General features: G+C 62.1%; 51 protein-coding genes and 3 pseudogenes (1 of these 54 cut by a window edge). 39 read left to right on the top strand and 15 right to left on the bottom strand.

All coding sequences use genetic code 11. The features are described 5' to 3' along the window. The first annotated feature begins 557 nt into the window (after positions 1-557). The 5 genes from LPB142_RS15705 (at position 558) to LPB142_RS19145 (ending at position 2,604) form a co-directional block, all read left to right on the top strand. Positions 558-884, top strand: a complete 327-nt coding sequence (locus LPB142_RS15705; protein ID WP_058096062.1) for a DUF736 domain-containing protein — start codon at positions 558-560, stop codon at positions 882-884. A 250-nt stretch (positions 885-1,134) separates the two neighbouring features. Further along, a complete protein-coding gene (locus LPB142_RS15700; RefSeq protein WP_071166935.1) occupies positions 1,135-1,383 on the top strand; it encodes a helix-turn-helix domain-containing protein in 249 nt (82 codons plus the stop codon). Between the two features lie 57 nt (positions 1,384-1,440). Beyond that, complete coding sequence (locus LPB142_RS15695; protein ID WP_071166934.1) at positions 1,441-1,716, top strand: DNA -binding domain-containing protein; 276 nt, start codon at positions 1,441-1,443, stop codon at positions 1,714-1,716. 122 nt (positions 1,717-1,838) lie between these two features. After that, positions 1,839-2,162, top strand: a complete 324-nt coding sequence (locus LPB142_RS19150; protein ID WP_156894395.1) for a transcriptional regulator domain-containing protein — start codon at positions 1,839-1,841, stop codon at positions 2,160-2,162. A gap of 103 nt (positions 2,163-2,265) precedes the next feature. Then, positions 2,266-2,604, top strand: a complete 339-nt coding sequence (locus LPB142_RS19145; RefSeq protein ID WP_198037843.1) for a DUF2285 domain-containing protein — start codon at positions 2,266-2,268, stop codon at positions 2,602-2,604. Between the two features lie 312 nt (positions 2,605-2,916). On the opposite strand, the gene LPB142_RS18580 is transcribed toward LPB142_RS19145, so the two are convergent. Then, positions 2,917-3,792 carry a DUF6602 domain-containing protein gene (locus LPB142_RS18580; protein ID WP_083392707.1) on the bottom strand — a complete coding sequence of 292 codons (876 nt, stop codon included), beginning with the start codon at positions 3,790-3,792 and terminating at the stop codon, positions 2,917-2,919. Between the two features lie 327 nt (positions 3,793-4,119). On the opposite strand from LPB142_RS18580, the gene LPB142_RS15685 reads away from it, so the two are divergent. From LPB142_RS15685 to LPB142_RS15650, 8 genes are all read left to right on the top strand, one after another. Beyond that, positions 4,120-4,401 carry a helix-turn-helix transcriptional regulator gene (locus LPB142_RS15685; protein ID WP_058096056.1) on the top strand — a complete coding sequence of 94 codons (282 nt, stop codon included), beginning with the start codon at positions 4,120-4,122 and terminating at the stop codon, positions 4,399-4,401. 114 nt (positions 4,402-4,515) lie between these two features. Then, positions 4,516-5,553 carry a replication initiator protein A gene (locus LPB142_RS15680; protein ID WP_071166933.1) on the top strand — a complete coding sequence of 346 codons (1,038 nt, stop codon included), beginning with the start codon at positions 4,516-4,518 and terminating at the stop codon, positions 5,551-5,553. After that, a complete protein-coding gene (locus LPB142_RS15675) occupies positions 5,550-5,732 on the top strand; it encodes a hypothetical protein (RefSeq protein WP_071166932.1) in 183 nt (60 codons plus the stop codon). The genes LPB142_RS15680 and LPB142_RS15675 overlap by 4 nt, the downstream gene beginning before the upstream one ends. Next, on the top strand, positions 5,729-6,247 hold the full coding sequence (locus tag LPB142_RS15670) for a DUF2840 domain-containing protein (protein ID WP_071166931.1): 519 nt from the start codon (positions 5,729-5,731) through the stop codon (positions 6,245-6,247). Before LPB142_RS15675 ends, LPB142_RS15670 begins: the two co-directional genes overlap by 4 nt. After that, positions 6,244-6,789 carry a S26 family signal peptidase gene (locus LPB142_RS15665; protein WP_071166930.1) on the top strand — a complete coding sequence of 182 codons (546 nt, stop codon included), beginning with the start codon at positions 6,244-6,246 and terminating at the stop codon, positions 6,787-6,789. Before LPB142_RS15670 ends, LPB142_RS15665 begins: the two co-directional genes overlap by 4 nt. Positions 6,790-6,823: 34 nt before the next feature. Next, the gene (locus tag LPB142_RS15660) at positions 6,824-7,159 is read left to right on the top strand and encodes a DUF736 domain-containing protein (RefSeq protein ID WP_071166929.1); all 336 of its coding nucleotides are present in this window, start codon (positions 6,824-6,826) and stop codon (positions 7,157-7,159) included. A 5-nt stretch (positions 7,160-7,164) separates the two neighbouring features. Continuing rightward, positions 7,165-7,839, top strand: a complete 675-nt coding sequence (locus LPB142_RS15655; protein ID WP_083392705.1) for a lytic transglycosylase domain-containing protein — start codon at positions 7,165-7,167, stop codon at positions 7,837-7,839. 309 nt (positions 7,840-8,148) lie between these two features. Then, entirely contained in the window at positions 8,149-10,221 is a 2,073-nt protein-coding gene (locus LPB142_RS15650) for a DUF3363 domain-containing protein (protein WP_071166928.1), read from the top strand. 73 nt (positions 10,222-10,294) lie between these two features. Here the strand turns inward: LPB142_RS15650 and LPB142_RS15645 are convergent, their stop codons facing one another. Further along, positions 10,295-11,023 (bottom strand): hypothetical protein, encoded by a 729-nt coding sequence (locus tag LPB142_RS15645; RefSeq protein WP_156894394.1) that lies wholly within the window; start codon positions 11,021-11,023, stop codon positions 10,295-10,297. A 258-nt stretch (positions 11,024-11,281) separates the two neighbouring features. Here LPB142_RS15645 and LPB142_RS15640 point away from each other — a divergent pair, with 258 nt between their 5' ends. The 4 genes from LPB142_RS15640 (at position 11,282) to dut (ending at position 15,680) form a co-directional block, all read left to right on the top strand. Next, on the top strand, positions 11,282-13,273 hold the full coding sequence (locus LPB142_RS15640) for a conjugal transfer protein TraG (RefSeq protein WP_071166926.1): 1,992 nt from the start codon (positions 11,282-11,284) through the stop codon (positions 13,271-13,273). A 10-nt stretch (positions 13,274-13,283) separates the two neighbouring features. Then, positions 13,284-13,736: a ribbon-helix-helix domain-containing protein gene (locus tag LPB142_RS15635; RefSeq protein WP_071166925.1), complete on the top strand. Its 453-nt coding sequence runs from the start codon at positions 13,284-13,286 to the stop codon at positions 13,734-13,736. A 160-nt stretch (positions 13,737-13,896) separates the two neighbouring features. Next, positions 13,897-14,940 carry a hypothetical protein gene (locus tag LPB142_RS15630; RefSeq protein ID WP_071166924.1) on the top strand — a complete coding sequence of 348 codons (1,044 nt, stop codon included), beginning with the start codon at positions 13,897-13,899 and terminating at the stop codon, positions 14,938-14,940. A 266-nt stretch (positions 14,941-15,206) separates the two neighbouring features. Further along, a complete protein-coding gene (gene dut, locus LPB142_RS18570) occupies positions 15,207-15,680 on the top strand; it encodes a dUTP diphosphatase (protein WP_083392704.1) in 474 nt (157 codons plus the stop codon). Between the two features lie 78 nt (positions 15,681-15,758). Here dut and LPB142_RS18565 read toward each other — a convergent pair whose 3' ends face one another. Continuing rightward, on the bottom strand, positions 15,759-17,576 hold the full coding sequence (locus tag LPB142_RS18565; protein ID WP_156894393.1) for a 5'-methylthioadenosine/S-adenosylhomocysteine nucleosidase family protein: 1,818 nt from the start codon (positions 17,574-17,576) through the stop codon (positions 15,759-15,761). Positions 17,577-17,578: 2 nt separating this feature from the next. Further along, complete coding sequence (locus tag LPB142_RS19140) at positions 17,579-18,514, bottom strand: hypothetical protein (RefSeq protein WP_156894392.1); 936 nt, start codon at positions 18,512-18,514, stop codon at positions 17,579-17,581. Positions 18,515-19,081: 567 nt separating this feature from the next. On the opposite strand from LPB142_RS19140, the gene trbB reads away from it, so the two are divergent. From trbB to LPB142_RS15570, 11 genes are read left to right on the top strand one after another with little or no spacing between them, the layout of a single operon-like run. Beyond that, positions 19,082-20,014 (top strand): P-type conjugative transfer ATPase TrbB, encoded by a 933-nt coding sequence (gene trbB, locus LPB142_RS15620; protein WP_449314190.1) that lies wholly within the window; start codon positions 19,082-19,084, stop codon positions 20,012-20,014. Further along, positions 20,011-20,343 carry a TrbC/VirB2 family protein gene (locus LPB142_RS15615; RefSeq protein WP_071166921.1) on the top strand — a complete coding sequence of 111 codons (333 nt, stop codon included), beginning with the start codon at positions 20,011-20,013 and terminating at the stop codon, positions 20,341-20,343. Before trbB ends, LPB142_RS15615 begins: the two co-directional genes overlap by 4 nt. After that, entirely contained in the window at positions 20,343-20,624 is a 282-nt protein-coding gene (locus LPB142_RS15610; RefSeq protein ID WP_071166920.1) for a VirB3 family type IV secretion system protein, read from the top strand. The genes LPB142_RS15615 and LPB142_RS15610 overlap by 1 nt, the downstream gene beginning before the upstream one ends. 10 nt (positions 20,625-20,634) lie before the next feature. Beyond that, positions 20,635-23,121, top strand: coding sequence for a conjugal transfer protein TrbE (gene trbE / locus LPB142_RS15605; protein WP_071166919.1), 2,487 nt, complete (start codon positions 20,635-20,637; stop codon positions 23,119-23,121). A gap of 2 nt (positions 23,122-23,123) precedes the next feature. Further along, positions 23,124-23,903, top strand: coding sequence for a P-type conjugative transfer protein TrbJ (gene trbJ / locus LPB142_RS15600; protein ID WP_071166918.1), 780 nt, complete (start codon positions 23,124-23,126; stop codon positions 23,901-23,903). 21 nt (positions 23,904-23,924) lie between these two features. After that, positions 23,925-24,212 carry a putative entry exclusion protein TrbK-alt gene (gene trbK-alt, locus LPB142_RS15595; protein WP_071166917.1) on the top strand — a complete coding sequence of 96 codons (288 nt, stop codon included), beginning with the start codon at positions 23,925-23,927 and terminating at the stop codon, positions 24,210-24,212. 3 nt (positions 24,213-24,215) lie between these two features. After that, positions 24,216-25,568, top strand: a complete 1,353-nt coding sequence (gene trbL, locus LPB142_RS15590; protein ID WP_071166916.1) for a P-type conjugative transfer protein TrbL — start codon at positions 24,216-24,218, stop codon at positions 25,566-25,568. Then, positions 25,568-26,257 carry a conjugal transfer protein TrbF gene (gene trbF / locus LPB142_RS15585; protein WP_071166915.1) on the top strand — a complete coding sequence of 230 codons (690 nt, stop codon included), beginning with the start codon at positions 25,568-25,570 and terminating at the stop codon, positions 26,255-26,257. The genes trbL and trbF overlap by 1 nt, the downstream gene beginning before the upstream one ends. Beyond that, entirely contained in the window at positions 26,254-27,267 is a 1,014-nt protein-coding gene (gene trbG, locus LPB142_RS15580; protein ID WP_071166914.1) for a P-type conjugative transfer protein TrbG, read from the top strand. Before trbF ends, trbG begins: the two co-directional genes overlap by 4 nt. Next, positions 27,264-28,403, top strand: coding sequence for a TrbI/VirB10 family protein (locus LPB142_RS15575; protein ID WP_071166913.1), 1,140 nt, complete (start codon positions 27,264-27,266; stop codon positions 28,401-28,403). The genes trbG and LPB142_RS15575 overlap by 4 nt, the downstream gene beginning before the upstream one ends. A gap of 2 nt (positions 28,404-28,405) precedes the next feature. Then, positions 28,406-28,627, top strand: a complete 222-nt coding sequence (locus LPB142_RS15570) for a DUF2274 domain-containing protein (RefSeq protein WP_071166912.1) — start codon at positions 28,406-28,408, stop codon at positions 28,625-28,627. On the opposite strand, the gene LPB142_RS19135 is transcribed toward LPB142_RS15570, so the two are convergent. The 6 genes from LPB142_RS19135 to aac(6')-Ib form a co-directional block, all read right to left on the bottom strand. Continuing rightward, complete coding sequence (locus tag LPB142_RS19135) at positions 28,628-28,777, bottom strand: hypothetical protein (protein ID WP_198037842.1); 150 nt, start codon at positions 28,775-28,777, stop codon at positions 28,628-28,630. 104 nt (positions 28,778-28,881) lie between these two features. Beyond that, a complete protein-coding gene (locus LPB142_RS15565) occupies positions 28,882-29,646 on the bottom strand; it encodes an IS6-like element IS6100 family transposase (RefSeq protein WP_001389365.1) in 765 nt (254 codons plus the stop codon). Positions 29,647-30,152: 506 nt separating this feature from the next. Further along, positions 30,153-30,653 (bottom strand): GNAT family N-acetyltransferase, encoded by a 501-nt coding sequence (locus LPB142_RS15560; protein WP_000376623.1) that lies wholly within the window; start codon positions 30,651-30,653, stop codon positions 30,153-30,155. A 127-nt stretch (positions 30,654-30,780) separates the two neighbouring features. Beyond that, positions 30,781-31,620, bottom strand: a complete 840-nt coding sequence (gene sul1 / locus LPB142_RS15555) for a sulfonamide-resistant dihydropteroate synthase Sul1 (protein WP_071167282.1) — start codon at positions 31,618-31,620, stop codon at positions 30,781-30,783. Then, positions 31,614-31,961, bottom strand: coding sequence for a quaternary ammonium compound efflux SMR transporter QacE delta 1 (locus LPB142_RS15550; RefSeq protein ID WP_000679427.1), 348 nt, complete (start codon positions 31,959-31,961; stop codon positions 31,614-31,616). Before LPB142_RS15550 ends, sul1 begins: the two co-directional genes overlap by 7 nt. A 168-nt stretch (positions 31,962-32,129) precedes the next feature. Continuing rightward, on the bottom strand, positions 32,130-32,684 hold the full coding sequence (aac(6')-Ib, locus tag LPB142_RS15545; protein WP_012695458.1) for an AAC(6')-Ib family aminoglycoside 6'-N-acetyltransferase: 555 nt from the start codon (positions 32,682-32,684) through the stop codon (positions 32,130-32,132). A gap of 160 nt (positions 32,685-32,844) precedes the next feature. Between aac(6')-Ib and intI1 the strand changes: the two are divergent. Together intI1 and LPB142_RS15535 are read left to right on the top strand one after the other, a co-directional pair. Beyond that, a pseudogene (gene intI1 / locus LPB142_RS15540) lies at positions 32,845-33,642 on the top strand (class 1 integron integrase IntI1); the annotation flags it as partial. 108 nt (positions 33,643-33,750) lie between these two features. Beyond that, positions 33,751-35,106, top strand: a complete 1,356-nt coding sequence (locus LPB142_RS15535) for an IS1380-like element IS1247 family transposase (RefSeq protein WP_083392702.1) — start codon at positions 33,751-33,753, stop codon at positions 35,104-35,106. Between the two features lie 720 nt (positions 35,107-35,826). Here LPB142_RS15535 and LPB142_RS19615 read toward each other — a convergent pair. The 5 genes and pseudogenes from LPB142_RS19615 to istA (LPB142_RS15515) form a co-directional block, all read right to left on the bottom strand. Continuing rightward, positions 35,827-36,012: pseudogene (locus LPB142_RS19615) on the bottom strand (DUF3363 domain-containing protein); the annotation flags it as partial. Further along, positions 35,949-36,629 carry a LysR family substrate-binding domain-containing protein gene (locus tag LPB142_RS19610; protein WP_232231017.1) on the bottom strand — a complete coding sequence of 227 codons (681 nt, stop codon included), beginning with the start codon at positions 36,627-36,629 and terminating at the stop codon, positions 35,949-35,951. The gene LPB142_RS19610 and the pseudogene LPB142_RS19615, both read right to left, overlap by 64 nt. A gap of 256 nt (positions 36,630-36,885) precedes the next feature. Continuing rightward, a pseudogene (locus LPB142_RS18535) lies at positions 36,886-37,089 on the bottom strand (DDE-type integrase/transposase/recombinase); the annotation flags it as partial. 167 nt (positions 37,090-37,256) lie between these two features. Continuing rightward, positions 37,257-38,021 (bottom strand): IS21-like element helper ATPase IstB, encoded by a 765-nt coding sequence (gene istB, locus LPB142_RS15520; protein ID WP_071165181.1) that lies wholly within the window; start codon positions 38,019-38,021, stop codon positions 37,257-37,259. Next, on the bottom strand, positions 38,018-39,505 hold the full coding sequence (gene istA / locus LPB142_RS15515) for an IS21 family transposase (RefSeq protein ID WP_071165182.1): 1,488 nt from the start codon (positions 39,503-39,505) through the stop codon (positions 38,018-38,020). Before istA (LPB142_RS15515) ends, istB (LPB142_RS15520) begins: the two co-directional genes overlap by 4 nt. A 196-nt stretch (positions 39,506-39,701) precedes the next feature. On the opposite strand from istA (LPB142_RS15515), the gene LPB142_RS15510 reads away from it, so the two are divergent. The 9 genes from LPB142_RS15510 to LPB142_RS15470 all read left to right on the top strand — a co-directional run. Continuing rightward, positions 39,702-40,322, top strand: a complete 621-nt coding sequence (locus LPB142_RS15510; protein WP_198037841.1) for a restriction endonuclease — start codon at positions 39,702-39,704, stop codon at positions 40,320-40,322. 131 nt (positions 40,323-40,453) lie between these two features. Next, positions 40,454-41,941, top strand: a complete 1,488-nt coding sequence (gene istA, locus LPB142_RS15505; protein WP_071165182.1) for an IS21 family transposase — start codon at positions 40,454-40,456, stop codon at positions 41,939-41,941. Further along, positions 41,938-42,702, top strand: a complete 765-nt coding sequence (gene istB, locus LPB142_RS15500; RefSeq protein ID WP_071165181.1) for an IS21-like element helper ATPase IstB — start codon at positions 41,938-41,940, stop codon at positions 42,700-42,702. Before istA (LPB142_RS15505) ends, istB (LPB142_RS15500) begins: the two co-directional genes overlap by 4 nt. Positions 42,703-42,977: 275 nt before the next feature. Continuing rightward, positions 42,978-50,384, top strand: a complete 7,407-nt coding sequence (locus LPB142_RS15495; protein WP_071166908.1) for a sacsin N-terminal ATP-binding-like domain-containing protein — start codon at positions 42,978-42,980, stop codon at positions 50,382-50,384. Continuing rightward, positions 50,371-53,013 carry a DEAD/DEAH box helicase gene (locus tag LPB142_RS15490; protein ID WP_071166907.1) on the top strand — a complete coding sequence of 881 codons (2,643 nt, stop codon included), beginning with the start codon at positions 50,371-50,373 and terminating at the stop codon, positions 53,011-53,013. The genes LPB142_RS15495 and LPB142_RS15490 overlap by 14 nt, the downstream gene beginning before the upstream one ends. 387 nt (positions 53,014-53,400) lie before the next feature. After that, positions 53,401-54,528: an aminodeoxychorismate synthase component I gene (locus LPB142_RS15485; protein WP_071166906.1), complete on the top strand. Its 1,128-nt coding sequence runs from the start codon at positions 53,401-53,403 to the stop codon at positions 54,526-54,528. Then, entirely contained in the window at positions 54,483-55,133 is a 651-nt protein-coding gene (locus LPB142_RS15480; RefSeq protein WP_068768034.1) for an aminotransferase class IV family protein, read from the top strand. Before LPB142_RS15485 ends, LPB142_RS15480 begins: the two co-directional genes overlap by 46 nt. A 162-nt stretch (positions 55,134-55,295) precedes the next feature. Then, entirely contained in the window at positions 55,296-56,894 is a 1,599-nt protein-coding gene (locus LPB142_RS15475) for an ABC transporter substrate-binding protein (RefSeq protein WP_071166905.1), read from the top strand. A 45-nt stretch (positions 56,895-56,939) separates the two neighbouring features. Further along, a protein-coding gene (locus LPB142_RS15470; protein ID WP_068768032.1) for an ABC transporter permease crosses the window boundary here: on the top strand, positions 56,940-57,671 show its 5' portion. 324 nt of this gene lie beyond the right edge of the window; the window shows 732 of its 1,056 coding nt (coding positions 1-732); it begins with the start codon at positions 56,940-56,942; the stop codon falls past the right edge of the window.

The raw sequence follows: 57,671 nt of genomic DNA, 5'->3' as shown, positions 1-57,671 counted from the left end.
GTGGGGTGACCAGAGCGAGGAGGCCCTGCCTGCCTGTCTCGTCGGGTTGGGGGGCTGAATCGGTTGCGTTCCTTCGGATCGTCGCGAGGCCCTGTTCTTGTCCTGTCCAGAGCGCGGGACGGGCAAGGCCGCATCGGCGGGCGGTTGCCGAACCCGTCTGGGGAGGCGGGGCCGGTGGCATGGTTCGGGTTGGACTTTGCGCAAGGCCTGGAAGGTGGAGACGGATCGTCGGTGTGTTTCCGTCCTGCCTGCCTTTGCGGTGGCCTGTCGCCAGTGTCTCCGTCTGCTCCCCGTGTCCAGACCGCTCCATACGGCCTCTTCAATGGCCTGATCTGGCCGAAGACCGGCTTCGCCTCGACCGCTTCGGCGCAACAGCGTCGTCACAACTTTCTTCCCCTGCCGGCCCGAAGGCCGCCATTCCTCGCGGGAGCAAGAAAGTTCCTCCTGTGCTGTCAGGCCCCCGCCGGGCGGGGGTGCGCCAGCGGTCGTCTCCGTCCTGTCGATCGCCATCGAGGCCGCAATGGTGCGGGCTCGGAAACGGAAAACGGAGACTTACCATGGCGACCATCGGCACCTTCAAGAAGACCGGCACGAACGAATTCACCGGCGACATCGTCACCCTCAGCGTCCAGGCCAAGGGCGTGCGCATCGTCCCTGACCAGCGCGCCACCGGCGAGAACGCCCCCAGCCACCGGGTTCTGGTCGGCCGCGCCGAGATCGGCGCCGCCTGGTCCAAGCGCTCGAACGAGGGCCGCGACTATCTGGGCCTCAAGCTCGACGATCCGAGCTTCACCGCCCCGATCTACGCCAACCTCTTCGACGACGAGGACGGCGAGGGCTTCTCGCTGATCTGGTCCCGCCCCAACGGCCGCCGCGCCGACTGACGCGGACCACAAGGCCCCGGTCGCAAGACCGGGGCCTTTTCCATGCCCGCCGCGAAAGGCGATGCCCACCGCGACCGCGCCGGGACCACCGCGTGACCTGCAGGGGTCGGCGCTGGCGGCGAATCGCGGGAATTCACAAAGGGATAGCCCGCTCTGCGAAACCTCAGTTTCCAGTGGCGGATTGGACTAGAGCGACTAAAATAGTCGTAGTTCTGGAATGCGCGCCGGTCGCGATGGGAGGTGATCATGCATGATCACCGCTCGACAGTCGCGGGCCGCACGCGCGTTGCTGGGTTGGACGCAGGAGACGCTCGCTGACAAGGCCCGAATATCCCTGACTGCCCTGAAACGCCTCGAGTCCGAGAACCGGCTGGAGGTGTATGAATCGACACGGGATCAGGTTCGCCGGGCACTCGAGGCCGCAGGGATCGTCATCCTGTCTGACAAGCGCGGGCAGGGAGTGATGCTGGAGCATGGCCGAGACGAGAAGACCCAGTGACGCGATAGGGCGGTATGGCAGACGGCTCACCGTGCCGATGCTCTCGGGGACCGCACCATGAAGCCCACGATCCCGGCCTTCGACGAGCTTGCCCCCACCAACGCGGACATCACCGATTACGACCGCAGGCACATCAAGCTCTACATGCGGCTTCTCGATGCGACAGCGGATGGCGCGGACTGGACCGAGGCTGTTGAGGTCCTGTTCGGGATAGACCCTGTCCGCGAACCCGAACGCGCGCGGCGGGTTTATGACAGCCATCTGGCGCGGGCGCGCTGGATGACGCAAAGCGGCTATCGGCAGCTTTTGGCGCCACGTTCCGGCACCCGGTAACCCCTGCGCGCGGTGATGCTGCAGCGGCATCATCTGCTGCACCCTTCCGTGCCTTTTCCTGGCTTCCCTGTGCTGAAATCCTGTCAACCCATGCGTGTTTTGACTCTGTCGAGGGTTGAGAGATGGGGCCGGATACATCGAAGTGGCGGAACCAGGACTCCTATGACTTCTACGATGAGCTTTCGGTTGAAGGCATCGCCTGGGAATGCCTGCGCCGTGATCTCGACTATCAGGCGTGCTTCGCCGACATCGTGACGCAAAAGGCCGTGCGTGCTCCGTTCGAGGAGGAAGCCCAGCATCGCTGGGGCCTGCGATTTTCCGGCCGACCCAAGGCTCTCAATTCTCAATCAGCCCGTAATCTGGTCACCTCACGCCAATCCGGCCACCGTGCTTCTGGGCGAGGTACCCGGTTTCCGGCCACCCTTGCCGCGGACCATTGCGCTTGATCTGCCGTCTCAGGCGGAAACAGAGGAGGGGCGCTTTGGCGCTTTGGGCACGGATGGTCCGGTTCCTTTTTTGAACATGGCCAGGCGCACCGGCTCCGGTTCCATGGCTATCCTGCTGCCCCTTGATGACGATCTGCCGGGCCGGATAGAAGCGATCCAGCGGTTCTGGCAGATGCTGAAGGCGCGCCCGGTCCCGCGCGACACCCGCATGACCCGATACCAGCGTCAGCGGTTCCGCCTGATGATGCAGGCCGCCGACGGTCGCGCCGCAGGCTCGAGCTACCGCGAGATCGGCATAGCGCTCTTCGGGGAACGGCGCGTCTTGGGCGAACCATGGAAGACCTCCCCACTGCGGGCCGCCGTCATCACGCTCGCCCGCAATGCCTCCGCCCTCATCGGCGGCGGGTATTTGGGTCTCTTGCGGCACCGTCGCAAACCTTAGGGTGCGCGTCGCCTAGGAAAGAGTGAATATCGTCGACCTCAGCCAATCCACCGATGGTGTACCTTGAACGAAGGTCGGCTTTGAAGAAGATGTCTTCCTTGAAACGCGTCGCAACATGCGCTATCTCTACTTTCAACGGCGAGTGCAGTTCTTGCCAACGACATAGCCAAAGTGTGTTTCCGGTCACTCCTGATGGCTGATAGCGGAAAAAACCGGATGAAGGGTCGCTTTGGTATCCAAAGCGGCCCTTTTTTGATTTTTCCTCGAGCTTAATTGAGAAGCAGTTTCAAGCAGCGGCACGATAGTCAGTTCTTACCGCAGTCCATTGAACGGAATTGTACCCAATTCCTTGGCTGGCAAGCGTGGAAAAGATGTATAGCCTGGCCGCTTCATATTTCGTCGAGTTTCATCATAATAGACCGATAGGATTCCGGAGATTAGGAACTGGAAGCCATGATGCAGCTCATTCTCCGTTAACGAAAAATATCGATAACTAGCCGCGCTATTGTTGGACGTCAATTTTTCAGGTGGACGAGCCTTAAAGACGTACCAGCCCGAAAGATCTCCAATGAAGCCAACCATGTCGTCGAAGGTAGGCGGATCAGCGTAGAGTTTTGCTAGCTTCTGGAAAATCTTCTTTTCCTTCGCTACTCGTTTGTCCGCAAACTGTGAGCTGGCCCCCACTAATCCAAGGAATGGCCCGCGGCGACGTTCTTGTGGCTTGCCTTCATCCGATCGGCAAATCTGGCCCACGGCTGCTAGCGCTTTGCATTCAGCCGCTATATCTGCATCGCGTAGCTTCTTTTTTACTGAAAATACGGCAATAACGGCCTCAGGTGGTACGATCACCGTCTCTCCCATTCGTTGAAACACTGGATAGGTGCCGGTGTCACAAACAATAATGTCGAGCTGGGTAGAATGTTTGTCTATTTGGTTCTTCCTGTTCCGCGTGTTTTTTCCAGTCTTGACGGCTGGGCGTAAAATGAAGCCAGTTAGCACTTCAAGATCTTTGGGAAGATACTTTTGCAGGTAATTCCGCAGAAGGGCTTCGACGTACCTGCCATCCTCGCCGCGGTGCCCTGCGCCTTCGGCAAAAGAGCTGGGCAGGAGCGTCTCGAACTGTTTGTAAACAGCCAGAAGCGCTAGCACTTCCTGGTTCCAAAAATCTTGGAGCCTTCTTCCGTCCATTGCGCACGCTCCCCACCCTAAGCCTGTCCCGAACGCTAGTTGGCGTTCACGCATCTGACAATGAGGTATGCGTCTTTCTTACGGTGGCCTGGCTTGCGCCGTCATCTGCCAACAGCAGAGGCCAAGTTTCTAAGGTGCCATCAGAAGCCGGAATAGGAGATAACCCTTATTCAGGTCGGAGGTTGGACCGCCGAGGCCTCTCGTCGGGGGTAGGTTACTTCCACCCCCAATCTTCCTCATCCCCCTTTCCGGTCCTTCTTCGCCAGCCTGCGCGGGACAGGCCGTGCTTTGCCGACGGCCTTCCACAGTCCCACGGAGGCCCCATCCATGCGACCCGATCTCGCCGTTCTGCCGCCACGCTACCTGCGCACCAAGGAGGCCGCCACGTTCCTCAGCCTGTCGGCGCGCACGCTGGAAAAGCACCGGACCTATGGAACCGGCCCGGCCTATCACAAGCTCGGCGGGCGCGTCGTCTATTCGGTCGATGATCTGACAGCTTGGGTTGCGCGCGGCTCGGTCACCTCGACCTCCGATCCGCGCGGCCAGGTCCTGCCGGCCAAGCGCATGACGGCGTCGCCGCATGCCGTGCCAGCGCGCGCGACGCGCTGACGGCCCTTCCCGTTCCTCATGCCCCCGACGCCCCGCAGCGCCTCCGAGCGCGGCCAACTGGACCTCTTTCGGGCGCTTCCGGGGGAGTTCGCCCCACGTGACGCGCAGGATCTCATGGCCTATCCGTTCTTCTCCCTCTCCAAGTCGCCGCGCATACGCCCCATCGATTTCGTGGCGGGCAATGTGGCGATCCGGGTCGAAGCCGTGCCCGACCACGGCATGGCCACTATCTGGGATGCAGACATCCTGATCTGGGCGGCGAGCCAGATTGTCGAAGCGCGCGATGCGGGCCTGCGCACCTCGCGTCTGATGGCGGCCACGCCCTATGAGATCCTCAATTTCACCGGGCGCGGGACGTCGCTCCGGGACTATCAGCGCCTGAAGGCTGCGCTGGACCGGCTGCAATCGACCACGGTGGCGACGACGATCCGCCAGCCCGCCGAGGGGCGGCGCCATCGCTTCTCCTGGATCAACGAATGGCATGAACGCAGCGACAGCAAAGGGCGACCGGACGGGATCGAACTGATCGTCCCGGACTGGTTCTACCGCGCCGTCCTCGATGACGCGCTGATCCTGACCATCGACCGCGCCTATTTTGATCTGACCGGCGGGCTCGACCGCTGGCTCTACCGCCTCGTGCGCAAGCATGGTGGGCGGCAGGCGGGCGGCTGGCGCTTCGATTTCCGTCACCTGCATCAGAAATCCGGAAGCCTCTCGCCCTTCAAGCGCTTTGCCTTCGAGCTGCGCGACATCATCCGCCGCCAGCCGTTGCCCGGCTATGTCCTCTTCGCCGAGATCGAAACCGGTGGCCGCATGCTGCTGGCCTTCGAGCCTGCCGCGCCCTGTGGACAAGCTGTGAATGGCCTCGTGCCATCGGGAACCCGGGGTATCGTGCCATCAGGAACCGGGGGCTCGTGCTATCGGGAACCGAAACCGGGCTCAACCACATGCACCACAACAGAAAATCGCGCCCTTAACTTAGAGTCTAACAAAGATTCTAACCTTGAAGAGCGCAGGACCGCTGTCGAAACCCTGATCGCAAGGACGGGTGCCGCGCTGAAGGTCGGGTATCGGCGGCGGGGAAGGGGGCCCGACGAGCCCGTTCCACGAGAACCAGAACTGCCCCTCGGCAAGCCGGGGGAACGGCCATGACCCGCGCGCTCCACATCCCGAGGGGCGGGGTCAGGAAGCCCACCTTCGCCTTCGATCTCGCCGTCGAGTTGCCGGGAGGCGTCGAGGGTTCGACCGGTCAGACAAGAAAGATTGTCGGCACGATGCCGCGCAACCTGCTCGGTCGCGGTTTTTCCGCTGCAGAGGAAGCTCTGTCATGACTGGACAACTCCCGCCTAAGTTCCAAGGCCACGCGTCGAACGATCAACCCATTGCGTCGATCACCTGGGTTGATCTGACTTTCCATCGACACCGCGTCGAGCAGTGGATCCGCTTCGGCCATGCATGCCGTGAACAGGTGATCGACCGGCAAAGACGGAGGCTCGCCTTCGCCTCCGGTGCGGTCTTCGCCTGCATCCGTTGGGCCGGAAACGATCACGGAACTGTCGCGGCACGGCTCGTCATCCTGCGCGCGGTCTTCCGCACCGAGCCCTTCCAGACCCTCGGTTTCGTGCATCCCGGTGCCGAAATCCTGCTGCAGCTCGATGGCTGGCCGAGGGTCAAGCGCACCCTGGAAATCATCGACGCCATCGAAGCGCTCGGGATCGATCCGACCGCCGTCGCGCCGGATCATTGGCGTCATGTCCACAATCGCCTGGCGGCCGGGCAGTCCCCGTCGGTCTATTCCTCGGCGCGGCATGCGGCCTGGCTTGCGCGGCGCAGGATCTGGCCATGAAGCGCCCCGTGATCCTCCTCTTGGCCGCGATGGGTCTGGCGAGTCTTGCAGCTCCGTCCGTCGCAGTTCTGCCCGCGTGGCTGATCTGGAACGCATCTGCCAGCGTGCCGCTCGGCCTCTATTGGGTCGAGCGCCCGACCGGGCTCGAAGTCGGCGACCTCGTCGCGGTCATTCCGCCTGCGCCTCTTGCCGCGTTCATGGTCACGCGCGGCTACATCGGCGCGGATGTCCCGCTATTGAAGCATGTCGCGGGCCTGCCGGGACAGCGCATTTGCCGCACCGGCGCAACCATTACCGTCGATGACATCGTCCTCGGCGAGGCGTTGCCGCGGGATCGGCTCGGTCGCGATCTGCCCGACTGGCAGGGCTGCCACCTGCTTCAGGACGGCGAAATCTTCCTCATGAATCGCGAAGTCCGGGAGAGCCTCGACGGCCGCTATTTTGGGCCGCTCCCGGCTGACGCCGTCATTGGCATGGCGCGCCCGATCTGGGTGGCTTCCGACGCCGCCGAGCCCCGAGACGGGCGCTTCATCCACCCCTGACAGCCCACCCAACCCCAAACACAGGAGACCCGACATGACACAGATCGGACAGTTCACCCGCGAAGAAACGGGCTTCACCGGACAGCTCCGGACGCTCACACTCGACCTCTCGCTTGCGCTCGTCCCGGTGGAAAACAGCGAGGCCGAGAACGCGCCCGCCTACCGGGTGCATGCCGATGATGCAGAGGGTCCGGAGGTCGGGGCCGCGTGGAAGCGCAGCGGCGAGAAGGCCGGTGAGTACCTCTCGGTCCTGCTCGACGATCCTGCCTTGCCGCAGCCGATCCGCGCCAATCTCTTTCGCGACGATGACGCCGGTGCCGCTTGGTCGCTGCACTGGAACCGCCCGAAACCCCGCGAAGACCGGGACTGACGGCCATGCGGCACTGTCAGATTGCGGCGCTCGTTTGCGTCCTCTTGTCGTTCAGCCAAGGCCCGGCCATCGCGCATGCGGAGCCCATTCCGGCGCAGATCGCGGAGCATCCCCATGGCGCCTTCATTGCCGAGGCGGCACAGCGTTTCGGGATCCCGGCACCCTGGATCGTCGCGGTGATGCGCGCCGAAAGCGCCAATGATCCCAGCGCCGTCAGCCATGCCGGAGCCATGGGGCTGATGCAGGTCATGCCGGGCACCTGGGCCGCCTTGCGGACGCGCCACGGGCTCGGAGATGACCCTCATGATCCACGCGACAACATCCTCGCCGGGACCGCCTATCTGCGCGAAATGTGGGACCGTTACGGCACTATCGCTGCCATGCTTGCCGCCTACAATGCCGGTCCAGGTCGCTACGACGACTATCTCGAAACCGGTCGCACCTTGCCGGCCGAGACGCGTGCCTATGTGGCGGCACTCGCCCCTCTTCTCGGCAGTGGGACTGCATCGGAAGCGCAGATGGCTGCGCAAACTCTGCCGCCGGACTGGCGCGATGCGGCGCTGTTCGTGGCGCGGTCCGACCAGCTAATGGCGCCTGGCATGCCGGGAAGCGCGCCGGATTCCGAGCGCCCGGCGGACGGGATTTTCGTGACGCTTGGCGAAGGGTCGGGCGGACCATGAGCACATGCACGGCATCGGAATGCTACCGGGAGCCGACAGGTTCGGGGAAGGCACGCCTGGCTGCGATCCCGGCGGCAGAAGAGGAAAAGGCAGGGAAGGCGGAGGGCAAGATAAAGGAAACCGGCACCCCAAGGCGCCGGTTTCTGGGCAAGCCCTTGTCTGCACACTGTTTTCGGGGCGCGGATGCGGCACCCAGTTCTTCGGGCTGTGGTGCCGCGCTGTGCGGCAAGTCGCTGAATTTTAGCGGCTATTTGCGGCACTGTGCCACGTTTTTTACCCACAAGCGCCCCTTGATCCCCGGACGGGTCCATGAGCGGCGATGACGAGAACCGGTTCGAACTGAGGCCGGGGGCCATCCGCTCGGACAGTCCGAAGGCGGGCAAGGCCAAGAGCTTTCTGACTCGTGCGAAGAAGCTCGCCCGCCAGCACAGCAACCGACCCGCGCGCGGCGCGGCGCGCTCGCCCTCAGGCGTTTCCCGTGACCCTGCCAATCCGGCCGGGAAGGGAGTGAAGGCGGCGGGACGGCGTGCGGAAGGGGCAGGCGTCCGGCGCGGGCGGGGCGCGGCCTTTGTCCGCGCCCGTGGCCTTTCCGGCGGCTGGCGGCACAGCGCGCCGGGCATGCGCAGGGTCGTGGTGAAGACCCGCTATGTCCGGCAGGCGGGCCGCAGCGGGAAGGGGGCCGCCCATCTGCGCTACATCCAGCGCGATGGCACATCCCGCGACGGCGCGCCGGGACGGCTTTATTCCGCGACTGAGGATCAAGCCGATGGCGAGGCCTTCCTCGCGCGCGGTCGCGACGATCGCCATCAGTTCCGGTTCATCATCGCACCCGAGGATGCCGCGGAACTTCCCGACCTGACAGGGCATACCCGCGACCTCATGCGCAGCGTCGAAGCCGACCTCGGCACAAAGCTCGACTGGGTCGCCGTCAACCACCACAACACGGGTCATCCCCATGTGCATGTCATCGTGCGGGGTTGCGATGATCGCGGCGAAACCCTCGTCATCAATGGCGACTACCTCGCCCATGGCATCCGGGAGCGGGCGAGCGCGCTTGCCACGCTGGAACTTGGCCCGGTCTCGGAACGCGAGCAGGCCCGCAAGCTCGCGGCCGAAGTCGACCAGGACCGGCTCACCCGGATCGATCGCGCGATGATCGCGGAGGCCGAGGACGGTCTCCTCGACCTGCGTCCCGAACCGCAGGAGGCGCGGCGGCAGTTCGACCGGACCTTGCGTCTGCGTCGCCTTGATCGACTGCAGAAGATGGGTCTTGCCACGGAACATGCTCCGGGCGTCTGGGAGCTGAACCCGAGGCTGGAGTCGACGCTGCGCGCCATGGGGGAGCGTGGCGACATCATCCGCAGCATCCATCGCGCCCTGAAGGCCGATGGCCTGACCCGAGATCCCATGACCTTCGAGGTCCATGATGCTGCGCCCCAGACGCCGATCAGCGGTCGGGTCGTGGACAAGTTTCTGACAGACGAGATGGGCGAGAGCCTGACCCTGGTGGTAGATGGTATCGACGGCCGGACCCATCATGTCTCGGGGCTAGATGCCGACCGCCTCGAGGAGGCAAAGGTCGGCAGCATCGTTGAGGTCGGGCCCGCCGATGCCGCTGCCCGGCCTTCGGATCGCGCCATCGCTGCCATGGCCGAGGACGGCATCTATCGGCCGAGCCGCCATCTGGAACAGGCCCGGTTCGAGGGCCGGGTGCCGGGTGGCGATCATGCGGGCTTCGTCGATGCCCATGTCCGCAGGCTCGAGGCCTTGCGCCGTGCCGGGATTGTCGAGCGGCTCGACGCGGATCGATGGCGGATCCCCGAGGACTATGAGCGCCGTGCGGCCGCCCATGACGCGGGTCGCAACCGCCAAGCGACGGTCCGGGTTCTGTCGGCCATTGCGCTCGACAAACAGATCGGGGCCGATGGCGCCACCTGGCTCGACCAGCGGCTCCTCCGCGGCGATCGGTCTGACATCGCGTCTTCGGGCTTCGGGCAGGAGGTGCACGAGGCCCTCGACCAGCGCCGCGACCGGCACCTCGCTGGTGGCGATGCGACGCGGCAGGGGGCGCGCTTCCTCTACCGCCGCAATCTGCTAGCGACCCTGCGCGACCGCGAACTCGCCCGCGTCGGGGCATCCCTGGCCGAGCGCAAGGGTCTCGCCTTCCGTCCCGCCGCCGACGGCGCAAGGGTCAGCGGCACCTTCACGGACACCGTGCACCTCGCCAGCGGCAAGTTCGCCCTGGTCGAACAGAGCCAGGAATTCACGCTGGTCCCGTGGCGACCGGTCATTGATCCCCAGCTGGGGCGCGAAGTGACGGGCCTCGTCAAGGGCGGGTCGATCGCATGGCAACTGGGGCGGGGGAAGGACCTTGGGATCTGACGCGCAGGCCTAGTTGTGTTCGGTACATTGTGACGGACAGCTTTGCGGGACGAAGCAGACACTGGAAGCCCCGCTATCGGCAAAAGCCCGTCAAGGGTGGCAGGCCTGCCGGGGGCATCACAATCCCGGCCCCATCATACCAGACTAGCATTTCCGGGCTGCTCCCCCATGATGCTCCGGCAGGCGCAAAGACAGCGAATCCGGCAGCCAGATCATCACCCACATAGTCGAGCCTCCCCGCTTCGAGTTCTGGCACGCGCGACACTTCCGGGCCGCTGATCTGGTAGACCCTGTAGGACTGGCTGCCCGTCAACCAGTGGGGCGCGGTATGACCGCCATAGAACTGGACCCCGAGAATCTCGCTACGCTCGATTGTAGTGACGTCCTCGATGTCGTCGGCAGGCTCGTAAAGCCTCGGCTCGATTGTTCCGCTTTCGCCAAAAACCCATGTGCCCCCGGCCTCGACGACTTCGATCCATCCGTTTCTGTCGAACCCCCAGATATACAGGCGCCGATTTACCGGATCATAGGGACCGGCGAGAAAGGTCAGATCCCCGGTCGGGGAGGGCCAATTGCTACAGCAGTCTGACGAAGCGGAATGCAGTTTCAGGTGGCCTTCACTGGGAAGGCTAACCAGCGGCTCCAGACCATGAACGGCAGAGGGCAGCCTGCTCAGCCCGACGCCGGTCGGTTGGTGCTGCCGCGAAATGCAACGATCCATATCGCCCTCGGCATGGGCAGTCTGGCTCGTCAACCCCATGGCGAGAAGAAGAAAGCTGCACTGTATTCTCAAGCTGAACATCTATCGGCCCCGTGCTGACCATGCTTACGGCACCTTGCGGCAGCATCTGAATGGCAGCAATGGGCTCGAAGCTGCCAGTCGTCTTTTCATCCTGGGTGGCGAACACCACAGGTTTTGAACGCGTGGGTCGAACGTGTACAGCCCATCCCATGTGCCGCCCCCCTTATCCGACTGTGTCCCGACCACGATAGCCCTGTTGCCAAGGCCCTGTATCACCGCCTTCAGATGGGCCACACGCCGTGTCTTGCAGGAGCGCGCATGCGGGGAGGCCGGATTCTCTGGGGCCAGATCATCACCGTGTTCTCGATCGTCCTGGTGATGGTCTGGGCGGCGACGCAATGGGTGGCCTTTCGCCTCGGCTTCCAGCCCCAACTTGGCGCGCCCTGGTTCGAGGCAGCGGGATGGCCCGTCTATCATCCGCCCGCGTTCTTCTGGTGGTGGTTCTCCTTCGATGCCTATGCCCCGGGCATCTTCATGGAAGGGGCCGCCATCGCCGTCGCTGGCGCGGCGCTCGCCATCGCCGCAGCCTTCCTCATGTCGATCATCCGGGCGCGCGAGGCGCGCAACGTCGCCACCTATGGTTCGGCCCGATGGGCGGAGGCGAAGGAGATCCATGCGGCCGGTCTGCTCGGCCCCGATGGTGTGGTCCTCGGGCGTCATGACCGGGCCTATCTGCGCCATGACGGGCCGGAGCATGTCCTGTGTTTTGCGCCCACCCGCAGCGGCAAGGGTGTCGGCCTTGTGGTGCCGACCCTCCTGACCTGGCCCGGCAGCTGCATCGTGCATGACATCAAGGGCGAGAACTGGGGGCTGACGGCAGGGTTCCGGTCGCGCCATGGGCGGGTGCTGCTCTTCGACCCAACCAATGCCGCGTCCTCGGCCTACAATCCGCTGCTCGAGGTCCGGCGGGGGGAATGGGAGGTCCGCGATGTCCAGAACATCGCTGATATCCTCGTGGATCCGGAAGGCAGCCTCGACAAACGCAACCATTGGGAAAAGACCAGCCACTCGCTCTTGGTCGGCGCGATCCTCCATGTCCTCTATGCCGAGCGGGACAAGACCCTCGCGGGGGTTGCAAACTTCCTGTCGGACCCGCGTCGGCCGATCGAGGCGACGCTGCGTGTCATGATGGAAACCGCCCATCTCGGGTCAGGCGGCGTGCATCCGGTGATCGCCTCCTCGGCCCGAGAGCTTCTGAACAAATCCGAGAATGAACGCTCCGGCGTCCTCTCGACCGCCATGTCCTTCCTCGGCCTCTACCGCGATCCCGTCGTCGCCCGGGTCACGGCGCGCTGTGACTGGCGGATCACCGATCTGGTGGAAGGGCCCGGCCCGACCAGTCTCTACCTGGTCGTGCCGCCATCGGACATCAACCGCACCAAGCCCCTGATCCGCTTGATCCTGAATCAGATCGGGCGGCGCCTGACGGAAGAGCTGAAGACTTCGGGCAAGCGCCATCGACTCCTGCTGATGCTGGATGAATTCCCCGCGCTCGGCCGCCTCGATTTCTTTGAAAGCGCACTGGCCTTCATGGCGGGCTATGGCCTGAAATCCTTTTTGATCGCGCAGAGCCTCAACCAGATCGAGCGTGCCTACGGCCCGAACAACGCGATCCTCGACAACTGCCATGTCCGCGTGGCCTTCGCGACCAATGATGAGCGGACCGCGAAACGGATCAGCGATGCGCTTGGCACGGCAACCGAGATGCGCGACTCCACCAACTATGCCGGGCATCGTCTTGCGCCCTGGCTTGGGCATCTGATGGTCTCGCGTCAGGAAACCGCGCGGCCACTGCTGACACCGGGCGAGGTCATGCAATTGCCGCCCAGCGACGAGATCGTAATGGTGGCCGGCGTGCCGCCGATCCGGGCGACCAAGGCCCGCTACTTCGAGGACCAGCGTTTCCGGGAACGGGTGCTGCCGCCGCCTGACCTGCGAAACCGATCGGTCGCGGTCGGGGGGCTGCGGCCGTCCGACGATTGGTCTGATCTAACCCCCGCTGCGACCTCCGTGCAGCCCGACGCGCCTGACAGCCTCGGTGGCGACCCGGCGAATGCCGGCATCCGGCGCGAACCGGAACTGCCCGAGCAGGAGGAGATCGTTCCGCCCCCGCCGGCCCCTGTGCAGGAGTTCGACCTCCTTGATGACGAGCCCGATGTCGACGCGGCACAGGCCCGCGCCATCCGACAACGCATGCGCATGGTGGCACGCCAGGTCGCGATGAACCCCGATGACGGCATCAATCTATGAGGCCGCCGTCATGACCCGTCGCACCCGAATGAATGTCTATTTCGACCCGGCGCTGCTGAGCCAGGTCGAGGCGCTGGCGCTGCGCCGGAAAGTCTCGAAATCCGCCGTCATCGAGGCGGCGGTCGCGTCCTTCCTGTCGGGTGACACGAGCGAGCGCATGGAGGCTGCGCTCACACGGCGGCTCGACAGGCTCGGTCGCCAGGTCGACGGTCTCGACGAAGATCTCGCCGTCCTTGGGGAAACCCTGTCGCTCTTCATCCGTTTCTGGATGACGGTGACTCCGCCCTTGCCTGAGGCCGCACGGGATGCGGCCCGCGCGAAGGGCGCTGAGCGCTTCGAGGGGTTCCTGCAAAGCCTCGGACGCAAGCTCGCCACGGGCGACAGGTTTCTGCGTGAGGTTTCCCGCGACCGACCCGGGGAGGGTGGCGCAGATGTCGTTCCAGAAGCTGATGAGGGCGTCTGAACCCGCAATTTGATCGAGGAACGAGGCGGGCCTCGGACTTGCGGGAGTTCCGCCCGTCATGCACACTTGTCCTGTTGGATGTGCAAGCGGCTCCGAAACCTGAACCTGTTGCGCGGACAGACGGCACGACGACCGTTTCGCGGGATCAGGTGGGATCAGCATGGGGCAGGAGCGCAGGTTCGAACGGACGATCGGCGTCGATTACTCGGGTGCCGAGACGGCCGAGGCCAGCCTGAAAGGACTCCGCGTCTATCAGGCTGACGGCGACGCCCTGCCAGAGGAAGTTCTGCCGCCCGCTGGACCCAAGAAGTACTGGACGCGTCGCGGCCTAGCGGAATGGCTGGTCGAAACCCTCGACGGCCAGGTGCCGACGGTTGTCGGCATCGATCACGGTTTCTCCTTTCCGATGCGCTACTTCGAGCGACATGGTCTGCCGCCCGACTGGCCTGCGTTCCTCGAGGACTTCTGCGCCCATTGGCCAACCGATGGCAAATACACCTATGTCGACTTCGTGCGCGACGGCTCTGTCGGAAACGGCGCTGCCAGATGGGGTGAACGGCACTGGCGTCGCCTGACGGAGGAGGCGACCGGGTCGGCCAAGTCCGTCTTCCATTTCGACGTGCAGGGCTCGGTCGCGAAATCGACCCACGCTGGCATCCCCTGGCTGCGGTACATCCGACGCGCGCGGCCGCAGTTACATTTCTGGCCCTTCGACGGATGGAACCCCGCTTCGGGTGCATCAGTGATCATCGAGGCCTATCCGCGCCTCTGGAGCACAGCCTATCCCCAAGACGACCGAACCACCGACCAACATGACGCCTATGCAATCGCCCGATGGCTTCAAGACGCGAGCGCCACCGGGGAGCTCGAGAAGGCCTTCGCTGCGCCCGAGCCCGAAAGCGTTGCGATGACGGGACAGGTGGAAGGGTGGATCCTCGACAGTAGCTGGCCTCCGGTCAAGAAGCAGCGGAGGAGAGTGACATCGACCAAGGCGCCGGCTTCGACGACGATGCCAGGTTACATCAACCGGAACCGCCAGGAGGTGCTTTCTAAGACAGGTCTGCCGGGCGATGACCACAATCAGGTCCTCTACCTGCTGAAGTGTCACACCTGCGGTGCACGATACGGCGCCAACGGCTCGGACATCTTCCAACGACGATGCCCTGAGTGCGACGGCGGGCGACCGGGGCTTGGGTTGGGATGAAATCCGCGACCAACGACCCGCTAAAAAAAGGTGGCAGGTGAAGCTGGTGTGGGCCTTCTTGAACGGCCCAAACTGGACCTTGCCGGTGCTGTTCGGTGCTGCATCGCAGCTTTCCAAAAGTGGACTTTGGGTACCATCTCAGTCCTGCGCTTAATGTACCTTGAAGGGTTAAAAGGGGCTGTGCTCATCCTGTCTCTTTGATACATGTTGGATGTCGGCAACGGTGCTCGAACACCTTTCTTTCGGAACGAGGAGCATTCAGCAAAATGGGTACACAAACTGTAGAATTTCGATATGTTGATGGCGCAGACCTTGGACTGGGAAAACCGTCTAAAGCCACTGAAGGCTCCTCTGGATTTGATCTTCGCGCTGACCTTCTCAGATTGTCAGAAAGCTCACGCGAGTTGCTCGTGCCGCCGCAAGAGAGCCGTTTAGTGCCAACGGGCATTCGAATTGCGATGCCGCAAGGAATTGAAGGGCAAATTCGGCCACGGTCGGGCCTCGCGGCCAAGCACAGTGTCACTGTGTTGAACGCACCAGGCACCATTGACAGTGACTATAGAGGAGAACTTCAAGTTCTCCTAATCAATCACGGCAAAGGTGAGTTCATAGTGAGGCATGGTGATCGTATCGCCCAACTCGTCTTTGTCGAGCTACCAATCATCTCTCTTGAGTTGAGCCAAGACCTTGCGCAAACCGCGCGAGGTGAAAGTGGGTTCGGATCAACCGGCTTGAGCTAAAACCTTGAAATACGGCACTCTTTGGCTCTTTGGCTCTTTGGCTCTTTGGCTCTTTGGTCAAACTTACGTCGCGAAAAACTAGGGGGACTCTGCGTCAAGTAGGTTTATGATAGCCTTTACCGCAAGACTGCATGCTCGCTCGGCGGCAATGGATTGCGAACCGTCTTTCTTATCGAATCCCCAGTCGCAAATACCTTTGATCAGTATCCATTGACGTCCCTTATAGATGCTAGCGCCAGCCACAGCATTGCCCTCCATTTCACCGCCAATCGCTTCGGGAAACGCTTCTCGCAGCTCTTTTACCGTTTGTTCGTCGTCAACCAACATTTGGCCTGATAGCATGATACCTTCTGAAATCTGGTACCCTATTCCAGTCGTCTGGGTTCGCGCAATTCTAGTGGCTTGCAGAATGCCGGGGCTTGCAGATGTACGTTCTCCGCGGGGGATCTCCTTCTCACCTTTGCGTTTTGTCTCATAGTCTTGAATGTGAGTTGCGATCAGGACGTCACCAAGTTTTTGATATTCTTTTCCATCTTTGAAAGGTTTCAGGCCAAAACAAATTCCCGCACTCACGAGATACTTCACATCAAGCTCCTGCAGCACATGCGGGAGCACCATTCCCGCACTGTTGACGCCCATTGACCCAGCACTCGTCCTTATGTGTACGATACGTTGTGTAATTCCGCGAACGAACTCTTGGACAACGCCGTCGCCAACGCGCAACAATCGGCTCGACGAAAAACCGTGTTCTTCAAGGCATTTGAAGAGTGCTGTATCTTCTCTGTCTGTAGCAGTTGTGATTGCGACCAAACCTGTCATCTTTGCGGGCACAAGATCTCTCCATTCTTTCCCGAACAAAACGTCTTTGGATGCGATACGTTCACCGGCCGCTAGGAGTCTCCGTTGGCCTATGGTATAGAATTCTTTTAGCGTTTGTGGCTGCGCTTCTCTGTTGCCATCTAGCTCACGAATGAAAACTTGATGAAAAAGCGTCCGTAGTGAAGCCAAGTCGTTTGGTTGGTTAGCTCTCGATCTGACAGTCGCCGCAACGCTTTCGAGGAACGCACCCAAGTAGTAGCCAAAGTGTTCGTGCTCTGGTGTTCCGTATAGGGCAAGAATTTCTTCAGTGTTGGCGGCGAAAATCAATGGAACGCCGCCGAGTGACTGAACAAGCCGTCGGATCAGTGGAAAATCGTATCTTGGGAAGTATTGTTCGACTTCACGGAAGTTGAAGTCTGGAATACCGGTGCACGTAGCAAGCCCTCGCTGCTCTGCATAATTTTTCATGTAAATAGCAGAAATTGCTCTTGTCGTAGCGGCAATTCCCTGAGGGGTCAGTGTTGCTCCGCCACGGTTAGACTCAAGCAGATCCCTAGTAATAGCCAAGTCATCTCGATTTAAGATCTTGATGACTGTCGCCTTGAGTGAGCTTTCAAAGTGAGGTTTGTCGCCCGGGTTTGCGCGAACCAGTTCAAAGTCGAACTGATCTGAGCTGTACCCAGAGATAATTCTACTTAGATCGTCCGTCATGCTAAAGGAATTGCGCGAGCCGAGCCGAACACTTTCAAGTACGTCTGAATGCTTGAAATAGAACGGATAGCGATCTGGAACGTGCAAATAGCGCGCTTGACGATCTGCAATAAATTCATCAAGGGTTGCACTTGTGCTTGTTGCATCTATTACTTTGGCATTGATAAGCTTAATGAGTTCTGAAAACAGTCTAGGTCGAGCATTCCCATACTCAGTAATTTGCGATATGTTCGCCGAAAATCTGTACGGGAGTGCAACGGTCAGAATTCGGATAATTTCCAGATCAATATTTTCATCGCGTTCACGCCCAATTGCGCGCGCAGCCTCTCTGTTTAGAAAATCTAGAAATACAGGTTTTGGGTCCAAAGCTAACTCACAGCGCCACTAATCTTGTCGACGTACCAGCTGGAGCCTGCTTCCAGTTCGACCGTATCGAGCATTTGCACATCAGTCCAATCTGCATGATTGATTTCAAGTCTTCGCTGAGTATTAGGTAAGTGTGTGCACATAGAGGTCAAGTCTATTGTGCTAATCAGAGTCAGTGAACCAGTACTGCGAGAGAACGTTGCCATTTTGTCTTTCAGCAAGTCTGCAACTTGGTAAAATCGCACCCATTCGCCTGCGCTGAGTCTCCCATTTTCTAGCCGCGAACGGCGTCCGGGGGCTAGAACGGGTAGCGCGGCTCTTGCTGTACTTGCAGTTGCCCCCGTGCCATCTGTTTCAAATAGGTCAAGATCAAATTCATCAACATACTTGCGGAGCAAAATGGAATGGCAGCCCGTCAAGCTTCCAAAATGTGTGTGTACACCAACGCGAAAATGCAAGTATTGAAGTCGCCATCGTAAAGCAACGCCCGTGACCACAGGAAGATAGCCGTTCTCCATTTCAGACTGATAATCGTATTTTCCCAACTTAAGAATCTCTGTGACGCCTTGCCATCCGCTTGAATTAAACTGGCTTGAGACGAGGCCCCGCGGCACAGTTAGAATACGATGTGGGTGCTCTGGTTTCTTCCTAGAATAGTGTGGCTTGAGCCAAGGCTTGTAGCCAGTCCGACTGCCTTCTCCTGCAAGCCGACGCAAGAAATAGACTCCTATTCCCATTCGAATGAATCTTGATTTGTTGCGGTGCTTGGTGATGTCTTCAGCTATGCGTGCCTGCAGTGTTTTGACTATGGTGTTGTAGTTTTCATATGGAAGAACGTTGTATTCTTCGGCAAAATCGATGATTTGCGCGCCGGTAAGCGGAACGCCTCGCACCGAGATGACTTTCTCAGCCAAATCGAGATAAAGACTGCCTTCCAATGGATTCGCCGCCTACCTTTTCGCTACTGTAACCAGCTTTGCACGGTTGTGGGTGTGTGCGCAACGCGTTGGACTCGCTCGCTTCGGTGCCCGCGAGCCAGAGCCCAGTCCAGGTTCCACCAAAAGTGTCGGATTCATGCTTAGGACGCGCTCCTGCATTGGGGTGATGCGGTTTAGGTCAGTGCCAATGCGTTAGCGAAAGTCGGCTTTAACCGCTAGAGCTAGTTGACGTTGCTGATGCAGCGAACGTCTGCTCTCCGTAGTTTAGGCGTTTGTTGCTGATAGACAAACCGACCGTCTTCCGCCCACATCGTCGACCGTATCGGTCATGTCGGCGCGGTGATGTGTTCTGTCATGCCTCGTACCGTTCCTGGTGGTTTGCTAACCCGCCGATTTTCCGCCGTTCGCCGCCGTGTCCCGCACGCCGCCAAATACCTGTTGAGTCGAGCAAAAATCCGGTTCCCTTAATCGATCCCGAACCGGGGTCCGACTGAGGCGTCCCCGAGCAACGGGGACGACATGACGGCAGATCACCGGAATTCCGAGGCAAGGTCGCGCGGGGCGCGCATGCTGCGCACCGCGCTCGGCGCGTCGATCGCTCGGCTTCTCGAGGACCCGGGCGTCGTCGAGGTGATGATGAATCCCGACGGTCGGATCTGGGTTGACCGTCTGTCTCAAGGGCTGGCCGATACGGGGGAGCGGCTGTCTGCAGCCGATGGTGAGCGCATCGTCCGGCTGGTGGCCCATCATGTCGGCGCTGAAGTTCATGCGCGGAGCCCTAGGGTGTCGGCGGAGCTTCCTGAAACCGGGGAGCGGTTCGAGGGTCTTCTGCCGCCGGTCGTCTCCGCCCCGGCCTTCGCCATCCGCAAACCCGCCGTCGCAGTCTTCACGCTCGGCGATTACGTGACCGCTGGGATCATGACCGATCACCAGGCCGAAGTTCTCCGTGGCGCGGTGACCACACGTGCCAACATCCTCGTGGCGGGCGGCACCTCGACGGGCAAGACCACGTTGACCAACGCTCTCCTGGCCGAGGTCGCGAAGACTGCGGATCGCGTGGTCATCATCGAAGACACGCGCGAGCTGCAATGCGCCGCGCCCAACCTGGTCGCACTGCGCACCAAGGATGGTGTGGCGACTCTCTCGGATCTGGTCCGGTCCTCGCTGCGCTTGCGCCCAGACCGGATCCCGGTGGGCGAAGTGCGCGGGGCGGAGGCGCTCGACCTTCTGAAGGCCTGGGGCACCGGCCATCCCGGTGGGGTCGGTACCATCCACGCCGGAAGCGCCATAGGCGCGCTGCGCCGCCTCGAGCAACTCATCCAGGAAGCCGTCGTCACCGTCCCCCGCGCGCTGATCGCCGAGACGATCGATCTGGTCGCCATTCTCGCAGGGCGTGGCTCAGCGCGTCGGCTGATCGAACTGGCCCGCGTCGACGGTCTCGGCGCCGATGGTGACTACCGCATCACACCCGCAACCACCCCGAAAGGACACCCCGAATGATCCGCCACGCCCGTGCCCTGCAACGTCGTGCCACGACCCTGGTGACTGCCGCTTATGTCAGCCTTCTGCTGGCCCCCGCGGCCCATGCCTCTGGCTCGTCCATGCCCTGGGAGGCGCCGCTTCAGGCCATCCTCCAGTCGATCGAGGGCCCCGTCGCCAAGATCGTCGCCGTGATCATCATCATCGCCACCGGCCTCACGCTGGCCTTCGGCGACACCTCCGGCGGGTTCCGCCGCCTGATCCAGATCGTTTTCGGCCTGTCGATCGCCTTTGCGGCCTCGAGCTTCTTCCTCTCCTTCTTCTCCTTCGGCGGCGGGGCGCTGCTCTGATGGCGGGGAGTTTCGTGAGCCTCGATCCCGTTCCCGGCTTTTCTGTGCCGGTGCATAGGGCGCTCACCGAGCAGATCCTGCTCGGCGGCGCGCCGCGCTCCATCGCCATCTTGAACGGGACGTTGGCCGGCGCCATTGGCCTCGGCCTGCGCCTCTGGCTCGTCGGCATCCTCATCTGGGCCGTCGGGCATCTTCTGGCGGTTTGGGCCGCGAAGCGGGACCCGCTCTTCGTCGAGGTCGGTCGCAGGCATCTGCGCCTCCCCGCCTTTCTCGCGGTGTGAGGGCGCGCCCATGATGAACCTTGCCGAATATCGCAACCGCAACGCCCGCCTCGCGGATTACCTGCCATGGGCGGCGCTGGTCGGGCCCGGGATCGTTCTGAACAAGGACGGAAGCTTTCAGCGGACGGCCAGGTTCCGCGGGCCGGACCTCGACTCCGCGGTCGCGGCCGAGCTGGTCGCGGTGGCAGGGCGCATCAACAACGCCTTTCGGCGGCTGGGCTCCGGCTGGGCGATCTTCGTCGAGGCGCAGCGGTCCGAGGCCGCGACCTATCCCGATAGCCGGTTTCCCGATCCGGCCTCGGCGCTTCTCGATGCCGAACGCAAGGCGGCTTTCGAAGAGGCGGGCACGCATTTCGTGTCAGGCTATTTCCTGACCTTCCTCTGGCTGCCGCCTGCCGAGGATGCCGCCCGCGCCGAGACCTGGCTATACGAGGGTCGCGAGCAATCCGGGGTCAATCCGTGGGAACTGCTGCGGGGCTTCGCCGACCGGACCGATCGCGTGCTGTCCCTTCTGGACGGCTTTATGCCCGAATGTCGCTGGCTCGATGATGCCGAGACGCTGACCTATCTCCATTCGACAGTTTCGACCAGCCGCCAACGCCTGCGCGTGCCCGAGGTGCCGATGCATCTCGACGCGCTCTTGGCTGATCAGCCGCTGACCGCGGGCCTCGAGCCCTGCCTCGGCGATCAGCATCTGCGCATCCTGACGCTCACCGGTTTTCCCAGTGCGACCACGCCCGGGCTCCTCGATGAGATGAACCGGCTGGCCTTTCCCTATCGCTGGTCTACCCGCGCGATCCTTCTGGACAAGACGGATGCGGTGCGCCTGCTGACCCGGATCCGCCGCCAGTGGTTCGCCAAGCGCAAGTCGGTCGCCGCGATCCTGAAAGAGGTGATGACCAACGAGCAGTCCGCGCTGGTCGACACCGACGCGGCGAACAAGGCGCTCGATGCCGACATGGCGCTGCAGGAGCTCGGCGCCGATGTCGCGGGCATGGCCTATGTCACGGCCACGATCACGGTCTGGGACCGCAATCCGCGCGGCGCCGACGAAAAGCTGCGGCTGGTGGAGAAGATCGTGCAGGGGCGGGATTTCACGGCCATGCCCGAGACCGTCAATGCGGTCGATGCCTGGCTCGGTTCCCTGCCGGGGCATGCCTACGCCAATGTCCGCCAGCCCCCGATCTCGACCCTGAACCTCGCCCACATGATCCCGCTCTCGGCAGTCTGGGCGGGGCCGGATCGGAATGATCATCTCGACGCGCCGCCCTTGCTCTTCGGCAAGACCGAAGGGTCGACGCCGTTCCGCCTGTCGCTGCATATCGGCGATGTCGGCCATACCCTGGTGATCGGGCCGACGGGTGCCGGGAAATCCGTGCTTCTGGCGCTGATCGCGCTGCAGTTCCGGCGTTATGCGCAGAGCCAGATCTTCGCTTTCGATTTCGGCGGGTCGATCCGGGTCGCGGCGCTCGCCATGGGCGGCGACTGGCATGATCTGGGCGGCGCGCTGACGGATGGCGGCGAGGCGGCAGTCTATCTCCAGCCCCTGGCCCGGATCGACGATCCCGGCGAACGTGCCTGGGCTGCGGGCTGGATCGCGGCGATCCTCGCCCGCGAAGGCGTGACCATCACCCCCGAGGTGAAGGAACATCTCTGGACCGCGCTGTCCTCGCTCGCCTCGGCGCCGATCGGCGAGCGCACGATCACCGGCCTTGCCGTCCTTCTGCAGTCGACCGACCTGAAGCAGGCGCTTCGGCCCTATTGCCTCGGCGGCGCCTATGGGCGGCTCCTTGACGCCGAGATCGAGGACCTGGGCGAGGCCTCCGTTCAGGCCTTCGAGATCGAAGGGTTGGTCGGGACCGGTGCAGCTCCGGCGGTGCTGTCCTATCTCTTCCACCGGATCGGGGATCGCCTCGATGGTCGGCCGACGCTGCTGATCATCGATGAAGGATGGCTGGCCCTTGATGATGAGGGCTTTGCCGGCCAGCTTCGCGAATGGCTGAAAACGCTGCGGAAGAAGAATGCCTCCGTCATCTTCGCCACCCAGTCGCTGAGCGACATCGACGGCAGCGCCATCGCACCCGCAATCATCGAGAGCTGTCCGACCCGGCTTCTCCTCCCGAACGAGCGGGCGATCGAGCCGCAGATCACAGCCATCTATCGTCGCTTCGGCCTGAATGACCGCCAGATCGAGATCATGGCACGGGCGACGCCCAAGCGCGACTACTACTGCCAGTCCCGCCGCGGCAACCGACTGTTCGAGCTGGGACTGTCCGAGGTCGGCCTCGCGCTCTGCGCGGCCTCCTCGAAGTCCGATCAGGCCGCCGTCGACCAGCTTCTGGCCGAACATGGCCGGACAGGCTTTCTCGCCGCCTGGCTGCGCCACCGCGGCGCGGACTGGGCGGCAGACCTGATCCCCGATCTTCCCAACCTCACTCCCGGACCTGAGGCCAAGCCGCCACAGGGGCCGGACCACCCCCCAGCAGAGGAGACCTGACCATGACCCGCACCCCCTTCGGCCGTTTCGCCGGCGCCTCGATGCTCGCCCTGGCGCTTGCCGCGCCCGTGGCTCTGTCGCCGATCCTTGCCAGCCCGGCCCATGCCTTCTTCGGCTTCGGTCGCATCGTCTATGATCCGAGCAACTATGCCCAGAACGTGCTGACCGCCGCGCGCACGCTCGAGCAGATCAACAACCAGATCCAGCAGCTCCAGAACGAAGCGCAGATGCTGATCAACCAGGCCCGCAACCTCGCGAGCCTGCCCTATTCGTCTCTGCAGCAACTGCAGCAGAATGTCGGGCGGACGCAGCAGTTGCTGCAACAGGCCCAGAGCATCGCCTTCGACGTGGGCCAGATCGACCAGGCGTTTCAGCAGCGCTACGGCAATCTCGCGCTATCCGCGACCGACGCACAGCTCGTCGCGGATGCAAGGGCCCGCTGGGAAACCACGGTCGGCAGCCTGCAGGACGCCTTGCGCGTGCAGGCAGGCGTCGTCGGCAACATCGATACCAACCGCGCCGAAATGTCCGCGCTGGTCGGTCAGAGTCAGAACGCCACCGGTGCCCTTCAGGCGACGCAGGCGGGCAACCAGCTTCTGGCCCTGCAATCGCAACAGCTGTCGGACATGATCGCGCTTCTGTCGGCCAATGGCCGGGCCGAAGCCCTGATCGAGGCCGAGCGCGCCACCGCCGCCGAGCAGGGGCGTGTCCAGCGCGAGCGCTTCCTCACGCCGGGCGCGGGCTACCAGCCCGGCAATGCCCGGATGTTCAGCACCAACTGAAACGCGGGGAAGGGGGCCTTTATGGACGGCAAGGTGCTGGCCCGGATCGGTGCGGTGGTCTTCGTGGCCATCGCCATCACCGCAACGGTGATCGACATGACGCGGCAGGAAGAACCGCCGCGCGTGTCGACGCCTCCAGCCCTTCAGCCCCCAACCGATCCACTGCGCGCCACGCTACGCCGGTGCCAGCAACTCGGCGAGGCGGCCAGCAACGAGGCCGAATGCCTTGCGGCCTGGGCGCAGTCGCGGGATCGCTTTCTCGGCCGTCCGACGACGCCCGCCCCACCCCAAGGGAATGAGGGACAGTGAACCATGGGCGGCACCGGCGTCATCGACAACTTCCTCGGCATCTTCACCAGCTATATCGACAGCGGCTTCGGACTCCTGGGGGGCGAGGTAGCTTTCATCGCCACCACGCTCATCGTAATCGATGTGACGCTGGCGGCCCTGTTCTGGACCTGGGGTGCGGATGACGACATCATCGCTCGCCTCGTCAAGAAGACGATCTTCGTCGGCATCTTCGCCTACCTGATCTCCAACTGGAACATGCTCGCCCGGATCGTGTTCGAGAGCTTCTCGGGCCTCGGCCTTCTCGCCTCCGGCACCGGGTTCTCTGCCGCCGATCTCTTGCGCCCGGGCCGCGTCGCTCAGACCGGTCTCGATGCCGGGCGTCCGCTGCTTGAAGCCATTTCGGATCTGATGGGCTTTGTCGCCTTTTTCGAGAACTTCATCCAGATCGCCTGCCTGATGTTCGCCTGGGTGCTGGTGCTTCTGGCCTTCTTCATCCTCGCCGTGCAGCTTTTCGTGACGCTGATCGAGTTCAAGCTGACGACCCTTGCGGGTTTCGTGCTGATCCCCTTCGGCCTCTTCGGCAAGACCGCCTTCATGGCCGAGCGCGTGCTGGGCAATGTCGTCTCGTCGGGCATCAAGGTGCTGGTGCTTGCCGTCATCATTGGCATCGGCTCGACGCTCTTCTCACAGTTCACCTCGGGGTTCGGAGGGGCGACGCCCACGATCGACGACGCCATGGCGATCGTGCTGGCGGCGCTGTCACTTCTGGGGCTCGGCATCTTTGGCCCCGGCATCGCCTCCGGCCTCGTCTCGGGTGGGCCGCAACTCGGCGCGGGCGCGGCCGTAGGAACCGGCCTTGCCGCAGGCGGCGCGATGATCGCGGGCGGTGCCGCAGCCGGTCTTGCCGCACGGGGCGGCGGCGCGGCGCTCGCCGGGGGTGCCGCAACCGTTCGTGGCGGCGCGGCCGCCGCAGGCGGAGCATCGACGGCCTATGGTCTTGCCTCCATGGGCCAATCCGGAGCGGGCGGTGTCGCCGCGGGTCTGGGCGGCGTGGCCCGCGCGGCGGGTGCGGCCGCCGCCTCTCCGCTGAAACGCGCGACCGCCCGGGCCGCCGACGGTATCGGCTCCAGCTTCGCAGCAGGCGCGCGGGGCGGGTTTGGCGCCACCGGGGGGTCATCCTCGATGGGGACCGTTGCCGGAACGCAGGAAGCGGCTCCTGCGGCCAGCGCGGCCGGTGCTGTTCCCGAGTGGGCGCAGCGGATGCAGCGCAAGCAGGCCCTCAGCCAAGGCACCACGATGGCGGCCCATGCCATCCGTTCCGGCGACGGTCAGGGCGCCGGATCCACCATCAATCTTTCCGAGAGCAATCGCTGATGAACATCTTCAAGAGACCCAGCCCCCATTACGGGAAATCCCCGGAACCTGAGACGCCCTATCAGAAGGCCGCCCAGGTCTGGGACGAGCGCATCGGTTCTGCCCGCGTTCAGGCCCGGAACTGGCGTTACATGGCCTTCGGTTGCCTGATCCTTGCAGGCGGCTTCGCCTCGGCGCTGGTCTGGCAATCCGCGCGGGGTACCGTCGTGCCCTGGGTGGTGCAGGTCGACAACCTGGGGCAGGCGCAGACCGTGGCCCCGGCGGCCGCAGACTACAGGCCCACCGATCCCCAGATCGCCTGGCATCTTGGCCGGTTTATCGAACAGGTACGCGCCATTCCGGCCGATCCGATCATCGTGCGGCAGAACTGGCTGCGGGCCTATGACTGGACGACGGACCGCGGGGCCGCGGCCCTCAACGACTATGCCCGCGCCAATGACCCCTTCGGTCGCGTTGGCCGGCAACAGGTCTCCGCCGAGGTCTCAAGCGTCATCCGCGCCTCACCGGACAGCTTCCGCGTCGCCTGGATCGAGCGGCATTTCGAGAACGGCCAACTGGCCACGACCGAGCGCTGGACGGCCATCCTGACCATCGTGGTCCAGACCCCGCGCACGGCCGAGCGGCTGCGGGTCAACCCGCTGGGCATCTACGTCAACGCCATCAACTGGTCACGGGAGATGAGCCAATGACCGTTCCGACAATCTGCATGTCATTGCCTAAGGTTTTGCGCACGCCCACAGTTATGGCCTTGCTGGCCGTAACCGCTCTTGCAGGCTGCGCATCCCGGCCGAACCCGCAGTTCAGCTATGATGCCGACGTTCCGCCTTTGCCGACGGTGCCTGCGGCGATCACGGATGATCGCCCGCGCCCCCTCCATGTGCCCCCGGCCTGGACGGTCGCGCGGGGTGGACCGGAGGCCGGAACGCCCGCCGGTCGCGTGGAAAACGCCAATGCCGCCGCGCGTGTCGAGCCGCGCCGCGAGGGGTACTATAACGCCATCCAGATCTATCCCTGGTCCGACGGGGCCCTCTATCAGGTCTATGCCGCCCCCGGGCAGATCACCAACATCGCCCTCGAGCCGGGAGAGAGCCTGACCGGCGCCGGGCCTATCGCTGCGGGTGATACCGCGCGCTGGATCATCGGCGACACCGAAAGCGGGAGCGGCATGAGCCGCCGCGTCCATATCCTCGTCAAGCCGACCCGCCCGGACATCTCGACGAACCTTGTCATCACCACCGACCGGCGGACCTACATGATCGAGCTTCGGGCACAGGAGGCGCTCTACATGCCCGCGGTGGCCTGGGCTTATCCCGCACCTCCGCCGGGGCAGCGCAACGCCGTACCGGCCACGCCTCAGATTCCGGCCGAAGCGGCGCGCAACTACCGCTACGGGCTGGCCGGGGACAGCCCGCCCTGGCGACCGATCTCGGTCTTCGATGACGGCAGGCGGGTCTATGTCGTCTTCCCGCGCGGCATCGTGCAGGGCGAAATGCCGCCGCTCTTCGTCATCGGTTCGGATGGCGAGACACAGATCGTCAACAGCCGCATCCACCAGAATGTCCTGATCGTGGATCGACTCTTCGGCGTGGCGGAACTGCGCCTCGGCAGTGGTGAGCGTCAGCAGGTCGTCCGCATCCTGCGGATCGAGCCGCAGCAGGCTGATGTGCGCTCAGCTGCAACCGGGGAGGCCCCGACATGACCGACAACATGAACGCAACTGCCGAGCCCATGCGCCTGCGCGCGGAACCGCCGCGGGTGACACGCCTGTCGCGAAAGGTTCTGGCGGGTGTCGGCGCCGCTGCACTCCTCGGCATCGGGGGGGCGCTGATCTATGCGCTGCAGACACGCGATCCGGGGCCGGGCGGCGAAGAGCTCTATTCCATCGACAACCGCCCCACCGCCGACGGGCTGACCGGCCTGCCGCGCGATTACACCGGCCCGCTCCTCGGACCGCCGCTTCCCGGCGATCTCGGGGGTCCGATCCTCGATGCCCAGAACCGAGGTCAGCCCATTGCTCCTCCGGCGATGGCGATGCCTGCCGTTGATCCTGACGAAGAGCGCCGCCGCGCCGAGGAGGAGGCCGCGCGACTGAGCACGGTCTTCTTTCAGTCGGGCCCAAGGCCGGGTGCGGGTCCGGGGACCGCTCCCGGTCTTGCCGACTTCGGGCTTGCCGGGCTTCCGGGTCAGGCGCCCGCGCAGGACCGCCAGACCGCGTTTCTGACCGGCCCGGCAGACCGGCAGGTTGTCGCGTTGGACCGCGTCATGGCACCGGCCTCACCCTATATCCTGCAAGCAGGGGCGGTGATCCCCGCCGCGCTGATCACGGGCATCCGGTCCGATCTTCCGGGACAGATCACCGCCCAGGTCACGGAAAACGTCTATGACAGCCCGACCGGAAGCCTGCTCCTGATCCCGCAGGGCACGCGCCTGATCGGCGCCTATGATGCGGGCGTGACCTTCGGCCAGCGTCGCGTCCTTCTGGTCTGGAACCGCCTCATCCTCCCAAACGGCCGCTCTATCGTGCTCGAACGGCAGCCAGGTGCGGATGCTTCAGGCTTCGCGGGTCTGGAGGACGGCGTTGATTATCACTGGGCGGAACTCTTGCAGGCCGCCGGCCTTTCCACGCTGCTCGCCGTCGGGGCGGAGCTTGCCACCGATGAAGAGGACCGTCTGATCCGCGCCCTGCGCGACGGGGCGCAAGACACGATCAATCAGGCCGGACAAGCGATCGTGCAGCGCCAGTTGCAAGTCGCCCCGACGCTGACCATCCGGCCGGGCTTTCCGGTCCGGGTGATCGTCACCCGCGACCTCGTCCTCGAACCATACAGGGACTGAACATGACCAAGCTGAAACTCGGCCCCCTCATCGACGACAGGCCGGTGAAAGTCACCGTCGAACTGCCCGGGCCCCTCCATCGCGATCTTCTCACCTATGCGGAGGTTCTGGCCCGAGAAACCGGCCAGCCTGTCTCGGATCCGGTCAAGCTGATCGTGCCTATGCTCGAGCGCTTCATCGCAACGGATCGGGGCTTTGCCAGGTCCCGCAAACCACGGTCATGATCAAGCTAGTGGATTGCGCCGCCCGGTCGCCGCGATCATCTCCATCAGCGTGTCGATGACGTCCCGTGTCGAGTCCCATTTGGCGGCGGGATCCATCGCGCTGTTTTCAAGGTTCAAGCTGACGGCGCCGTGCACCGTCGACCAGAACATCAATCCCTGACGCCAAAGATCCGCGCCCGGCAGATAGCCGTGGTCCTGCGGGCTCTGTTGCAAAGATTGGCGGCAGTCAGAGGTAGGCTGTCGCTCTGCGCCGATCAGGCGGCTGCTGCGAAATGGTGGTTGAGCATGCCCATGGCCTCCGTCAGCGCCGAGGGCCCAATGCCAAAAGCTCTCTCCACAAGGCGCACCTCGCCCCTGATGCCGGGCTGCAGGCACCAGGGGCGAGCCTGTCCTTTGCGCAGGGCTCGCATGACTTCGAATCCCTTGATCGTGGCATAGGCCGTGGGGATCGATTTGAAACCGCGCACCGGCTTGATCAGTATCTTGAGCTTTCCGTGATCGGCCTCGATCACGTTATTGAGATACTTCACCTGCCGGTGGGCCGTCTCCCGGTCCAGCTTTCCTTCGCGCTTCAATTCGGTGATCGCTGCACCATAGCTCGGCGCTTTGTCGGTATTGAGCGTGGCAGGCTTTTCCCAGTGCTTCAGGCCTCGCAGGGCCTTGCCCAGGAACCGCTTCGCTGCCTTGGCGCTGCGGGTCGGCGACAGGTAGAAATCGATCGTGTCGCCCCGCTTGTCGACTGCCCGGTACAGGTAGGTCCACTTGCCCCGCACCTTGACGTAGGTTTCATCCAGGCGCCAGCTCGGATCAAAGCCACGCCGCCAGAACCAGCGCAGCCGCTTCTCCATCTCCGGGGCGTAGCACTGGACCCAGCGATAGATCGTCGTATGGTCGACCGAAATGCCGCGTTCCGCCAGCATTTCCTCAAGGTCGCGATAGCTGATCGGATAGCGACAATACCAGCGCACCGCCCACAGGATCACATCACCCTGGAAATGGCGCCACTTGAAATCCGTCATCGTTCCGTCCGTCCAATCTCCGCCAAGCATGCTCAAGCTTCACGATTTTTGCAACAGAGCCCACACGAGTATTGAGCATAGTCGAGATTGGTGCAGATCACTTCTGATATTGAACTGTCAGGAGCTGGCTGCACAACAGCCATTACGCCCAATCAACTGGTGCAGTCGTCTTCTGAAAATGACATTTGGTATCTCTCATAAACGGATGTTTTTGAGAGAACTATCTTCGGCCTTCACACGCACGAAAGGCGGCGAAGCTCCGCCGTTAATCCGTCCGCCGGAGATCTCGCCCAGGCAGGCTGAAGGCCGAGCAAGCCTGACAGGCCCGAAAAGCCCGGCACGGGCGTCGGCGGCGATGACGGCGGCGGCATTATCCAGGGTTGATGATGGAAGTGGAGGATATCGACAACCTCTCGCGCAACCAAGACATCGCGGTCGGACTGCAAGTGATCTTGAAGCCACGGGCCCGTCCCACCCCGACATGGACCTCGATGCCCGAACGGACGTTAGATTTCGAGTTCTAGGCGTTCTGCGATGAAGGTTGGATCCCAGCCGGGATTGAAAGTGTCGACGTGGGTGAATCCGAGCCGCTCGTATAGGCCACGCAGGTTCGGGTGGCAGTCGAGCCGCAGCTTGGCGCACCCCTGCGTTCGCGCGGCATGGCGGCAAGCCTCGATCAGCGCGGAGCTGACACCCCGGCCCGCATGTGTCCGTCGCACCGCGAGCTTGTGCAGATATGCGGCCTCCCCCTTGAGGGCGTCGGGCCAGAACTCGGGATCCTCGGCCGACAAGGTGCAACAGCCGACGATGCCGTCGCTGCAACTCGCGACTAGGAGCTCGGATCTCAGGACGAAGGTCTCCGCGAATGTCCGGTCGATCCGCGCGACGTCCCAGGCGGGCGTTCCCTTGGCGGACATCCACGCCGCAGCGTCGTGCATCAGCCGCACAACCTCGTCGATATCACCCGAGCAGGCGACCCGAACGTTCGGAGGCTCCTCGCTGTCCATTCGCTCCCCTGGCGCGGTATGAACCGCCGCCTCATAGTGCAGTTTGATCCTGACGAGCCCAGCATGTCTGCGCCCACCTTCGCGGAACCTGACCAGGGTCCGCTAGCGGGCGGCCGGAAGGTGAATGCTAGGCATGATCTAACCCTCGGTCTCTGGCGTCGCGACTGCGAAATTTCGCGAGGGTTTCCGAGAAGGTGATTGCGCTTCGCAGATCTCCAGGCGCGTGGGTGCGGACGTAGTCAGCGCCATTGCCGATCGCGTGAAGTTCCGCCGCAAGGCTCGCTGGACCCAGATCCTTTACAGGAAGGCCAACGGTGGCGCCCAAGAAGGATTTCCGCGACACCGAGACCAATAGCGGAAGCCCCAACGCCGACTTCAGCTTTTGAAGGTTCGACAGCACGTGCAGCGATGTTTCCGGTGCGGGGCTCAAGAAAAATCCCATCCCCGGATCGAGGATGAGCCGGTCGGCAGCGACCCCGCTCCGTCGCAAGGCGGAAACCCGCGCCTCGAAGAACCGCACAATCTCGTCGAGCGCGTCTTCGGGTCGAAGGTGACCGGTGCGGGTGGCGATGCCATCCCGCTGCGCTGAGTGCATAACCACCAGCCTGCAGTCCGCCTCAGCAATATCGGGATAGAGCGCAGGGTCAGGAAATCCTTGGATATCGTTCAGGTAGCCCACGCCGCGCTTGAGCGCATAGCGCTGGGTTTCCGGTTGGAAGCTGTCGATTGAAACACGGTGCATCTGATCGGACAGGGCGTCTAAGAGCGGCGCAATACGTCTGATCTCATCGGCCGGCGATACAGGCCTCGCGTCCGGATGGCTGGCGGCCGGTCCGACATCCACGACGTCTGATCCGACTCGCAGTATTTCGATCGCCGCGGTGACAGCGCCGGCGGGGTCTAGCCGCCGGCTCTCATCGAAGAAGGAGTCCTCGGTGAGATTCAGAATGCCGAACACCGTCACCATGGCGTCGGCCTCCGCAGCGACTTCCACGATGGGGATCGGGCGAGCAAAAAGGCAGCAATTATGAGCCCCATACCTACAAAGCCCCACGCATCAAGCTTTTGCCCATGAAGCAACCAGGCAATGGCTGTAATTATGACGACGCCGAGTCCCGACCAGACTGCATAAGCAACACCGACAGGGATGGATTTCAGAACCAGAGAAAGAAAATAAAATGCGATGCCATAACCGATTATGACAACGGCGGAAGGGGCAAGCTTAGTAAAGCCCTCGCTAGATTTTAATGCGGATGTTGCGATTACTTCGCCAACTATTGCGATAACAAGAAAAAGCCAGCCTTTCATGATATATCTCCCAATTTGTGTAGGGCTTATTATGCACGCTTAAAAATAATAAAAGCAGACTTGACCTGATAGTTTGGCTGTGAGCAATTATGTGCTTAGTGCATCTAACGTTTGACATGAGGGGCGGCCAAGGGCGCCAGCCCTTGGACGTCCCCCTCGATGGAAGGGTTAGGCATCACTGCGTGTTCGCTCGAATGCCTGGCGTGTTTGAACCATGTACACGGCTGGACCATCTGGGGTGGTTACGGTACCTTGCCTCTCAAACCCCGCTTTCTCGTAGCATCGGATCGCTCGCAAGTTGCTCGGCGACGGGTCCGTTTGGATCTTGGTGACCTCGGGATCATTGAACAGCAACTCAACCAGAGCTCGAACCAGCTTGGTTCCCAAGCCTTTGCCCAGTTGTGATGCATTCGCCAGTGACTGGTCTATTCCGCGTACTCCTGGATCGGTTTCTTCTTCCCACCATCCGTCCCCGCTTCCAAGAGCAACGTACGACTGGGCATACCCAATCGGCTCTCCATTCAGCATTGCAATGTATGGAGTGACGGACTCTTGCGCTAAAACGCTTGGCAAGTACTGTTCCTGTACGTCAGCAAGTGTCGGGCGTGCTTCTTCTCCGCCCCACCACTCGACGATATGAGATCGATTTAGCCACTCATAGAGCATCGCAAGGTCATGCTCAGTCATGAGGCGCAGTGTGACGGAATCGGTGCTGTTGGTCACGATGCTGTACTTTGTGATGCCTAACTTTGTTTTAGGGCGACTGCCCTGCTGCGTAACATCGTTGCTGCTCCATAACATCAAACATCGACCCACGGCGTAACGCGCTTGCTGCTTGGATGCCCGAGGCATAGACTGTACAAAAAAACAGTCATAACAAGCCATGAAAACCGCCACTGCGCCGTTACCACCGCTGCGTTCGGTCAAGGTTCTGGACCAGTTGCGTGAGCGCATACGCTACTTGCATTACAGTTTACGAACCGAACAGGCTTATGTCCACTGGGTTCGTGCCTTCATCCGTTTCCACGGTGTGCGTCACCCGGCAACCTTGGGCAGCAGCGAAGTCGAGGCATTTCTGTCCTGGCTGGCGAACGAGCGCAAGGTTTCGGTCTCCACGCATCGTCAGGCATTGGCGGCCTTGCTGTTCTTCTACGGCAAGGTGCTGTGCACGGATCTGCCCTGGCTTCAGGAGATCGGAAGACCTCGGCCGTCGCGGCGCTTGCCGGTGGTGCTGACCCCGGATGAAGTGGTTCGCATCCTCGGTTTTCTGGAAGGCGAGCATCGTTTGTTCGCCCAGCTTCTGTATGGAACGGGCATGCGGATCAGTGAGGGTTTGCAACTGCGGGTCAAGGATCTGGATTTCGATCACGGCACGATCATCGTGCGGGAGGGCAAGGGCTCCAAGGATCGGGCCTTGATGTTACCCGAGAGCTTGGCACCCAGCCTGCGCGAGCAGCTGTCGCGTGCACGGGCATGGTGGCTGAAGGACCAGGCCGAGGGCCGCAGCGGCGTTGCGCTTCCCGACGCCCTTGAGCGGAAGTATCCGCGCGCCGGGCATTCCTGGCCGTGGTTCTGGGTTTTTGCGCAGCACACGCATTCGACCGATCCACGGAGCGGTGTCGTGCGTCGCCATCACATGTATGACCAGACCTTTCAGCGCGCCTTCAAACGTGCCGTAGAAGGCACTGTTGCAAACCCACATTTCCCAAGTAAGGCGCTGATTTCGCTGTCCTGACCATTATATTTCCTATATAAAACATGGTGTTGAAGGCTGCGAGGGGCGCGTTTTATGGATCACCCAGAGGGTGCGGGCTTGCAACGGGCAGATCGGGTGGATTTCGACCCTCGCGTGCGGCTGGAATTTCGCGGCACGCAGCTCAGTTCCGACGGCGGCCTTCTGGTGATGCGCGAGCTTGATGACGCGCTCGGGTTGTCCGATTTGGCGTCAGCGGCGCTGCGCGATACTCGCTCTGGCAAGAACACGGTCCATCGGCTCGACGGCCTGTTCCGGCAATCAGTCTTTGGGCGGCTGGCCGGATACGAGGATGTCAACGACGCCAACCGTCTCGCCTGCGATCCGGTCATGCGCCAAGTTGTCGGCGGCAGAGCGGTCGATGCACAAGCGGCCTCGGCATCGCAGATGGGACGGTTCGAGACCGAGACGCTGGCTCTGGCCGGGAACCGTGCCGCGCTGGCCGACCTGAACGGGCAATGGATCGACCGGTTCCATGACCGTAACGGGCTGAAGTACATCGTTCTGGACATGGACAGCTCGGTCAGCCCGACCCATGGCGACCAGGAAGGGTCCGCCTGGAATGGCCATTTCGACTGTAGCTGCTATCACCCCAACTTTCTGTTCAACCAGTTCGGGATGCTGGAACGCTGCGCCCTGCGCCATGGCAACGTCCACAGCGCCGATGGCTGGCGTGATGTTCTCGACCCCGTCATTGCGCGCTACGCGGAGCGCGACCTTGGTGGCAGGTTCTTCCGGGCCGATGCTGCCTACGCGATCCCGGCGATCTATGAGCGATTGGAAGAAGCGCGGTTCTTCTACGCCATCCGGCTGCCCGCAAACGCGGTCCTCAAGGACAAGATCGCGCATCGGCTAACGCGCCCTGTCGGGCGGCCGTCACTGACCAAGGTCAAGCGGTTCTTCGAGGAATTCGAGTATCAGGCGGCGTCCTGGGACAAGGAACGCCGGGTGATCGCCAAGATCGAATGGCATCCGGGCGAACTGTTCCCGCGTTTCGGCTTCATCGTCACCAACCTGCCGATGGAGCCGGACTGGGTGGTGCGGTTCTACAACCAGCGCGGCACCGCCGAGCAGCACATCAAAGAGGGCAAATACGCCTTTCGCTGGACGCGGCTGTCGTGCCGGAAGTTCCGCGACAATGAGGTGCGGCTGCAACTGCACGCCCTGGCGTACAACCTGGCCACCTTCTTGCGCTGCATCGAGCTGCCCGAGGCCATGGCCGACTGGTCGTTGACCAGCCTGCAACTGAAGCTGATCAAGATCGGGGCACGTGTGGTCCGTCACGCCCGCACCATCACCTTCCAGCTGGCCGAGGTCGCTGTCACCGGCACGATGGTACGCGCCATCCTCGCCGCTATCCGCCGATTGCGAGCGCCACCGCTATGCGCATGATCGCGATCCACGCTCAAACTGAACGAAAGCGGCTGGACAGATCTGTCCGCTGCGCTGAAAAACGCCGCCCCTGGGCAAGGAAACAGCGGCTTCGCGGTCTGATCCGTCCAGATCCAGCAGTCTGCGCGACCGCAGGTGCCGCTTGCGGCAGAAAATCCTTGTCTAGCGCTCGGATACAGGCGATCTTCACCTCAAACGACACGCCACTTGGGGAATGCAGGAGTAATGTGGGTGTCGTGTTGTAGCTCGTCAAGAGGTAGATGTGAAATAAATATGGCACTGTGTCTATTTTGTAGGATACGTTCTATTTAAGCCCTCAGAGGCTAGGCGGTTTACGGGCATGTAAGTGTGACACCTTAGACTCGGAGTCGGGACTGTGAGGGGCCTTAGAGAGCTTCTAGATGCCATTTCAGGGGTCTCCTAGATCGACAACATGCTCTCCTCTCACTTTGTAGCTTCATAACTGTGGGTGTCAGTTAGCAACAGTGCTCGAGTCCAGGATTTGCGTTCATTCTGTGAAGGCCGGTTGATAGGCGTTCCAACGGATTCGGCTTTGGCGGTGTTAATGCAAGTGTCGCTTTCCGGCGATGGCAGTAACAGTCCCGGACTGTGCTTCCGCAAACACTTCGGTTCGCTACGCAACGATGGTCAGATAACGCTTTTGAGAGGAAGGTCGAATAGAGCATTGATCCTATAGCGCCGGTCCTATCTGCCCGCGCAGACCTCGCTGCTGAGCTGGCGGTTGATGACCGGCCGCCACGGGACAAGGGTGCATTTATGGCTCTTTTCAACCACAGCGAACTGGCTGCTGGATAATTGTACGGTGCCGGTGGACTTGTCGCTCACGCCTTCGCTATCCGTGGTAGTATCGAACGGTAGTCCGTGCAGACCTTCCGGCCCATGTCGTTGGCGAGGCTGAGCAGGTTGCGAAGCGCCGCGCTGCGATTGGACGGCGACCAGACAGCCGAGAAGGCGACCGGCTCCGGCTCGTCGGTGAAGGGCAAAAAGACAATGCCGTTTGTCGGCAACAGCGCCGTGGCCGCGCCGACGATGGTGATGCCAAAGCCCTGTCCGACCAAAGACAAAAGGGTGCCACGCCCCACGTCGAAGCGCAGGATCGACGGCGCAGGCCAGCGCTCGGCATGGCGTAGCACGATATGGCTATGAACCTGCGGTCCAGTGCCGCCATGCCGGACAAGGAACGTCTCGCCTGCCAAATCGGGCCATGTGACGGCTGACCGCTTGGCGAGCGGATGCCGTTCCGGTAGCACCGCCAAGAGCGGTTCGGTCCATGTGCGACGGGAATGGCAGTCGGGTGGTTGGGGCGTGCCCGCGACGAACGCCACGTCCAACCTACCGGCGCGAAGCTGCACCACCGCTTCACGGGCCGGGCCTTCGGCGATCTCGACTTCAACATCGGGGTAATCCTTGCGGTATTGGCCGATCAGCTTTGCGAGGAAGCTATGCGGAATCAGGGCATGGATACCGATACGAAGCCGGCCGCTTTCTCCGGCTGCCGCCATGCCGGCGGTTTTCACCGCATGGTCGAGTTGGTCAATACCTACGGCTATCCGCTCGACGAAATGGCGTCCGGCCTCGGTCAGCCGAACGCCGCGCGCATGACGCTCGAACAAGAGGATGCCGAGGTCTTCTTCCAGTGCCTTCACGCGGGCGCTGACGCTGGACTGTGCAACGCCGAGCGCGTTGGCGGCGTGACGGAAGTTGAGATATTCGGCGCAAAGTTAGCGATGAGGCAGCCTTTTGTCTTATTCAAAGGCCTTACATTTCAAAAACTCTGCTTACCAGGCGCATTTCGCCCAGGGGATCACCATAATAAAATGCTGAGGCCTGGCCTTTGCGTAGTGCACGCATCACCTCAATACCTTTGATGGTGGCGTAAGCCGTCTTCATGGATTTAAATCCCAGCGTGGCGCCGATTATCCGTTTCAGTTTGCCATGATCGCATTCAATCACGTTGTTCCGGTTGTCAACGGCGGAGTAAAATTGGGCCACGGGGCGGCGCAAAATTGGGCCACTTTGGGTTTGCGCGAGACGCGGCTGATGGGCGGCGGCCAGTCAGCCGCGCTCTCCATATAGCTTGCGGGTGACTGGCCGCCTTGGACCGTCAGGTCCAAGTCTGATACTTTGGATCAGGTGTTGTCGCCGGTCTTGCGCGCGCGACTTTGCGCGAGGCGATAGCTTTCGCCGTTCATCTCGAGGATGTTGACGTGGTGGGTCAACCGGTCGAGGAGCGCGCCGGTCAGCCGCTCGGTGCCGAAGGTCTCGGTCCATTCATCGAAGGGCAGATTGCTGGTGATCAGCGTGGCACCGCGCTCGTAGCGCTGGGAGATCATCTCAAAAAGCAGCTCGGCGCCGGTCTTTGACAGGGGCACGAACCCGAGCTCGTCGATGATCAGCAGCTTGACGGCAGCCATCTGCTTCTGGACGCGCAGCAGCCGACGTTCGTCTCGCGCCTCCATCAGCTCGTTGACCAGCGCGGCGGCGGTGGTGAAGCTGACAGACATGCCCTTCTGGCAGGCCGCCAACCCGAGGCCCAAGGCAATGTGGGTCTTGCCGGTTCCGCTGGGGCCAAGGGCGATCACGTTCTCACGCCGTTCGATCCATTCGCAGCGCGCCAGTTCCAGCACCTGCATCTTGTTCAGCTTCGGGATCGCCTTGAAGTCGAAGCTGTCGAGGCTTTTGGTGGCCGGGAACTTCGCAGCCTTGATGCGGCGCTCGACCATCCGCCGCTCGCGGTCAATGAGTTCCAGTTCAACGAGGCGCGACAGGAATTGGACATGGTCCAACCCTTCGGCGGCGCATTGGCGCGCAACCTTCTCGTGTTCCCGCAGGAAGGTGGGCAGCTTCAGCGTCTTCAGATGGTGGGCAAGCAGGATCTTCGGAGCCTCGCTCATTCCGCCGCCTCCGACATCAAGGCCATGTAGCTGGCCGCACGCGTCGTCTCGACGTTCGCCCGCGGCAGGTAGGGGTAGACATCGAGATCAAGCCTTGGGGGGCGCTTCTCGACCTGGCAAAGCACGAGGTGCTTCACGGCGTCAAAGCCGACCGCGCCCAGCTTCAGGGCCTTCTTCACGGCGGCATGCAGGTCATCCATGCCAAAGGTCTCAAGCAGCCGCAGCACCTGCACATACTCGCGGCGCCCCATCTTGAGCATGCGCGCCTCCATCAGGCGGCGCAAAGTCTGGAACTCTTCGGGCAGGTCCCATTCCGCCAGAGGCGCAGCCTGGTCCAAGGCATTGATCTTGCGCTCGATCAGCGGGAGGTAGTGAACCGGGTCGAAGATCATGTCCTCGCGATCGTAACAGCGCGGGTGTCGGGCGATCACCTCCCCGCGACAGCCGATCACGACCTCATCGACATAGCCGCGGATCCAGACATCCTGATGGCCATAGGCGACCGGGACCGAGTAATCGTTGGTGTCATAGCGCACGAGCGACTGCGAGCTGACCCTGCCGCTCGCTTGGTCGCAGGCGTCGAACGGGGCAGTAGGCAATGGGCGCATCGCCGCCAGATCGCGCTGCAGCCTCTCGCCGATCGTCTCCTTGTGACCCCGAAGAATGCGCGTGAGGCGTGCGCAGCACTGCCCTTCAAGGTCGGCGTTGAAGGCGTCCCAACTGGCAAAGTGGGGGATCGGCACCATGTGGTTGCGGCGGGCGTAGCCGACCATCCCCTCGACAGCGCCCTTGTCGTTCCCCTTCCCGGGCCGACCATAGCGATCCCGAAACAGGTAATGCGACTGCAAGCCGCTGAACAGCGTGGCGCGGATGCGCGTGCCATCTGGCTGGATCTTCGAGACCAGGCAGCGGTCGTTATCGTAGAGCACCGACTGCGGCACCCCGCCGAAGAAGGCAAAGGCGCGGACATGCCCGTCTATCCAGGCCTCCGCCGTCGCCGCCGGATAGGCCCGGACGAAATAGGCATCGCTGTGCGGCAGGTCGATGACAAAGAAATGCGCCTTCTGCTCGACACCGGCGATGACGACGACCGCTTCGCCAAAATCGGCCTGAGCATGGCCCGGCGGATGGGCCAGTGGCACGAACATCTCCCGTGTCCGCCGCTCACGCTCACGCACGTAATCCTTGACGATCGTATAGCCGCCGGTGAAGCCATGCTCGGCCTGAAGCCGTTCCCATATCCGCTTGGCCGTATGACGCTGCTTGCGATGCACCGCCTTGTCGGCTTCAAGCCAGGCGTCAATGAACTCGGTGAACCCGTCCAGCTTCGGCCGCCTGATCGGCTTGTCCCGCCGGTAGCCAGGCGGCACCGAGAAGGCCAACATCTTCTCAACCGTCCCGCGCGAAATGTTGAAATGCTTCGCCGCCGCCCGCGCGCTCATGCCCTCGGCACACGCCAAGCGAACCTTCTTGTAAAGTTCCACGGTATAAATCTCCCCACCCTCCCTGCTGCCGCAAGAAGGGAAAAGTGGCAGGATTTTACTCCGCCCGCAGCGAGACGATCCCGCCGCTACCGTGGCCTAATTTTGCACCGCCGTTTCCAACGAGCAGGTCCGGTCGATCCTTCAGGGCCATGCACGCCAGATCGCAGAAGCCCTCGTCGCCCAGATGAAGCTCCACATGTGGCGGGAGCAGACCACCTACCGCGTCACGCGGGTCTCGGCCTTCGATCAGCTGAAGCCGCAGACGTTCGATGGCAGCGGAAAAGACGCGATGCGCGATTTCCGCAGTCCGCCTGAACGCCTTAGCGACATGAAGCGCTTCATTTTCGTTGGCTTCGAGAAGTCCTGTTACAACATGGCAAAGTTCGACTCCGACCCTGAGCGCAGGATGGCGGTCATTCTAGAGCAGGACCCCTCCGTGCAGCTCTGGATGAAGCCGGGGCCGAACCAGTTCAGGATCTACGACGAAGACAACGCCCCATATCAGCCCGACTTCGTCGTCGAGACCAGGACCGAGAAACTCATCATTGAAACGAAGCGAGCGTCAGAAATGACGAATGCGCAGGTGATCAGGAAGGCTGATGCCGCCGCTTTGTGGTGCCACATCGCCAACCGTGCGAATGGTGATGGCGCTGGCATTAAGCAGTGGTCCTACCTGCTCGTTCCGGAAACCGCCGTGCTGCCGAATGCCACGGTCGGCGGATTGATGGCGACGCACACCCGGTTGGTCGATGCTGACCTCTTGTCGAGGTACTCCCTGCAAGACGAAAGCCAGTTTTCCAGTAATGAAATTGCATAGGCAGCATGATCCTGGAAACGGCGGTGCAAAATTAGGCCACGGTAGCGGCGGGATCGTCTCGCTGCGGGCGGAGTAAAATCCTGCCACTTTTCCCTTCTTGCGGCAGCAGGGAGGGTGGGGAGATTTATACCGTGGAACTTTACAAGAAGGTTCGCTTGGCGTGTGCCGAGGGCATGAGCGCGCGGGCGGCGGCGAAGCATTTCAACATTTCGCGCGGGACGGTTGAGAAGATGTTGGCCTTCTCGGTGCCGCCTGGCTACCGGCGGGACAAGCCGATCAGGCGGCCGAAGCTGGACGGGTTCACCGAGTTCATTGACGCCTGGCTTGAAGCCGACAAGGCGGTGCATCGCAAGCAGCGTCATACGGCCAAGCGGATATGGGAACGGCTTCAGGCCGAGCATGGCTTCACCGGCGGCTATACGATCGTCAAGGATTACGTGCGTGAGCGTGAGCGGCGGACACGGGAGATGTTCGTGCCACTGGCCCATCCGCCGGGCCATGCTCAGGCCGATTTTGGCGAAGCGGTCGTCGTCATCGCCGGTGTCGAGCAGAAGGCGCATTTCTTTGTCATCGACCTGCCGCACAGCGATGCCTATTTCGTCCGGGCCTATCCGGCGGCGACGGCGGAGGCCTGGATAGACGGGCATGTCCGCGCCTTTGCCTTCTTCGGCGGGGTGCCGCAGTCGGTGCTCTACGATAACGACCGCTGCCTGGTCTCGAAGATCCAGCCAGATGGCACGCGCATCCGCGCCACGCTGTTCAGCGGCTTGCAGTCGCATTACCTGTTTCGGGATCGCTATGGTCGGCCCGGGAAGGGGAACGACAAGGGCGCTGTCGAGGGGATGGTCGGCTACGCCCGCCGCAACCACATGGTGCCGATCCCCCACTTTGCCAGTTGGGACGCCTTCAACGCCGACCTTGAAGGGCAGTGCTGCGCACGCCTCACGCGCATTCTTCGGGGTCACAAGGAGACGATCGGCGAGAGGCTGCAGCGCGATCTGGCGGCGATGCGCCCATTGCCTACTGCCCCGTTCGACGCCTGCGACCAAGCGAGCGGCAGGGTCAGCTCGCAGTCGCTCGTGCGCTATGACACCAACGATTACTCGGTCCCGGTCGCCTATGGCCATCAGGATGTCTGGATCCGCGGCTATGTCGATGAGGTCGTGATCGGCTGTCGCGGGGAGGTGATCGCCCGACACCCGCGCTGTTACGATCGCGAGGACATGATCTTCGACCCGGTTCACTACCTCCCGCTGATCGAGCGCAAGATCAATGCCTTGGACCAGGCTGCGCCTCTGGCGGAATGGGACCTGCCCGAAGAGTTCCAGACTTTGCGCCGCCTGATGGAGGCGCGCATGCTCAAGATGGGGCGCCGCGAGTATGTGCAGGTGCTGCGGCTGCTTGAGACCTTTGGCATGGATGACCTGCATGCCGCCGTGAAGAAGGCCCTGAAGCTGGGCGCGGTCGGCTTTGACGCCGTGAAGCACCTCGTGCTTTGCCAGGTCGAGAAGCGCCCCCCAAGGCTTGATCTCGATGTCTACCCCTACCTGCCGCGGGCGAACGTCGAGACGACGCGTGCGGCCAGCTACATGGCCTTGATGTCGGAGGCGGCGGAATGAGCGAGGCTCCGAAGATCCTGCTTGCCCACCATCTGAAGACGCTGAAGCTGCCCACCTTCCTGCGGGAACACGAGAAGGTTGCGCGCCAATGCGCCGCCGAAGGGTTGGACCATGTCCAATTCCTGTCGCGCCTCGTTGAACTGGAACTCATTGACCGCGAGCGGCGGATGGTCGAGCGCCGCATCAAGGCTGCGAAGTTCCCGGCCACCAAAAGCCTCGACAGCTTCGACTTCAAGGCGATCCCGAAGCTGAACAAGATGCAGGTGCTGGAACTGGCGCGCTGCGAATGGATCGAACGGCGTGAGAACGTGATCGCCCTTGGCCCCAGCGGAACCGGCAAGACCCACATTGCCTTGGGCCTCGGGTTGGCGGCCTGCCAGAAGGGCATGTCTGTCAGCTTCACCACCGCCGCCGCGCTGGTCAACGAGCTGATGGAGGCGCGAGACGAACGTCGGCTGCTGCGCGTCCAGAAGCAGATGGCTGCCGTCAAGCTGCTGATCATCGACGAGCTCGGGTTCGTGCCCCTGTCAAAGACCGGCGCCGAGCTGCTTTTTGAGATGATCTCCCAGCGCTACGAGCGCGGTGCCACGCTGATCACCAGCAATCTGCCCTTCGATGAATGGACCGAGACCTTCGGCACCGAGCGGCTGACCGGCGCGCTCCTCGACCGGTTGACCCACCACGTCAACATCCTCGAGATGAACGGCGAAAGCTATCGCCTCGCGCAAAGTCGCGCGCGCAAGACCGGCGACAACACCTGATCCAAAGTATCAGACTTGGACCTGACGGTCCAAGGCGGCCAGTCACCCGCAAGCTATATGGAGAGCGCGGCTGACTGGCCGCCGCCCATCAGCCGCGTCTCGCGCAAACCCAAAGTGGCCCAATTTTGCGCCGCCCCGTGGCCCAATTTTACTCCGCCGTTGACATGATCCACTGGAGCAGCGCAACATTGCCGTGTTCCTGTGGATTTAATGACCTTCTATTCGGTTGATCATCCGCCCAAGATTCTGCCCGCCGCCGGGAACTCAAGGAAGCCATGTCCAATCTGACCACCCCGCCGCGCGCCATCTTTCGGCAGATCCAAGCAAACCTCAAAGACAGGTACTCCTCGGGGTTTCCTGTGCTGAAGGAACTCATTCAGAACGCCGAAGACGCGAAAGCCGGAATGATCCGTTTTGTCGCGCATGAGGGTTGGCCGGAGGCGGATAATCCGCTTTTGAGGGTGCCCGGTTTGCTGGTGTCAAACGATGGTTCGTTTACCGAGAGGGACGGTCGCGGCATCCTTTCCTTCGCTGACAGCGCGAAAGGTGATGATTCAGGGACTATTGGCCGTTTCGGGTTTGGCCAGAAGGCGGTTTTTCATCTCTGTGATGCCTTCATCGTTCATGCCTTCGGGCATACGATCCCGTTCTCCGAAGTCGTGAACCCTTGTCTGGGGGTGATCGAAAACACCAAGGCCAAAACATGGGACACGATCGGCCCAACGGATCTGTCCAAGCTTGTTACCGCGTGTATGGGGATCGATCGAGGCTTGCTGCTCTGGCTTCCTTTGCGGCACGACGACATTCTGCCTGCGCCGAAACTCACCTTCATCGACAACCGACCACAGATCGAGGAACTGATATCGGGGTTTGTTGAGAACCGTGCTGAGCTGCATCTGACCCTGGCAGGGCTGCGTCATCTCAACCGGATCGAGCTATGGCGGGATACCAAACAGATCGTCGGTCTTGGCCGCGCCCCCGACGCGCAGCGGATGCGCGGCTTTGATCCTGCCGGAGAACTGCGAGCAATCGGCTTCAAGGGAGTGATCAACGAGCAAGGTGCTGCAGCGTCAACCTATGTTGGGCGCGAGGTTTCCGGTGCCCAGGTTAAGCTCGATGCTCTTCGGAACTCAGAGCGTTGGCCGCAATCTCCCGTCTTCACCGAGGCTGGCGAGGAGATACTTCCCGAAAAGGCCGAGGTGCATGCCGCAGTCGTCCTGACCGATCGAACTAGCGGAACGGAAACCTTGGTCGACTGGGCTGTGTTCCTGCCAGTAGCAAACGCGGCCAGACTTCGTTCAGATCGGGGTTCTGTGCGATTGATGCTGCACGGGTATTTCTTCGTCGACTCGGGCCGCCGGTTCATCGAGGGTTTCGATGCTTCGAGTGACGCCGCGGCTACGGTGCAAAGCGAATGGAATGCTCTGCTGCGGGACGAGGTTCTTTTGCCTCTGGTTCCGATGGTGATCTTTGATGCCTTTAAGGAAGGCGTGCTTTCGGATGACGACTTGGCCGGGTTGCTGCAAGCGCTCCTGCGCAGTGACTTTGGCCGAACACACCGCAGCGCCATTGCGGCGGAATATGCGCTTGCACCAGTGCTGGAGGAGGCCGAGGGCAAGATCACGGCGACCTGGAATCTGCTTCGGGCGGACGCCTCGCTGAGATGGATGCCGGCCGCCAATTCGCGCGGCCGGTTCACCTGTGCAGACATCCTGCCGGGCCTCACGGACTGGGCGCGAGGGCGCGGGCTCTTGCTGGTGGTGCGTCCTGCTGCACTCAGCGAGCGCGACCTTGGTTGGCATCCTGACGAGATCGAAGATTTGCTCGAGCAACTTTCACCTCGGGTGTTCTTGCAGGGCGGGAACGCGGTTGCTCTGGCGGAGCTACTGGACGTCGTCGTTGGGCAGGATGACCACTTGCGACAGGCTGCCGCGCCGATCCTGTTGGGCCTGCTTCGCAAGGGATTGCTGGAAAACACGAGCCTCGCCAATGAGGACCATCTTCGCGCCATTCTTGGATTCCTGCCACCGGATCAGGTCATCGGACTTCCAAAATCAGCGGGTCGCTCGCGCCGCATCCTGCGCAGCCTCGCCGAGGCGCGCGGTGGTCCGCTTTGCCTGTCTGAGGAACTGTTACCCGATGCGGCGATGCGGCAGAGCATCAGCACGGCCGAGGCGACCGCGCTATTGCACGGGATTGCACCACTTCTTGAGAGCGGCGGCGATCATGAGGTAGCCGGTGCGGCAGCCCTCTGCATTGTCCGTCTTCTTGGACGGCAGCTGGCCGCGTTCCTCGATGATCCGGCCTGCCGACGACTGCATATCCTGCGGGCCACGAACGGCAGTGGACTTGCCACACTTGTCAGCCTGAGCGATCTCGTCGCCGCGTCACGGGATCGACGGTTGTTTCGGGACAGTCCGCAGGCGCAGCAATTGGTAAAAGCGCTTTACGAAGCGGCACCGGAGAGAGGGGCCCTGATCATCCGCAAGGTCGAGGCTGACCTGCTTGATGCCATCGGCCACCCCTTCAGCTTTACCGATGCTACGCCAGAGAACGTCGCCGGGCTGATCGTCGGGTCTGGTATCTTCGGCCCAGCTGGCGCGCGTGGTCGATATCTTCAGAAGCACTTCACAGAAGCACCAGAAGCGCGCCGAGCCATGCGAAGCATGGTGGTGGGCCAGATCTGTGATGACCATACCCGGCTATGTGCACTTGCCGATGGCATGGGCCCGGTTGCCGAGCTCGCGGCTAACCTCGTCGCCGACGAAAGTGACAGCCTGCTTGTGGACCGTGAAATTCTGAATGGCCTAAACGGACACCAACTGCAGCACGTCAAGATTGCCCAGGTCGATGGGGCCGAGCTAGGAGAGCTTCTCAACCGAAACATCGACAAGCTGCGCTCGCCGCCTTTGCGCGACGAGACCGTGCTAGCTTTGCTACGATCCGACATCCCCGATGAGTACTTGCGAAACCTGCCGATCTTTCCTTCAAAGGATGGGCACAAGCTGACGGCTTCAGAGATCTGGTGGGTCAGTGGAGATTTCCCCGTCCCACCTGCTCTCGCCAGGCATGCGCCAATTCTGCGGCGCCTTAACCACGCCCCAAGCGACGCTCGCATCGAGCGGCTTGTCTCGCCTTGGACTCCCGCATCGCTGATAGAACTCGCACTGCGTCAATCAAACCCACAGTCTTTCGCCCACGAAATTCTTGGGGCGCTTGCAACAGATGCCTCCTCCCTGCCGCCTGCAATCCATACGACGAAGTGGCTCACGGACCGGCGCGGAGACCTCTGGGCACCGGATGAGATTCTGGATCTTGAACCGGACATTCTGAACGCGGCTCGCCAGTCTTTGGCGAAGGAAGGCGATCTGTCCTTTTTGCCAATTGACGAACTGGCGCCTGAAACGTGCGATCCGGATGCCCAGAGAATTCTCCGCAATCGTCGGGTCATTCCGGACAAGGTTGGTTCTTTTGAGCGGCTGATGTTGCTGATCGAGGACGCACGGCCCGTGGCGGTAATGGGAGAGTGCTCGCAGGTCGCCTCTGAGCTGGGGCTCATCGCCAAGCAGGGTGTGGACGTCGGCCTCCCGGGCTGGCCGCTCCTTGCCGCGCTTCTGCGCCTGTCTGACCGCCCCGCAGAAGATTTCCTGCGGGCCTTTGACACCGTCAGGCATGGCGATTGCCAGAGCGCAGCGCAATTCCTGTCTGCTCTGGAAGGCCTGATTGACGACCCTAAGAAGGGCGCTGCCACCTGGTCTGTCTATCGGGCAGCCTTCAAGTACCTTGCGCAGTGGGAGGATTCTGATCGTAAAGCAGTCTTCAAGCTTATCCGGGTGCGCACTGAGGCCAATACATGGGTGGACGCGGCTGCCGTCGCCCACACTGGCGGAGGGGTTGTCTCCACGCACTTGTTGCATCGCGAACTGAGTGGCTACTTGCCGACACCGGCCTCTCAGAGCGAAACGAGCAACCAACGTCGAATGGAAAACGGCAAAGAGCTTGACGGGCAAAGTCCCGAAAAGCTGTTGGCGGCATCGGCAACCAGTCTAAAGCCGATCCTAGAATTCGCGCGGCCGCATGTGCCATCAGATCTCCTGCTGCTTCTTGTCGGGCTGGTCGGGCGAACTGACCCCTTCCGCGCCGTTGCGCGGCAAAGCCTTTCAGTGACCGAACATGATATAGCCCGCATCTGGAGCAGAATTGACAGTGAGGTCGCTCTGCACTTCCAACCAGAGACGTTTGGACAGAAATTTGAAGACAAGCGTCTTTCGCGGTTCGTGCAATTCCAATCACTTACGGTGCCACCTTCTGAAATCTCGACCGAGACACTTACCGGAACTATTGCGAACCTCCCGACGGGCGAGGTCAAACCTCTGGGCGTCCTTGGGAACGTCCATGTCGGCTGGAAGAACTTTTGGCATAATAAGCAGCTTATCGGTGCGCGAACGCTCCAGATCGCGGCTTTCTCCGGGACGGCGGTTACATCGGCTGATGTGAAGACGCTGTGCCTGACCTTGGCAGAAGTCTTCATCGGCTACCGCAAAGAGCAGGCAGCTTGCCTGGAAGCGCTTGACCGTCTTGCCGACGAATGTGATCGGCTGGATCAGGCCACAGTCGATGCCGCGAGGGCCGAACTTGAAGATCGCTTGCCGCAGGTCCTGGACGAATTGAGACCTCAGAATGGGTCCGGGCTCTGGGAGGCTCGAAAAGCCTACAGGGACAGGATCGATTCCCATCCTGCCGGAAAGAGGCAAGAAGAAGCCCGACCGGCCGCGAAGCGTGAGCTATGGGAAAAGGTTGCATCCCCGAAGAAGGCTGACGAACTCCTCATCGCGATACGACAGCGGATCAAGGATTATGGTTACGATCCTTCCCGTGTGCTCTTCGAGCTATTCCAGAACGCTGATGATGCGACCCATCAGCATCCAGTCCCTACGGAGGGGCGGTTTCGTCTGGAATATGGCCATGACCGGTTGGCCGTCAGCCATTGGGGGCGGTTGATCAACCACCCAGGCCCGAATGTCGACGAAGGGATAAAGAAGGGCTGGCGCAATGATCTCTTCAACATGCTGTTGATGAACCTTTCGGAAAAGCGCGAGGACGTGACTGGCCGTTTCGGCCTGGGGTTCAAGAGTGTGCACCTTCTTTCGAGGCGGGTGTCGATCGCCAGCCATTTCGTGTCCTGCCGGATCAAGGGCGGTATGCTGCCGGAAGCATGGGCTGAGGGCCGTGAGCTGTCGGTGAGGCGAAGCGCTCATGGGCGGCCTGCAACGGTGATCGAAGTTGAGATAGATCCTGAGGGTCACGAGGATGTAGGACGGGCGCTAGCTGATTTCACGCAGGCGGCGCCGTGGTTGCCAGCGATGAGCCGATCGGTCCGACATATCGAGATCGACGCCTCCGGAGACTGGTCTGCCGAGTTCTGCGAACTGGATGCGCAGCGGATCAGGCTGGTATCGTTCGGTGGGCGCGGTTTCGGTCATGCGCTCGCTCTCGACCTTGGCGAAGAGACAACTCTGTTCCTGCCGCTGGACATGCAGGGACCAGTAGCCGCGCCCGAGGGCTTGCCGCGTCTGTGGCTGCTGGCGCCGCTTGCAGAGGTGCTTTCCGTTGGCTGGCTGATGAACGGGAGACGCTTTCGGGTTGATCCGGGCCGCGGTCGCCTGGCTGGTAGCGAAACCGAGCGCCAAGGGATGTTTGCCGAGTTTGGACGCACGCTCGGCCTGCGGCTTGTGGAACTTCATGATCTGGTTACGCAGCATTGGGCTGTTTTGGCCGAACGCGCCGGGTTGTCGGACAGGTCAGAGGATCGTGGCCCACAAGGTTTCTTGCGATCGCTCGACCGACTGTTCGCCAAAGATCAAGGCGACCCGCTTGCTAGCCAACTGCATGGGAAGGATCGCGGTTTTGGCAGGCTGATAGCGGAGCGTTCTGCACTGGCCACGGGTCTGCCCATGCCCTTTAGCCCTTTTCTGAGGGCTCATGAAGCCCGCTTCGTAATGATGGGGGCGATAGCCGATCGTAAACTGCTCGCCTCGCTGAATGACTGGCAGGCAATGAGTGTGATCGGGGGCGCTGCCATAGCAGAGGAGGTTGCAGACCGGATTGAAAGCTTGGGCTTTGATCGTCCGAGATCATTCAAGCTGGTCGATCTGTTACGCCACGAGATCGGCGCGGAAAAACGCGCCGCACCTGATCTCGCGCAACGTCTTGGGAGGCTTGTCGATGACGATCTGGTAAAGTCTTTGGACAAGCAGGAAGAAGGCGAACTCTTGGAGTTTCTATCGTCCTTGTTGTTCAAGATGAGTGACGGGAGGTGGCACACGGCAGCCTTGCCGCCGCAAAATGCAACGGACGGGGATGAGGAGGAACGGCGCGTTCTGGGGTTTGCACCTTCTAAGCACCTTGCAGATCGTGATTATGATGGCGCTGCATTGACTTTCTACCGCCTTGCAATGCGCCAAAGCGGCTTTCAGCGCGGACCAATCGCGCTCGCGCAGTGGGCCAAGCTTGCCAGTGACGAAGCCCTGCAGTGCGCTGTCTTATCTTACATCCTCAAGGGCAGGCATGGCAGAGAACTGGGGCAATTGTTGGCGGAAGATCGCCCCGGTTGGCTCCCAAATACATCGGACGAATTCCGCGCATGCCCGTTTGCGAAAGCAGTTGCTCCCGAAGATCTGCCAGAATTGCTCGGAATCCTCTACCCCATTGAACAGCGCCTTCTTTGGTCCGGTGGGGTTCAGCCCGAGGCTGAACATAAACCAGCCGACTCTCAAGCATTTCTTCGACGGCTTCACGACTGGTGGCAAGAGAACCACCAGAAGGAACGGATGACCTACGAGGCAAGGGTCTATCCGCATGGATTCCACCCGCGTAACCTGGCAGCGCAGGATGTTGCATCCCGGCGTGAGGACTGGTTCACGTTCTTTGCGCTGGCGATCTTTCGCACTCTGGGCCGGGCTCCGGAGGGCGCGCATCGCAACTTTGTCACTAAAGCGAGGCAAACGGGCTGGTGGCAGGAAATGGCCGAGGCGAAACTGCCTAACGACCCCACCCCATGGCTGCTCAGGCTTGAAGACTTCGCTCGCGCCGACGCCTGGCGAATTGATTATCCTCAGTGGCGTCGGGCTTTGGCTGACCTTTACGTTCTGGCACGCTGGCTTCCTGATTACATCGATGCCTACCGTAACCTGCCGAAGGTTTTACAAACTCAGAAGGTGATCTCGCTGAAAGAAGTGTGGAAGCTGAGCGCATCGCCGATCTGGCAAAGGCGGGGACTTGAAGGCGCACCGCTGACGCAGAGTCTGGGACTTGGGGCCAACTGGTTGATCCGGGAAGGCCTGCGCGCCGGTCTGTGGGGTGAGGATGAACGAAATTGCCTCTATCCCTATGGCTGGGCAGCCTCTGATCGCGTCCGCAGATTGTGTCGCAGCGAGCTTGACCTTGACTTGGGGGAGGCCGGGGACATGGACCAGACCCGTGAGATCTACGGCATTGTGAAAGATCACCTCGGCCCTGACGACGCAGGTTTCTTTGGCGATCTGGATTTGCCAATGCAGATCATCAGCGATGGGCAGCATGAGCAACAATTGCTAATGATCTCTGCAAGACATGGTTTCCTTGGAAGTGATTACCGCGTTCTGGACGACGACCTCATGGTGACGAACTATGACGAAGCTTGAAGCGGATCAGCTGGTTCGCCATCACATACATGGCGAGGGGTTTGTAGTGGCCGACCTCGGCCCTACGGTGCTGGCCCGGTTCGGCACAGCCATCCATCAAGTCGAGCGCGAGAGTATCAGCCTTCAGCGATCTCTCGAAACTGCGTTGCTGGGCGGCCAGATGGATGACAGTCGCGCTGTTCTCTGCAGAGCGCAGGCATTGGCCATCGCTTCGGTGAACGATCAATGGGGAGTGTTTTCGCGTTCCCGAGTCCAATTGCTGCCGCACCAGCTTTGGGTGTGCCGACAAGTAACGCGCGCATGGCCAATTCGCTGGCTGGTTGCAGACGATGTCGGGCTTGGCAAGACGATCGAAGCCGGGCTGATCCTTGAGCCGTTGATCGCATCCGGCAGAGTGAGGCGTGTACTTGTTCTTGCGCCAGCACGGCTGGTTCCGCAGTGGCGGGCCCGAATGAAAACGATGTTCGATATCCGTCTGCAGGAGTTTACTGCGGACAGTGACCGAGGTCGTATCAGTTTCTGGGAAACCGCGCACCAGGTAGTTGCGTCCTTCCACACTCTGCGCATGGAGAAGCCCCGCAAACGCCTGCTGCAAGCCGAGCCGTGGGACTTGGTCATCGTGGATGAAGCGCATCACTTCCAGGCGCAGGAGCGGGCAGCTACTCTGACCTACGGTTTGCTGCGCGAGCTCCAGGATGCTGGTCGGATCGATTCACTGGTCTTGTTCACCGGCACGCCACACAGGGGCAAGGACTTCGGCTTTCTGGCACTCATGCAGCTCGTGCGGCCCGATCTTTTCGATCCGGAAAAAGAAATGAAGGAGCAGCTTTCGGCACTGCCGAATGCAATGATCCGAAATAACAAAGCACTGGTGACTGATCTCGACGGGAACAAGCTGTTTCGCCCGGTGGTAACCCGCTCCGTTGACTACGGGTTTTCTGAAGCTGAGGCTGAATTCTATCATACAATGAGCGAATTCATCATCGATGGACGAGCCTATGCGGCAAGTCTTTCCGGCCGCCAGCAGACCGCCCGGATGCTCTTGCTGATCGCCCTGCAAAAGCTTGCGGCCAGCTCAATTGCTGCAATCACTCGGGCTTTGCGGCGCAGGCGAGCTATGCTGGCAAACTCCCTTCTGGATGCAACGCCTCGTGACATCAGCGAACCTGAGACTTTCGACGAAATCGCTGAGGCCGAAGAAGCCCGTCCGAGCGAGACCGCAGTCTTGCTGATGCAGGATGAGATTGCCCGCCTCGACGAGATTTTGGCTCTCTCGACCGAGATTGACCGCGAAACAAAGATTGCAACGCTACTCGACCTGATCGAACGTGATCTCCCTGAAGGTGAGCCGCTGCTCTTGTTTACGGAGTACAAGGCGACGCAAGCACTTGTTCATGAGGCGCTCGAGGCGCGTTTCGGAAAAGGCTGCGTTGGCTTCATCAATGGTGACGAGCGTCTAGTTGTCACCTCCGCCACAGGCGCTGAAACGGCAATCGTGCTGTCACGCGACTCTGCTGCTGAAGATTTCAACGCAGGTCGGACCCGTTTTCTGATTTCCACCGAGGCCGGCGGCGAAGGCATCGACCTGCAGGAACGCTGTGCCGTGCTTGTTCACATCGACATGCCATGGAACCCCATGCGATTGCATCAACGCGTTGGCCGGCTGAATCGCTACGGTCAGAAGCGTGCGGTAAGTGTCTTCCTGCTGCGTAACCCAGAAACGGTGGAAGCAAGGATATGGTCTCTCCTGCAGGAGAAACTTGCGCGGATTCAGGAAACCCTTTCCGCTTCAATGGATGATCCAGAGGACATCTCCCAGCTGGTCATCGGGATGGCTGGGAGCCAGTTCTTTGATGATATCTATTCACAAGGTTCTATGCGCAGCGGCAGTGGCCTTGCAGGCTGGTTTGACCAGAGTACTCAGCAGTTTGGCGGGCGTGATGCCGTTGAAACAGTGCGGGCAATGCTCGGGAATGTCGCTCGATACGATTTTCAGTCGGCAGGGGCGGAAATTCCCAAACTCGACCTTCCTGCATTGGAACCCTTCTTCCGCAACGCCATGGCGCTGGCAGGCCGTCGTGTTACGAAAGGTGACGAGGGCCTTTCAGTCGCTACACCTGAGGCTTGGCGAGGGAGCATCGAGCTACGCGACAGGTACGACGCACTCACCTTTGATCGCTTTATGCGCTCGGACCATTCCCTAACCAGGCTTGTTGGCGTTGGCCATCCTTTGCTTGATCGCGCAATATCGCACAGCATGGATCAGCCGGTGTTCCTGTCGCGTGCTCGCGGCATTTCAGCGCCACTTCTTGTAGCGCAAGTCGAGGACGAGATCACTGGCACTGGCGCTACAGTGCATAGGATCGTTGTTGGAATCGACGGCACCGGCGATATGGCCGTGGCGCTCCGCGATTGGGAGCTCCTGATGCGACTCAATGAGCTGGAGCCCATAGAGAATACCGAAGATTCACCCAGCCCTGCGGAGTGTGCGGCTCTGGATGAGTTGTGCGAGAAACTTGCAGCTACCGTCCTGGTTTCAGACCTTCCATTCAGGCGTCCCAAGCTCAGACGCATCATCGCACTCTTCCCGGAGCCCCAGTCGATCGACGGGTCTTCGATCAAACCATGAATGCACGAAGTGTCCAACGTGCTCTTGCGAATAAGAAAAGGCTGGACTTCAGGTCCAACCGCTCGCCCAGTCTGGGCAAGTTGAATTCGTTGGCTTACATGGGTCGGGTCCGATTGTACCGCTGGTCTTCAGGTCGAAAAGGCTTACGCGGCTGACCGTGTCAGCAAGTTGAGACTGAAGCGCGTCCCCGCAACCATCTTTACTTGCGCGCTCGGCAAGTCATGATGCGATCCTGCCCCCGCAACCAATATAAATGCCGCCCAAGGGCGGCTTTGCGCATTCAACACACACAAAAGCGAAAACCGCCACACCCGTGCAGGATTGAGCCCGGAGCCGTTTGCCTCTAGAGATCAGGCTCGCCGAGAAAACCAGTTCAGGGGCGCGACAGTGGACGTTCGTTTTGATCAGGGCACGCAACGCCCTCAGCCGTGCCTCTTCGCCCGCCCCCATGCGCTCATCGAGGCCCGCACCCTCGATGACGTCGCGCCGGCGCTCGATGCGCTCGACGCCGCACGCGCCGCAGGAAAATGGCTTGCGGGCTATGCGAGCTATGAGCTTGGCCATGCGCTCGAGCCGCGGCTGGAGCGGGCGATGCCCGAGGGGCGCGTGCTGCCGCTCCTGCGGTTCGGGGTCTATGACGGGCCCGAGCCCGCGCCCGATCTGCCCGCCCCGCGCGGCACGGTGGAGGAGTTCGCGCCGCGTTGGACGGCCGAGGATTACGCGCAGGCCTTCGCGCGGCTCCATGATTATATCGGCGCGGGCGATGTCTATCAGGCGAACCTGACCTTCCCGATCGATTGCACGGTCTCGGGCACGCCTGCCGAGATCTATGCCGCGCTCGTCGAGCGCCAGCCGGTCGGCCATGGCGCGCTTGTCGTGCAGCAGGATCTGCCCGCGCTTCTGAGCCGCTCGCCCGAGCTTTTCTTCGAGACCGACGCCGAGGGCCTGATCACCACCCGCCCGATGAAGGGCACGGTCGAGCGCGGCGCGAGCCCCGAGGCCGACCGGGCCAAGCGCGACTGGTTGCAGGGCGATGTGAAGAACCGCGCCGAGAATCTGATGATCGTCGATCTTCTGCGCAACGATCTGAGCCGGGTGGCCGAGGTCGGCTCGGTGCGCGTGCCGCGGCTTTACGAGATCGAGAGTTATCGCACCGTCCATCAGATGGTGAGCACCGTCACCGCGCGGCTCTTGCCGGGGGTGGGGATCGGAGCGATCTTGCGCGCGCTCTTCCCCTGCGGCTCGATCACCGGCGCGCCGAAGCTGCGCGCGATGGAGATCTTGCGCGCGCTCGAACCCTTCCCGCGCGAGGTCTATTGCGGCACGATCGGCTGGGCGGCGCCCGATGGGCGGGCGTCGTTCAACGTTGCGATCCGCACGCTGATGGTGGCGGGGGGGCGCGGGGTGCTCAATGTCGGCGGTGGGGTCGTCTGGGACAGCACCGCCGGGGCCGAATATCAGGAGGCGCTGTGGAAGAGCCGTTTTGCGCAGATATCCCGCCGGGCACCCGGCTGATCGAGACCTTTGGCCTGTGGCCGGGCGAGGGCGCGCGGCGCTGGGGCGCGCATCGGGCGCGGCTGATCGGCGCGGCGGCGCGGCTTGGCTTTGCCTGCGCGCCTGAGCGGCTCGATGCGGCGGTTGCGGGGCTGGGCGCGCCGGTGGCGCCCTTGCGGTGCCGGCTGACGCTTGATGCGGGCGGCGCGGTCGAGATCACCAGCGCGCCGCTGGGGCCCGCGGCGGGGCGCTGGCGGGTCGCGCTCGCGCCCGAGCGGCTACGCGCCGCCGACCCCTGGCTTCGGGTCAAGACCACCCAGCGCGCGCTTTATGACCGCGCGCGCGCGGCGTTGCCCGCGGGGGTCGATGAGCTCGTCTTTTGCAACACGGACGGGGCGATCTGCGAGGGCACGATCACCTCGATCTTCGTCGAGATGCCCGACGGCGCGCGGCTGACGCCGGCGCTTGGCTGCGGGCTCCTGCCTGGCGTCCTGCGCGCCGAGATGCTCGCGCAGGGCTGGCGCGAGGCGCGTCTGACCCCCGCCGACCTCGCCGCCGCGCGGGCGGTTTTCGTCGGCAACAGCTTGCGCGGGCTGATCGCGGCGGAGTGGCTCGGCGCGCTCTGACGCGAATTTGGGCACCACTCCCGCATCGGTTGTTTGCGGCAACATGGCGCTTCACGATCTCTTGATTTCCCGCGCGAAGCGGGTCAGTCTCCTGCCCAGACATGGGGCGCGCGTCGCGTAAACCCCCATGCGCAAAAAGAAATCAGGACAGGGAGTCCGCCGATGAATACCCCCAACGCTTTCGTCAAGGCCACTGCGATCGCCGCGCTGATGGCCTGCGCCGCGCCGGCCGCGCTGCACGCCGGCACGCCCGCCGACACGCTCGTGCTCGCCGATGCGATCGACGATATCGTCTCGATCGACCCGGCCGAGGCCTTCGAATTCTCCGGCACCGATCTCAACAACAACCTCTATGACACGCTCATCGAGCTTGACCCGACGAAGCCGGGCGAGCTGGTCCCCGGTCTGGCGGAAAGCTGGTCCGTCTCGGACGACGGGATGACCTACACCTTCAAGATGAAATCGGGGATCACCTTCTCCTCGGGCAACCCGGTCACCGCGGAGGTCGCCGCGGCCTCGCTCAAGCGCGTCGTCAAGCTCGACAAGACCCCGGCCTTCATCCTCACGCAATTCGGCCTGACCAAGGACAATGTCGATGCGATGATCACCGCCGAGGGCGACACGCTCACGCTGAAGACCGACAAGGCCTATGCGCCGAGCTTCATCTACAACTGTCTGACCGCGGGCGTGGCCGAGATCGTCGACATGGAGACGGTGATGTCGCATGAGGTCAACGGCGACATGGGCAACGAATGGCTCAAGAGCAATTCGGCCGGCACCGGCGCCTATGTGCTCAAGAGCTTCAAGCCGAACGAGGGCTATATCCTGACCGCGCGCGAGGGCCATTGGCGCGGCGATGCGCCGATCAAGAACGTGCTGATGCGCCATATCCCCGAGGGCGCGACGCAGCGGCTCCTGCTCGAGAAGGGCGATATCGATATCGGCCGCGAAATGACCCCGGTCGATATCGCGGGCATCGAGGGCAACCCCGACATCACCGTCAAGAACGATGTCGGCGGCCAGATCTATTACCTCGCGATGAACCAGAAGGTCGCCGATCTGGCGAACCCGAAGGTGCTCGAGGCGATGCGCTATGCGGTCGATTACACCGGCATGACCGACACCATCCTGAAGGGCCAATGGGTGCCCCATCAGGCGTTCCTGCCGCAGGGTTTCCTCGGCGCGCTCGATGACACGCCCTATGCGCTGGATCTCGAGAAGGCCAAGGCGCTCTTGGCCGAGTCGGGCGTGACGCTGCCGCTCAATGTCTCGATCACGGTGCGCAACAACCCCGAGCGGATGGATATCGCGCAATCGGTGCAGAACACCTTCGGCCAGATCGGCATCAACGTGACCCTCGATGTCGGCGACGGCAAGCAGGTGCTCGAGAAATATCGCGCGCGCCAGCATGAGATCACGCTGCAGACCTGGGGCCCGGATTACCCCGACCCGCAGACCAACGCGTCGACCTTCGCCGACAACCCGGACAATTCCGACGAGGCCAAGGCCACCGGCTATCTCGCCTGGCGGACCGCCTGGGATCCGGGTGCGCTCAAGGAGATGACCGCCGCCGCGGTGACCGAGCGCGACACTGACAAGCGCAAGGCGATGTATGAGGAGATGCAGCGCATCCACCGCGACAGCTCGGCCTTCGTGACGATGTTCCAGCAGGCCCGCCAGGACGCGATGCGCGCCAATGTCTCGGGCTTCCATGCCGGCGGCGCGACCGATAGCGCGACCTACTGGCTGGTGACGAAGTAAGACCTTGCCGCGCCTCGGGCTCCCCGGGGCGCGGCGTTCAGACCGATGTCCGTGACCGACACCTCCCCCGCCTCCGCCACCCGGCATCTGCGCCCGCTCCTGAGCGGGCTCGTGACGCTGGCCTTCACGCTCCTTGGGCTCTTGCTCGTGACCTTCGTCATCGGCCGCGTGGTGCCGATCGACCCGGTGCTCTCGATCGTGGGTGAACGTGCCACGGCCGAGCAATATGCCGCCGTGCGCGACAGCCTCGGCCTCGATGAGCCGCTCTGGCAGCAGTTCCTGATCTATGTCCGCGATGCGCTGCACGGCGATCTCGGCCAGTCGATCCGCACCCGCGAGCCCGTCGTTTCCGAGATCGCGCGCTATTTCCCTGCGACGCTCGAACTCGCCACGCTCGGCACGATCTTCGGGGTGATCCTCGGCGTGCCGGCGGGGGTTCTGGCGGCGACGCGGCCGGGCACGCTCGCCGATCAGCTGGTGCGGCTGGTCGGGCTCGTGGGCTATTCGATGCCGGTGTTCTGGCTCGGGCTGATCGGGCTCTTGATCTTCTACGGGCATCTGGGCTGGGTCGGCGGGCCGGGGCGGCTCGACGCGGGTTATGAGATGATGCTCGAATTCACCATGACGCGCTACACCGGCGCGATCTTGATCGACAGCGCGCTCAACGGCGCGTGGGATGTGTTTGCCAATGCGCTCACCCATATCGTCCTGCCGGCGGGGATCTTGGGCTATGTCTCGATGGCCTATATCAGCCGGATGACGCGCAGCTTCATGCTG

It is taken from the genome of Rhodobacter xanthinilyticus, from assembly GCF_001856665.1.
In the GTDB taxonomy this organism is placed as follows: domain Bacteria; phylum Pseudomonadota; class Alphaproteobacteria; order Rhodobacterales; family Rhodobacteraceae; genus Rhodobacter; species Rhodobacter xanthinilyticus.
The sequence above is the reverse complement of the archived record's forward strand: the minus strand, read 5'-3'. Positions and strand labels throughout refer to the sequence as shown.

Coding starts and splice junctions, on each gene's coding strand:
- LPB142_RS15705 (WP_058096062.1), top strand. CDS start 558: ATGGCGACCATCGGCACCTTCAAGAAGACCGGCACGAACGAATTCACC.
- LPB142_RS15700 (WP_071166935.1), top strand. CDS start 1,135: ATGATCACCGCTCGACAGTCGCGGGCCGCACGCGCGTTGCTGGGTTGG.
- LPB142_RS15695 (WP_071166934.1), top strand. CDS start 1,441: ATGAAGCCCACGATCCCGGCCTTCGACGAGCTTGCCCCCACCAACGCG.
- LPB142_RS19150 (WP_156894395.1), top strand. CDS start 1,839: ATGGGGCCGGATACATCGAAGTGGCGGAACCAGGACTCCTATGACTTC.
- LPB142_RS19145 (WP_198037843.1), top strand. CDS start 2,266: ATGGCTATCCTGCTGCCCCTTGATGACGATCTGCCGGGCCGGATAGAA.
- LPB142_RS18580 (WP_083392707.1), bottom strand. CDS start 3,792: ATGGACGGAAGAAGGCTCCAAGATTTTTGGAACCAGGAAGTGCTAGCG.
- LPB142_RS15685 (WP_058096056.1), top strand. CDS start 4,120: ATGCGACCCGATCTCGCCGTTCTGCCGCCACGCTACCTGCGCACCAAG.
- LPB142_RS15680 (WP_071166933.1), top strand. CDS start 4,516: ATGGCCTATCCGTTCTTCTCCCTCTCCAAGTCGCCGCGCATACGCCCC.
- LPB142_RS15675 (WP_071166932.1), top strand. CDS start 5,550: ATGACCCGCGCGCTCCACATCCCGAGGGGCGGGGTCAGGAAGCCCACC.
- LPB142_RS15670 (WP_071166931.1), top strand. CDS start 5,729: ATGACTGGACAACTCCCGCCTAAGTTCCAAGGCCACGCGTCGAACGAT.
- LPB142_RS15665 (WP_071166930.1), top strand. CDS start 6,244: ATGAAGCGCCCCGTGATCCTCCTCTTGGCCGCGATGGGTCTGGCGAGT.
- LPB142_RS15660 (WP_071166929.1), top strand. CDS start 6,824: ATGACACAGATCGGACAGTTCACCCGCGAAGAAACGGGCTTCACCGGA.
- LPB142_RS15655 (WP_083392705.1), top strand. CDS start 7,165: ATGCGGCACTGTCAGATTGCGGCGCTCGTTTGCGTCCTCTTGTCGTTC.
- LPB142_RS15650 (WP_071166928.1), top strand. CDS start 8,149: ATGAGCGGCGATGACGAGAACCGGTTCGAACTGAGGCCGGGGGCCATC.
- LPB142_RS15645 (WP_156894394.1), bottom strand. CDS start 11,023: ATGTTCAGCTTGAGAATACAGTGCAGCTTTCTTCTTCTCGCCATGGGG.
- LPB142_RS15640 (WP_071166926.1), top strand. CDS start 11,282: ATGCGGGGAGGCCGGATTCTCTGGGGCCAGATCATCACCGTGTTCTCG.
- LPB142_RS15635 (WP_071166925.1), top strand. CDS start 13,284: ATGACCCGTCGCACCCGAATGAATGTCTATTTCGACCCGGCGCTGCTG.
- LPB142_RS15630 (WP_071166924.1), top strand. CDS start 13,897: ATGGGGCAGGAGCGCAGGTTCGAACGGACGATCGGCGTCGATTACTCG.
- dut (WP_083392704.1), top strand. CDS start 15,207: ATGGGTACACAAACTGTAGAATTTCGATATGTTGATGGCGCAGACCTT.
- trbB (WP_449314190.1), top strand. CDS start 19,082: ATGCTGCGCACCGCGCTCGGCGCGTCGATCGCTCGGCTTCTCGAGGAC.
- LPB142_RS15615 (WP_071166921.1), top strand. CDS start 20,011: ATGATCCGCCACGCCCGTGCCCTGCAACGTCGTGCCACGACCCTGGTG.
- LPB142_RS15610 (WP_071166920.1), top strand. CDS start 20,343: ATGGCGGGGAGTTTCGTGAGCCTCGATCCCGTTCCCGGCTTTTCTGTG.
- trbE (WP_071166919.1), top strand. CDS start 20,635: ATGATGAACCTTGCCGAATATCGCAACCGCAACGCCCGCCTCGCGGAT.
- trbJ (WP_071166918.1), top strand. CDS start 23,124: ATGACCCGCACCCCCTTCGGCCGTTTCGCCGGCGCCTCGATGCTCGCC.
- trbK-alt (WP_071166917.1), top strand. CDS start 23,925: ATGGACGGCAAGGTGCTGGCCCGGATCGGTGCGGTGGTCTTCGTGGCC.
- trbL (WP_071166916.1), top strand. CDS start 24,216: ATGGGCGGCACCGGCGTCATCGACAACTTCCTCGGCATCTTCACCAGC.
- trbF (WP_071166915.1), top strand. CDS start 25,568: ATGAACATCTTCAAGAGACCCAGCCCCCATTACGGGAAATCCCCGGAA.
- trbG (WP_071166914.1), top strand. CDS start 26,254: ATGACCGTTCCGACAATCTGCATGTCATTGCCTAAGGTTTTGCGCACG.
- LPB142_RS15575 (WP_071166913.1), top strand. CDS start 27,264: ATGACCGACAACATGAACGCAACTGCCGAGCCCATGCGCCTGCGCGCG.
- LPB142_RS15570 (WP_071166912.1), top strand. CDS start 28,406: ATGACCAAGCTGAAACTCGGCCCCCTCATCGACGACAGGCCGGTGAAA.
- LPB142_RS19135 (WP_198037842.1), bottom strand. CDS start 28,777: ATGTTCTGGTCGACGGTGCACGGCGCCGTCAGCTTGAACCTTGAAAAC.
- LPB142_RS15565 (WP_001389365.1), bottom strand. CDS start 29,646: ATGACGGATTTCAAGTGGCGCCATTTCCAGGGTGATGTGATCCTGTGG.
- LPB142_RS15560 (WP_000376623.1), bottom strand. CDS start 30,653: ATGGACAGCGAGGAGCCTCCGAACGTTCGGGTCGCCTGCTCGGGTGAT.
- sul1 (WP_071167282.1), bottom strand. CDS start 31,620: ATGGTGACGGTGTTCGGCATTCTGAATCTCACCGAGGACTCCTTCTTC.
- LPB142_RS15550 (WP_000679427.1), bottom strand. CDS start 31,961: ATGAAAGGCTGGCTTTTTCTTGTTATCGCAATAGTTGGCGAAGTAATC.
- LPB142_RS15535 (WP_083392702.1), top strand. CDS start 33,751: ATGGATCACCCAGAGGGTGCGGGCTTGCAACGGGCAGATCGGGTGGAT.
- LPB142_RS19610 (WP_232231017.1), bottom strand. CDS start 36,629: ATGGCGGCAGCCGGAGAAAGCGGCCGGCTTCGTATCGGTATCCATGCC.
- istB (WP_071165181.1), bottom strand. CDS start 38,021: ATGAGCGAGGCTCCGAAGATCCTGCTTGCCCACCATCTGAAGACGCTG.
- LPB142_RS15510 (WP_198037841.1), top strand. CDS start 39,702: ATGTGGCGGGAGCAGACCACCTACCGCGTCACGCGGGTCTCGGCCTTC.
- istB (WP_071165181.1), top strand. CDS start 41,938: ATGAGCGAGGCTCCGAAGATCCTGCTTGCCCACCATCTGAAGACGCTG.
- LPB142_RS15495 (WP_071166908.1), top strand. CDS start 42,978: ATGTCCAATCTGACCACCCCGCCGCGCGCCATCTTTCGGCAGATCCAA.
- LPB142_RS15490 (WP_071166907.1), top strand. CDS start 50,371: ATGACGAAGCTTGAAGCGGATCAGCTGGTTCGCCATCACATACATGGC.
- LPB142_RS15475 (WP_071166905.1), top strand. CDS start 55,296: ATGAATACCCCCAACGCTTTCGTCAAGGCCACTGCGATCGCCGCGCTG.